Annotated in this window: 52 protein-coding genes and 6 tRNA genes (2 of these 58 cut by a window edge); 42 read left to right on the forward strand and 16 right to left on the reverse strand. The window is 47.6% G+C overall.

The features are described 5' to 3' along the window. The 15 genes from AC4PHM_RS15690 to AC4PHM_RS15760 form a co-directional block, all read left to right on the forward strand. A protein-coding gene (locus AC4PHM_RS15690) for an ABC transporter ATP-binding protein (RefSeq protein ID WP_492018668.1) crosses the window boundary here: on the forward strand, window positions 1-947 show its 3' portion. It extends 70 nt beyond the left edge of the window; the window shows 947 of its 1,017 coding nt (coding positions 71-1,017); the start codon falls outside the window, past its left edge; the stop codon is at window positions 945-947. Window positions 948-958: 11 nt separating this feature from the next. Then, window positions 959-1,963, forward strand: a complete 1,005-nt coding sequence (locus tag AC4PHM_RS15695) for an ABC transporter ATP-binding protein (RefSeq protein WP_492020526.1) — start codon at window positions 959-961, stop codon at window positions 1,961-1,963. A gap of 312 nt (window positions 1,964-2,275) precedes the next feature. Next, complete coding sequence (locus tag AC4PHM_RS15700) at window positions 2,276-3,880, forward strand: peptide ABC transporter substrate-binding protein (protein WP_492018669.1); 1,605 nt, start codon at window positions 2,276-2,278, stop codon at window positions 3,878-3,880. Window positions 3,881-4,075: 195 nt separating this feature from the next. Further along, entirely contained in the window at window positions 4,076-5,074 is a 999-nt protein-coding gene (locus AC4PHM_RS15705; protein ID WP_492018670.1) for an AIR synthase family protein, read from the forward strand. A 75-nt stretch (window positions 5,075-5,149) separates the two neighbouring features. Then, on the forward strand, window positions 5,150-5,896 hold the full coding sequence (gene rph / locus AC4PHM_RS15710) for a ribonuclease PH (protein ID WP_492018671.1): 747 nt from the start codon (window positions 5,150-5,152) through the stop codon (window positions 5,894-5,896). Then, window positions 5,889-6,509: an XTP/dITP diphosphatase gene (locus AC4PHM_RS15715; protein WP_492018672.1), complete on the forward strand. Its 621-nt coding sequence runs from the start codon at window positions 5,889-5,891 to the stop codon at window positions 6,507-6,509. Before rph ends, AC4PHM_RS15715 begins: the two co-directional genes overlap by 8 nt. An 18-nt stretch (window positions 6,510-6,527) precedes the next feature. Next, entirely contained in the window at window positions 6,528-7,016 is a 489-nt protein-coding gene (locus AC4PHM_RS15720; protein WP_492018673.1) for a metallophosphoesterase, read from the forward strand. Window positions 7,017-7,175: 159 nt separating this feature from the next. Further along, window positions 7,176-7,252: transfer RNA gene (locus tag AC4PHM_RS15725), tRNA-Pro, on the forward strand. Window positions 7,253-7,260: 8 nt separating this feature from the next. Beyond that, window positions 7,261-7,334: transfer RNA gene (locus AC4PHM_RS15730), tRNA-Gly, on the forward strand. Between the two features lie 18 nt (window positions 7,335-7,352). Then, window positions 7,353-7,428: transfer RNA gene (locus AC4PHM_RS15735), tRNA-His, on the forward strand. 9 nt (window positions 7,429-7,437) lie between these two features. Continuing rightward, window positions 7,438-7,513: transfer RNA gene (locus tag AC4PHM_RS15740), tRNA-Gln, on the forward strand. A gap of 4 nt (window positions 7,514-7,517) precedes the next feature. Next, window positions 7,518-7,593: transfer RNA gene (locus AC4PHM_RS15745), tRNA-Lys, on the forward strand. 37 nt (window positions 7,594-7,630) lie between these two features. Then, window positions 7,631-7,707 (forward strand) — tRNA-Arg (locus AC4PHM_RS15750). A 122-nt stretch (window positions 7,708-7,829) separates the two neighbouring features. Further along, window positions 7,830-8,429 (forward strand): nitroreductase family protein, encoded by a 600-nt coding sequence (locus AC4PHM_RS15755; RefSeq protein WP_291405604.1) that lies wholly within the window; start codon window positions 7,830-7,832, stop codon window positions 8,427-8,429. Window positions 8,430-8,702: 273 nt separating this feature from the next. After that, a complete protein-coding gene (locus AC4PHM_RS15760) occupies window positions 8,703-9,641 on the forward strand; it encodes an AEC family transporter (RefSeq protein ID WP_492018674.1) in 939 nt (312 codons plus the stop codon). Here the strand turns inward: AC4PHM_RS15760 and AC4PHM_RS15765 are convergent. Further along, on the reverse strand, window positions 9,592-10,401 hold the full coding sequence (locus AC4PHM_RS15765; protein WP_492018675.1) for an NRDE family protein: 810 nt from the start codon (window positions 10,399-10,401) through the stop codon (window positions 9,592-9,594). The two genes, AC4PHM_RS15760 and AC4PHM_RS15765, sit on opposite strands and share 50 nt — an antisense overlap. A gap of 152 nt (window positions 10,402-10,553) precedes the next feature. Between AC4PHM_RS15765 and AC4PHM_RS15770 the strand changes: the two genes are divergently transcribed. Next, window positions 10,554-11,075: a cob(I)yrinic acid a,c-diamide adenosyltransferase gene (locus AC4PHM_RS15770; protein WP_492018676.1), complete on the forward strand. Its 522-nt coding sequence runs from the start codon at window positions 10,554-10,556 to the stop codon at window positions 11,073-11,075. A gap of 117 nt (window positions 11,076-11,192) precedes the next feature. Here the strand turns inward: AC4PHM_RS15770 and AC4PHM_RS15775 are convergent, their stop codons facing one another. From AC4PHM_RS15775 to AC4PHM_RS15825, 11 genes are all read right to left on the reverse strand, one after another. Continuing rightward, complete coding sequence (locus tag AC4PHM_RS15775) at window positions 11,193-13,235, reverse strand: TRAP transporter permease (protein WP_492018677.1); 2,043 nt, start codon at window positions 13,233-13,235, stop codon at window positions 11,193-11,195. Next, window positions 13,232-13,804, reverse strand: a complete 573-nt coding sequence (locus AC4PHM_RS15780) for a DUF1850 domain-containing protein (RefSeq protein WP_492018678.1) — start codon at window positions 13,802-13,804, stop codon at window positions 13,232-13,234. The genes AC4PHM_RS15775 and AC4PHM_RS15780 overlap by 4 nt, the downstream gene beginning before the upstream one ends. Window positions 13,805-13,806: 2 nt before the next feature. Beyond that, window positions 13,807-14,823: a TAXI family TRAP transporter solute-binding subunit gene (locus AC4PHM_RS15785; protein WP_492018679.1), complete on the reverse strand. Its 1,017-nt coding sequence runs from the start codon at window positions 14,821-14,823 to the stop codon at window positions 13,807-13,809. 305 nt (window positions 14,824-15,128) lie between these two features. Next, the gene (locus AC4PHM_RS15790; protein ID WP_492018680.1) at window positions 15,129-15,956 is read right to left on the reverse strand and encodes a DNA-binding domain-containing protein; all 828 of its coding nucleotides are present in this window, start codon (window positions 15,954-15,956) and stop codon (window positions 15,129-15,131) included. Window positions 15,957-16,006: 50 nt separating this feature from the next. Next, complete coding sequence (locus AC4PHM_RS15795) at window positions 16,007-17,272, reverse strand: ATP-binding protein (RefSeq protein WP_492018681.1); 1,266 nt, start codon at window positions 17,270-17,272, stop codon at window positions 16,007-16,009. Window positions 17,273-17,451: 179 nt separating this feature from the next. Further along, a complete protein-coding gene (locus AC4PHM_RS15800) occupies window positions 17,452-17,646 on the reverse strand; it encodes a DUF1858 domain-containing protein (protein ID WP_291401764.1) in 195 nt (64 codons plus the stop codon). 113 nt (window positions 17,647-17,759) lie between these two features. Further along, the gene (pulA, locus tag AC4PHM_RS15805) at window positions 17,760-19,649 is read right to left on the reverse strand and encodes a type I pullulanase (RefSeq protein WP_492018682.1); all 1,890 of its coding nucleotides are present in this window, start codon (window positions 19,647-19,649) and stop codon (window positions 17,760-17,762) included. Further along, a complete protein-coding gene (locus AC4PHM_RS15810) occupies window positions 19,646-22,090 on the reverse strand; it encodes a glycogen/starch/alpha-glucan phosphorylase (RefSeq protein WP_492018683.1) in 2,445 nt (814 codons plus the stop codon). Before AC4PHM_RS15810 ends, pulA begins: the two co-directional genes overlap by 4 nt. A gap of 9 nt (window positions 22,091-22,099) precedes the next feature. Then, window positions 22,100-23,533 carry a glycogen synthase GlgA gene (gene glgA, locus AC4PHM_RS15815; protein WP_492018684.1) on the reverse strand — a complete coding sequence of 478 codons (1,434 nt, stop codon included), beginning with the start codon at window positions 23,531-23,533 and terminating at the stop codon, window positions 22,100-22,102. Between the two features lie 25 nt (window positions 23,534-23,558). After that, entirely contained in the window at window positions 23,559-24,677 is a 1,119-nt protein-coding gene (gene glgD / locus AC4PHM_RS15820; RefSeq protein ID WP_291401773.1) for a glucose-1-phosphate adenylyltransferase subunit GlgD, read from the reverse strand. Then, window positions 24,670-25,806, reverse strand: a complete 1,137-nt coding sequence (locus AC4PHM_RS15825) for a glucose-1-phosphate adenylyltransferase (protein ID WP_492020527.1) — start codon at window positions 25,804-25,806, stop codon at window positions 24,670-24,672. The genes glgD and AC4PHM_RS15825 overlap by 8 nt, the downstream gene beginning before the upstream one ends. Window positions 25,807-26,231: 425 nt before the next feature. On the opposite strand from AC4PHM_RS15825, the gene AC4PHM_RS15830 reads away from it, so the two are divergent. Beyond that, window positions 26,232-27,851 (forward strand): Na/Pi cotransporter family protein, encoded by a 1,620-nt coding sequence (locus AC4PHM_RS15830; protein ID WP_492018685.1) that lies wholly within the window; start codon window positions 26,232-26,234, stop codon window positions 27,849-27,851. A 114-nt stretch (window positions 27,852-27,965) separates the two neighbouring features. On the opposite strand, the gene AC4PHM_RS15835 is transcribed toward AC4PHM_RS15830, so the two are convergent. After that, window positions 27,966-28,697: a DUF2161 family putative PD-(D/E)XK-type phosphodiesterase gene (locus AC4PHM_RS15835; protein ID WP_492018686.1), complete on the reverse strand. Its 732-nt coding sequence runs from the start codon at window positions 28,695-28,697 to the stop codon at window positions 27,966-27,968. A 121-nt stretch (window positions 28,698-28,818) separates the two neighbouring features. Here AC4PHM_RS15835 and AC4PHM_RS15840 point away from each other — a divergent pair, with 121 nt between their 5' ends. After that, entirely contained in the window at window positions 28,819-30,126 is a 1,308-nt protein-coding gene (locus tag AC4PHM_RS15840) for an alkaline phosphatase family protein (protein WP_492018687.1), read from the forward strand. Between the two features lie 89 nt (window positions 30,127-30,215). Beyond that, window positions 30,216-31,472: an MFS transporter gene (locus AC4PHM_RS15845; RefSeq protein WP_492018688.1), complete on the forward strand. Its 1,257-nt coding sequence runs from the start codon at window positions 30,216-30,218 to the stop codon at window positions 31,470-31,472. 149 nt (window positions 31,473-31,621) lie between these two features. Here AC4PHM_RS15845 and AC4PHM_RS15850 read toward each other — a convergent pair whose 3' ends face one another. Further along, window positions 31,622-32,296, reverse strand: a complete 675-nt coding sequence (locus tag AC4PHM_RS15850; protein WP_291401783.1) for a beta/alpha barrel domain-containing protein — start codon at window positions 32,294-32,296, stop codon at window positions 31,622-31,624. Between the two features lie 139 nt (window positions 32,297-32,435). Here AC4PHM_RS15850 and lpdA point away from each other — a divergent pair, with 139 nt between their 5' ends. From lpdA to AC4PHM_RS15955, 21 genes are all read left to right on the forward strand, one after another. Beyond that, window positions 32,436-33,836: a dihydrolipoyl dehydrogenase gene (gene lpdA / locus AC4PHM_RS15855; RefSeq protein ID WP_492018689.1), complete on the forward strand. Its 1,401-nt coding sequence runs from the start codon at window positions 32,436-32,438 to the stop codon at window positions 33,834-33,836. Between the two features lie 102 nt (window positions 33,837-33,938). Next, window positions 33,939-35,687, forward strand: coding sequence for a sigma-54 interaction domain-containing protein (locus tag AC4PHM_RS15860; RefSeq protein WP_492018690.1), 1,749 nt, complete (start codon window positions 33,939-33,941; stop codon window positions 35,685-35,687). A gap of 243 nt (window positions 35,688-35,930) precedes the next feature. Further along, complete coding sequence (locus tag AC4PHM_RS15865; protein ID WP_492018691.1) at window positions 35,931-37,145, forward strand: ABC transporter substrate-binding protein; 1,215 nt, start codon at window positions 35,931-35,933, stop codon at window positions 37,143-37,145. A gap of 108 nt (window positions 37,146-37,253) precedes the next feature. Next, complete coding sequence (locus AC4PHM_RS15870; protein ID WP_492018692.1) at window positions 37,254-38,129, forward strand: branched-chain amino acid ABC transporter permease; 876 nt, start codon at window positions 37,254-37,256, stop codon at window positions 38,127-38,129. Window positions 38,130-38,140: 11 nt separating this feature from the next. Further along, on the forward strand, window positions 38,141-39,031 hold the full coding sequence (locus AC4PHM_RS15875; RefSeq protein WP_492018693.1) for a branched-chain amino acid ABC transporter permease: 891 nt from the start codon (window positions 38,141-38,143) through the stop codon (window positions 39,029-39,031). Between the two features lie 10 nt (window positions 39,032-39,041). After that, entirely contained in the window at window positions 39,042-39,791 is a 750-nt protein-coding gene (locus AC4PHM_RS15880; RefSeq protein ID WP_492018694.1) for an ABC transporter ATP-binding protein, read from the forward strand. Further along, window positions 39,784-40,488 carry an ABC transporter ATP-binding protein gene (locus AC4PHM_RS15885; protein ID WP_492018695.1) on the forward strand — a complete coding sequence of 235 codons (705 nt, stop codon included), beginning with the start codon at window positions 39,784-39,786 and terminating at the stop codon, window positions 40,486-40,488. The genes AC4PHM_RS15880 and AC4PHM_RS15885 overlap by 8 nt, the downstream gene beginning before the upstream one ends. A 376-nt stretch (window positions 40,489-40,864) precedes the next feature. Then, on the forward strand, window positions 40,865-42,124 hold the full coding sequence (locus AC4PHM_RS15890; RefSeq protein WP_492018696.1) for an ATP phosphoribosyltransferase regulatory subunit: 1,260 nt from the start codon (window positions 40,865-40,867) through the stop codon (window positions 42,122-42,124). After that, the gene (hisG, locus tag AC4PHM_RS15895) at window positions 42,111-42,746 is read left to right on the forward strand and encodes an ATP phosphoribosyltransferase (protein ID WP_492018697.1); all 636 of its coding nucleotides are present in this window, start codon (window positions 42,111-42,113) and stop codon (window positions 42,744-42,746) included. Before AC4PHM_RS15890 ends, hisG begins: the two co-directional genes overlap by 14 nt. Beyond that, window positions 42,743-44,035: a histidinol dehydrogenase gene (gene hisD, locus AC4PHM_RS15900; protein WP_492018698.1), complete on the forward strand. Its 1,293-nt coding sequence runs from the start codon at window positions 42,743-42,745 to the stop codon at window positions 44,033-44,035. Before hisG ends, hisD begins: the two co-directional genes overlap by 4 nt. Beyond that, window positions 44,032-45,030 carry a histidinol-phosphate transaminase gene (hisC, locus tag AC4PHM_RS15905; protein ID WP_492018699.1) on the forward strand — a complete coding sequence of 333 codons (999 nt, stop codon included), beginning with the start codon at window positions 44,032-44,034 and terminating at the stop codon, window positions 45,028-45,030. The genes hisD and hisC overlap by 4 nt, the downstream gene beginning before the upstream one ends. After that, window positions 45,021-45,608 (forward strand): imidazoleglycerol-phosphate dehydratase HisB, encoded by a 588-nt coding sequence (gene hisB, locus AC4PHM_RS15910; protein WP_492018700.1) that lies wholly within the window; start codon window positions 45,021-45,023, stop codon window positions 45,606-45,608. The genes hisC and hisB overlap by 10 nt, the downstream gene beginning before the upstream one ends. 18 nt (window positions 45,609-45,626) lie before the next feature. Further along, entirely contained in the window at window positions 45,627-46,280 is a 654-nt protein-coding gene (hisH, locus tag AC4PHM_RS15915) for an imidazole glycerol phosphate synthase subunit HisH (RefSeq protein WP_492018701.1), read from the forward strand. Beyond that, window positions 46,277-46,990, forward strand: a complete 714-nt coding sequence (hisA, locus tag AC4PHM_RS15920) for a 1-(5-phosphoribosyl)-5-[(5-phosphoribosylamino)methylideneamino]imidazole-4-carboxamide isomerase (protein ID WP_492018702.1) — start codon at window positions 46,277-46,279, stop codon at window positions 46,988-46,990. Before hisH ends, hisA begins: the two co-directional genes overlap by 4 nt. Before the next feature lie 2 nt (window positions 46,991-46,992). Then, window positions 46,993-47,805 carry an imidazole glycerol phosphate synthase subunit HisF gene (hisF, locus tag AC4PHM_RS15925; protein WP_492018703.1) on the forward strand — a complete coding sequence of 271 codons (813 nt, stop codon included), beginning with the start codon at window positions 46,993-46,995 and terminating at the stop codon, window positions 47,803-47,805. 3 nt (window positions 47,806-47,808) lie between these two features. Next, window positions 47,809-48,408, forward strand: a complete 600-nt coding sequence (gene hisIE / locus AC4PHM_RS15930) for a bifunctional phosphoribosyl-AMP cyclohydrolase/phosphoribosyl-ATP diphosphatase HisIE (RefSeq protein ID WP_492018704.1) — start codon at window positions 47,809-47,811, stop codon at window positions 48,406-48,408. A gap of 206 nt (window positions 48,409-48,614) precedes the next feature. Continuing rightward, the gene (locus AC4PHM_RS15935; RefSeq protein WP_492018705.1) at window positions 48,615-49,817 is read left to right on the forward strand and encodes an MBL fold metallo-hydrolase; all 1,203 of its coding nucleotides are present in this window, start codon (window positions 48,615-48,617) and stop codon (window positions 49,815-49,817) included. A 19-nt stretch (window positions 49,818-49,836) separates the two neighbouring features. Then, window positions 49,837-51,468, forward strand: coding sequence for a putative manganese-dependent inorganic diphosphatase (locus AC4PHM_RS15940; protein ID WP_492018706.1), 1,632 nt, complete (start codon window positions 49,837-49,839; stop codon window positions 51,466-51,468). Window positions 51,469-51,501: 33 nt separating this feature from the next. Continuing rightward, window positions 51,502-52,491 carry an AmmeMemoRadiSam system radical SAM enzyme gene (gene amrS / locus AC4PHM_RS15945; protein ID WP_492018707.1) on the forward strand — a complete coding sequence of 330 codons (990 nt, stop codon included), beginning with the start codon at window positions 51,502-51,504 and terminating at the stop codon, window positions 52,489-52,491. 46 nt (window positions 52,492-52,537) lie between these two features. Next, complete coding sequence (locus tag AC4PHM_RS15950) at window positions 52,538-52,978, forward strand: GNAT family N-acetyltransferase (RefSeq protein WP_492018708.1); 441 nt, start codon at window positions 52,538-52,540, stop codon at window positions 52,976-52,978. A 131-nt stretch (window positions 52,979-53,109) separates the two neighbouring features. Continuing rightward, a complete protein-coding gene (locus tag AC4PHM_RS15955; protein ID WP_492018709.1) occupies window positions 53,110-53,475 on the forward strand; it encodes a winged helix-turn-helix domain-containing protein in 366 nt (121 codons plus the stop codon). Between the two features lie 2 nt (window positions 53,476-53,477). Here the strand turns inward: AC4PHM_RS15955 and AC4PHM_RS15960 are convergent, their stop codons facing one another. Continuing rightward, window positions 53,478-54,131, reverse strand: a complete 654-nt coding sequence (locus AC4PHM_RS15960; protein ID WP_492018710.1) for a TraX family protein — start codon at window positions 54,129-54,131, stop codon at window positions 53,478-53,480. A gap of 69 nt (window positions 54,132-54,200) precedes the next feature. On the opposite strand from AC4PHM_RS15960, the gene AC4PHM_RS15965 reads away from it, so the two are divergent. Continuing rightward, window positions 54,201-54,833, forward strand: a complete 633-nt coding sequence (locus AC4PHM_RS15965; protein WP_492018711.1) for a regulatory protein RecX — start codon at window positions 54,201-54,203, stop codon at window positions 54,831-54,833. Between the two features lie 60 nt (window positions 54,834-54,893). Here AC4PHM_RS15965 and AC4PHM_RS15970 read toward each other — a convergent pair whose 3' ends face one another. After that, window positions 54,894-56,981, reverse strand: coding sequence for an ATP-dependent helicase (locus tag AC4PHM_RS15970; protein WP_492018712.1), 2,088 nt, complete (start codon window positions 56,979-56,981; stop codon window positions 54,894-54,896). Between the two features lie 334 nt (window positions 56,982-57,315). On the opposite strand from AC4PHM_RS15970, the gene tig reads away from it, so the two are divergent. Beyond that, window positions 57,316-57,671, forward strand: the start of a protein-coding gene (tig, locus tag AC4PHM_RS15975; RefSeq protein WP_492018713.1) for a trigger factor. It continues 934 nt past the right edge of the window; only the first 356 of its 1,290 coding nucleotides appear in the window; its start codon is at window positions 57,316-57,318; its stop codon lies off the right edge, out of view.

A 57,671-nucleotide genomic window follows, 5' to 3' on the forward strand; every position in this document is an offset into this window, starting at 1 on the left:
CTGTACGTGGTGTCAGTTTTCACCTTGACAAAGGAGAAGCCCTTGGCATCGTCGGCGAATCCGGCAGCGGAAAGAGTGTTACCTCTATGTCGGTCATGAGACTGCTTCAATACCCGGGCACCATAAAAGAAGGAGAGGTCTTCTTCAAAGGTGAGGACCTCGTCAAGAAATCGAAAGCGGAGATGATGAGCGTTCGCGGCAATCAGATCGCTATGATTTTCCAGGATCCTATGACCTCTCTCAATCCGGTGTATACCATAGGCAATCAGATCATGGAGGCGGTGATCCGCCACCAGAAAGTCAGCAAAGCTGAAGCCAGAGAGCGCGCCATTGAGATGTTGAAACTCGTCGGCATTCCTTCTCCGGAAACACGGGTGGACAACTATCCTCATGAATTCAGCGGTGGTATGCGGCAGCGTGCCATGATCGCCATTGCGCTTTCCTGTCAGCCGGACCTTCTGATTGCGGATGAACCGACAACCGCGCTTGATGTCACCATTCAGGCCCAGATTCTCGAGCTCCTGAAAGACCTTAAGAAAAAGGTCAACACCTCCATTATTCTGATCACTCACGACCTGGGCGTCGTTGCGGATGTTTGCAGCCGAATCATCGTTATGTATGGCGGACTGATAATGGAAGAAGGCCGCGCCGAGGACATTTTTTACGAACCGCTTCACCCATACACCATGGGACTCCTGAAGTCTATCCCAAGACTGGACCTTGGTCACAAGCAGCGGCTGGTGCCAATTCCGGGTTCGCCGCCGGATCTGATCAAACCGCCAAAGGGCTGTCCGTTTGCTGCCCGTTGTCCTTATGCCATGAAAGTCTGTCTCGAGCATCAGCCTGAGTACCATGAGCGGCGTCCTGGTCACAAAGCAGCATGCTGGCTCTACCATCAGGATGCCCCAACTTGGGAGCTCGATACGGGTGTCAGGAGGATGAAGTAATAATGGAAAAAATGATGAATGAAACGACTCCGAGAGAAATACTATTGGAAGTTAGAAATCTAAAGAAGTATTTTCCTATCCACAAAGGGATCTTCGGAACTAAAAAGACGAATGTTCAGGCAGTGGATGACATCAGTTTTTATATTTACAAAGGAGAGACCCTGGGACTGGTTGGTGAATCCGGCTGTGGAAAGTCCACAGCGGGCAGAACGATTATTCGGCTTTACAATCCGACTGCAGGTGAGATCATTTTCGATGGTGCAGAAATCAGCAGCATGGATGAAAATGAGTTAAAACCTTTCAGAAAGAGAATGCAGATGATTTTTCAGGATCCTTACGCCTCTTTGAACTCAAGGATGACAGTGGGAGATATCATTGGTGAGCCTATTGATATTCACAACATTGCAACTGGGGAAGCACGCCAGAAAATGATTTATGACCTTCTGGAGCGCGTCGGACTCAGCAAGGATCACGCCAGTCGGTATCCCCATGAGTTCAGCGGCGGTCAGCGCCAGAGGATTGGCATAGCACGCTCGTTGGCGGTTGAACCAGATTTCATCATTTGTGATGAGCCAATTTCAGCGCTGGATGTCTCCATTCAAGCTCAGGTCGTCAATATGCTGGAAGACCTTCAACAAGAATTTGGTTTGACTTACCTTTTCATTGCTCACGATTTGTCCATGGTTAAGCACATCTCAGACCGCATTGGCGTCATGTATCTTGGGAAAATGGTAGAGCTTGCTTCCAGCAAAGAGCTTTACGAGAAGCCTATGCACCCTTATACCCAGGCGCTTCTCTCTGCGATCCCAATTCCGGATCCGGAAGTGACCCATGCCAAACACCGGATTGTACTTGAGGGGGATGTCCCGAGTCCGATCAATCCGCCATCCGGATGCCGGTTCAGGACGCGCTGCCAATATGCTTTTGACCGTTGCAAAGTCGAAGAGCCGGCGTTCCAGGATATGGGCGAGGGCCACATGGTCGCCTGTCATTTGATGGACAAAGGCAAAGCGTGATTAAATAATTATTCGCCATGTGAATAGTTATAACATTGACTAAAATGTGACGAAATCAGCAAAAGTCAGCGTCTATGCAAACACTGATGATTTCGAATTGTTACAAAATTTTAAATATTGTTTTGTCTCGACGCCTTGAACCCTCGATAATTTTACATTAATATTAAAATATCCTTAAAATTTAAGTTAAATGCTAAGATTTTGTCGTATCCAAATCCACACTGATTTATTTGCGTTAACACGGGAGTGGGATCCCTGTGAGCTGCGCTGATAAATAGAGCATTACACTACTAGATAATGGAGGGGATTTGTTTGTTTAAAAAGAACTTGGCATTACTGATGGTTCTCGTACTCGCTATTGGCTTGCTTGCAGGCTGCGGCGGAACGACTCAAGAACCTGCAACACCTGCTGAAGAACCTGCTGCACCAAAAGTTCTGGTATGGAACATTGGTTCCTCCGGTCCTAAGACCATCGATCCAGGTCTGAATGCTGCGAGCGACGGCGGACACGTCATCAACAACATGTTTGAAGGTCTTATGAGAGAATTGGGCGGCAAGCTTGAGCCAGCTATGGCTGAGAGCTACACGGTCAGTGATGACGGCTTGGTCTATACTTTTAAAATTCGTCCTGACGTGAAATGGTCTGATGGCCAGCCTGTCACAGCTAAAGATTTTGAATATGCTTGGACACGCGTTCTCGATCCTGCGACTGCTTCCGAATATTCATGGATTTTCAGCGAAGCTAACGTAGATACGTTCAAAGCGATCGACGACATGACCTTTGAAGTTACTCTCAAAGTCCCTACGGAATACTTCCTTGGCTTAACTGCATTCTACACTTTCTTCCCGGTTCGTGAAGATGCGGTCGCTAAAGGCGCTGACGGCGCATGGGCATATGACCCTGCTGCTTCAGTCGTCAACGGTCCTTTCAAACTTGAGTCTTACACTCAAGGCGATAAGATCGTCATGGTCAAGAACGAGAACTACTGGCAGGCTGATAAAGTCAAGCTTGACAAAATCGAAGGTCTTTTGATCGACGACCAGTCTACAGCGCTTACTGCATACGAAGCGGGCGAAATCGATATCCTTGATGACATGCCAACTGCGGAGATTCCAAGACTCATGGCTGAGGACCCAACCTTTATGGTCTTCCCTCAGGATGCTGTCTACTATTTCTCTTTCAATACAAAAGTTGCGCCGCTCGACAACGTGAAAGTTCGTCAGGCGCTCGCATACGCAATTGATCGCAAAGCGATCGTTGAGACTGTTACAAAAGCAGGCCAAACTCCTGCACACTCTATGATCCCAGGCACGGACTACGACGCTGAAGGCAATTTATTTAACGTGAAATCCGGATTCCATGGTTTCAAAGAAGACGGTACTGCAGATGTAGAAAAAGCTAAGGCACTCCTTGCTGAAGCCGGTTATCCGGATGGCGCTGGATTCCCTGCGTTTGAACTTCTCTACAACACTTCCGAAGGCCACAAAGCAATTGCTGAAGCTATTCAGGAAATGTGGAAACAAAACCTTGGCATCAACGTCACTTTGGCTAACCAGGAATGGGCAGTCTTCCAGGATACAAGAACGAACCACGACTTTGAAATTGCTCGCGGCGGTTGGGTTGGCGACTACTCTGACCCTATGACTTACCTCGGTATGTTTATTGAGGGTTCCCCTATGAACTATGGTGAGTGGGTCAATCCGGATTATGACGCAGCAATCGAAGCTTCCAAGTCACTTACAGGTAAAGAGCGTTTTGAACAGCTTTATATTGCTGACAAGCTTCTCATGGAAGGTATGCCTGTAATCCCGGTTTACTACTATACAAACCCAGTCATGGTTAAAGAGTATGTTACTGAATGGGATCTTTCAACCAGAAGTACTTGGTTCTTTGGTTTTGCAGACGTAACGAAATAGTTTCAGTTAAGGATTTAGTCCAGCTGATTCGGATTTGAAAAAGTGGTTCACTTTGAACCCAGACTCTGAGAAACTATGATTAGTGCATTTAGCGGCTCAACACGGTGAACAACCGGTTGAGCCGCTTTTTCTTTTTTGCGCCGTCAGGCGACCTGTGTTACACTGATTCTAGAATTTCATTCGAGGTGACGCGCTGTGAAAGAAGGCAAACTGGATAACGAAGTGCTGGAGCATTCCGTACTTTCAAAGATAAAATTAAATTCTGAGGACATTCTTCTGGGACCGGGTGTCGGTGAGGACTGTGGGGCGATTCGATTCGGTTCCGAAGCCTGCGTGGTAACGACAGATCCCATCACGGGGGCAACCAAAGGCTCGGGCAAACTGTCTGTTCATGTGTCCTGCAATGACCTGGCGTCAAGTGGCGCTGAACCTTTAGCATTGACAGTAACGCTCCTGGCTCCGACTCACGCCACATTGGATGAGATTGAAGCCATGATGGAGGAAATTGCTGAAGCAGCTGAGGAAATTGGGGTTTCAGTGATAGGCGGCCACACAGAGGTAACGAGTGCTGTCACACGTATGGTGCTCTCGGTGACCGCCCTTGGAAAGGTTCCGGTCGGAGAACTGATTTCCACTGCGGGGGCAAAGCCGGGGGACTGGATTTACATGTCCAAGTCAGCAGCCCTGGAAGGCACCGTGATCATTGCTGCTGAAAAGTCTGATATGCTTGCAGTTCTGCTCAGCAAAGAGGATGAGGCAGAGCTGGAGGGCCTCCAGCAGTCTCTTTCTGTGCTGAAGGAAGGCCGCTTGGGCAGAATGGCAGGCGTCAGTGCTATGCACGACGTCACAGAAGGCGGAACTTTAGGTGCGATCTGGGAGGTGTGTGAAGCCTCCGGAACCGGTTGTACCATATGGGGTTCGGAGATAGTTATTGCCGGGATCACCAGAAAGCTCGCGGAGGTCTTTGAGTTTAATCCGCTGAGTATGATTGGCAGCGGCAGTATGCTGATGACGATCTCCCCGGATAAAGCCCAGATTCTCGAGGCTGAAGCGATTCGACAAGGCGTAGCGCTGCGCCGCATTGGCGTCATAGAGCCGGATCCTGACCAGCGTCGAATGATTGGTGCGGATGTGGAGATAGTGACCATCGGCAAACCGGACGTGGATCCCCTTTACAGGGTGCTTGGTTTCTAGGGGAAGCTCAATGTACGATTCGGTATAAAATGTGTTAAAATTAATAGTAGAAATGAATCATACAGGAGGCACTCTATGATCCGACAGGATGGAAGAACACACGACATGGCAAGGCCGGTCAGGCTGACAACGCATTTTCTGCAGCACCCGGACGGCGCGGTGCTGATTGAGCTGGGCGCGACCAAAGTCATTTGCACGGCTATGGTGGAGGAAAAGGTACCGCCGTTTATGAAAGGTACCGGCAACGGTTGGGTCACGGCTGAATATGCTATGCTGCCGGGATCGACACAGCAGAGGAAGCAGAGGGATATTACAAAGGGGAGACTTGATGGCAGATCCTCTGAAATTCAGAGACTGATTGGTCGAAGCCTGCGGTCTGTTGTGGATTTAAAAGCTTTGGGGGAGAGGACTATCTGGATTGACTGTGACGTCATTTCCGCGGATGGCGGTACCAGAACAGCCTCAATTACAGGTGCCTATGTGGCTATGGTGCTGGCTATGGAAAAACTGATGGATAAGGGGCTGCTGTCCCAGCTGCCAACGACAGACTGGGTGGCGGCAATCAGTGTGGGTGTCTGCGGCGGCACACCGCTGCTCGACCTTTGTTATGTTGAAGATTCCTCAGCGGATGTGGATATGAATGTGATCATGAACGGCAAGGGAGAATTTATTGAACTTCAAGGGACGGGCGAAGCCAGACCGTTTTCCAGGGCGGAGCTTGATGGTCTGCTGCAACTCGCTGAAAAAGGGATCAGAAGCATGATTGAAGCGCAGCAGAAGGCATTGACAGATGAGTTGGGAAGGCGGACGGCCCATGAGTAAGGTGGTTTTGGCGTCTTCCAACAGCCATAAGCTAAAAGAGCTGCAAGCTATGCTTTCAGAATTTGATTTCGAGCTGCTTTCTCTGAGTGACGTAGACTTGGCGGGACTGGACATTCCGGAGGAGGGGGACACCTTTGAGGCTAATTCGCTTCGTAAAGCTAAGGTAGTGGCTGACCTAACAGGGTATCCAGCCATTGCGGATGACTCCGGGTTGATGGTAGATCATTTGAATGGCGCACCTGGCGTCTATTCTGCCCGTTATGCGGGGGAACCCAAAAGCGACAAGGCCAACAACGCCAAATTAATTGAAGCGCTTAAAGGCGTCCCTGAGAGCGGCAGAACCGCAAAGTTTGTGACAGTCATTACATTCTATGTAGATGAGGCTCACATTCTGACTGCGCGTGGGGAAGTTGAAGGGCATATCCTGGTTGAAGAACGCGGCAGCAGCGGTTTTGGCTATGACCCGCTGTTTTATGTTGAAGCCCTGGATAAAACCTTTGCGGAACTCAGCAGCGAAGAAAAAAATGCCATCAGCCACAGAGGCAGGGCAATAATGAAACTTCGAAGTCTTTTGGAAAAAGACTACGATTTTGGTGTAGTGTATGAAGACTGAGGAAAGGGTGATTGTGCCTTGAAACTGATAGTGATCAGTGACACCCATGGTGAGAAAAGCTGGATTAAGAAGGCTTTTGAAGCCAACCGGGACGCGTCGGTCATCATTCATTGCGGTGACTTTGCCTCTGATCTTGAAGTCATAAGAGGCATGCCTATAGAAACTGCTGCAGTAACAGGCAATGTGCCGGACTTGCATCAAGCCGGTTTGATGCCTGACGACCGGATGGAAGAGAGACTTCTTCTTTATGAGGGTGTCAGAATCCTTCTGACACATGGACACCGCTATGACGTCAAATATACCCTGAACAAACTTTTCTACCGGGCTCAGGAAACTCAGGCGGATCTGGTTCTGTTTGGACACACTCATTCTGCGTTAAATCTGAGCCATGACAGCATCACTTTTTTAAATCCGGGGAGTCCCGCAAGACCCCGTGGTGGTAAACCGGGCTATGGCATAGTGACAATTGAGAAGGGTACTTTTACGTGCCAACTTACAAATTTTTAGATTGACTGCTGCCTGTCAACAAGGGCTGAATAGCTTGATGAATGTGATGTTTGCAAGCTTTTGTGGTGTTTTAATGACTGGAAAAATAAGTTCCATAAAAAAACTAGAAAAAAGGTTGACTCGTCCCGAATCTTTGAGGTATAATCGTATTTGTCAGTTCGGGGTGTAGCGCAGCTTGGTAGCGCATCTGATTTGGGATCAGAGGGTCGCGGGTTCAAATCCTGCCGCCCCGACCATTAATATCGCGGGTGTAGCTCAGTGGTAGAGCCCCGGCCTTCCAAGCCGGTTGCGAGGGTTCGATACCCTTCACCCGCTCCACTATTTTCATCCTTCATGGCGGCTGTCGTCAAGTGGTTAAGACACAGGATTGTGGCTCCTGTATACGTGGGTTCGACTCCCATCAGCCGCCCCATTTAAACTTTGGGGATTCGCCAAGTCGGTAAGGCAACGGACTTTGACTCCGTCATTCGCAGGTTCGAGTCCTGCATCCCCAGCCAATGTGACCCATTAGCTCAGTCGGTAGAGCACTTGACTTTTAATCAAGGTGTCCCGCGTTCGAGCCGCGGATGGGTCACCATTCTTTATACAGGCTCAAGCAACACATTAACCTCCTTGCGTCCGTAGCTCAGTCGGATAGAGTCGCTGGCTTCGAACCAGTTGGTCGGGGGTTCGAGTCCCTCCGGGCGCACCAACAATAACCACATAACACAGTCTCCTGTCAAGGGGACTGTGTTTTTTTCGTGTAAATCCAAGTTATAATCTATATAATAGTGTCGGAATAAAATGAAATATTATTCAAAGGAGGAAAACAAAGTGCTGACCAATGAAACTATTCAATCCATTCTGACCCGTAGGAGCATTAAAATCTACAAAGAAGATCAGGTTCCGGAGGAAGAACTCCTGACTATCCTGGAAGCCGCGACATTCGCGCCTAGCGGGATGGGACTTCAGGAGTGGCACTTCACTGCGGTACAGAATAAAGACGAACTGAGAGCCTTAAACGAAGCAGCTAAGCAGGTTCTGTTGAATCTGCCTGAAGATGATTCGGTTTCAATACCTTTGAAAAATCAGGCAAAGCATTTTAAGAATAAACCTGACTTCAATTTTTTCTATAATGCGCCAACACTCGTGATTGTGACGAGTGCCAAAGACCCGGCGGTATCTTCACCCGCTGCGGACTGCGCTGCAGCCCTTGAAAATATATTCGTGGCTGCACATTCTCTGGGTGTTTCGTCTTGCTGGATCAATCTGCTTACAAGAATGAGCGATTTCCCGGAGATCAGAGAACTGTTCACCAAATGGGGGATCCCTGAAAATGAGCATTGCTATGGGTCCGCGGCGCTTGGTTATAATGGCGGTCCTGAGAAAAAAGCCGCACCAAGGCGTGAGGGGACCGTGATCCTTGTAAAATAGTGCGTGAGATATAGGCACAAAAATAGCCGTATGTGCAAACCTCGCAGACGGCTATTTTGTTGAATTTAAATTATTGTTTTGCTATAAGGGATTTGTTTGAAAGCAAAAATCTAGAAAAGGATCAGGAAAAACGCACCGCGTATGAAATGGAAAGAATTGAATAATGCCGAAGGCCAGGTAAAATGGTAAGATGGTAAATATATAAGGATTTGGTTTGAGCTCTATATCGCTAATAGTTCGTAAGTGTAAGGGAAGGGAGGTGAGGGGCTTTATATGGAAAACCTAATATTGTCATTAAACGTCGTCATGCCCCTGTTCCTGGCAATGGCTACTGGTTATCTCATGAAACAACTCGGAGTTTTGGACGACCGTACTTTGGTGGTTATGAATGGGATCTGCTTTAGGCTTTTTCTCCCGGCACTCCTATTTTACAATATTTATAGCACAGACCTCAAATCGGTTCTCAACATTCCCTTGATGATTTATGCGCTTGGCACATTGGCAGCTGTGCTGGGTGTTTTGTTCATCCTGATCCCTGTTCTGGAAAAGGACAATCGCAGACGAGGGGTCCTCATTCAAGGCATTTTTCGCGGCAACTTTGTACTGTTTGGCATTCCTGTAGCGCAGGCTTTAGCACCGCCCAATCAGGTCGGTATCGCGGCGCTGATTATTGCTATCACCGTACCACTTAACAATGCCATTTCTGTCGTTATTTTAGAAATTTTTAGAGGCGGACGAATTGATATGCCGCGCATCGCTCGAGGCGTAATTACTAATCCCAACATTATTGGGTCGGCTTTCGGGTTGATGCTCCTCGTTTTGGGTCTGCGCCTGCCATATCCGCTGGAGAAAACTGCCCTTGATTTTTCCCGCGTGGCGACACCCCTCGCGCTGTTTCTCCTTGGAGGAACCATGTCTTTTCGGTCTGTCAAAGGCGCCCTTCGCCCCATTCTGATAGGTACAATAGGAAAACTGATTGTTTTGCCGATGGTCTTTATCCCCATCTCCATAGCCGCAGGTTACCGCGGTATTGAACTGATCACCTTGATGGTGCTCTACGGTGCTCCGGCTGCCGTAGCATCATTCACAATGGCGCAGCAAATGGAGGCAGACGGAGAATTGGCTGCCCAATTAATTGTCTTTGGTTCAGCCTTTTCGGTTCTTACCATGTTTGTGATGATCTTCGTTCTGAAGCAATTAGCGTATATTTAAGCACGGTTGTACGCCAGTTTGTATAGCCGGCAGCATCGTGCAGCAAGCTTTGCTCAAAGAGTGTGACGAAACCCTTTCTGTCGATCATGAAGACCGTATGGGCGCGTGTGCCATAAGTACCGGCATCGATATAAATTGACGACAGCTTTCTTTCCAACTCCAGGTCGAGACCGGTCGAAGGTAAGTCTTGATCTGGCGCTATCTGATTGTCCTTAAGAAGCGGCAAAAACATCTCGGGGTTAAGTTGTACAGGAGATTTCGAGAGCGTTTCTGAAAATTTGGTTTTTCCGCGAAGCAGTTTTGGCCAGGGCGTGTCCAGGAATGCGTTGGATAATCCATACAGGCCGGGGGTAAGTTTGGTTATTTGTCTGCGGACATTATCAAAGTGATAAAGTCCATATTCGTCTCGAAGGATTAGGTTAAACGGATTGAAATCTGAAGCATCTTCCAGAATTTTATCAAGATACTTTGGAGCAGGCTCTGACTTGTTGAGGTAGCTGGGGATCAGAATGCCTCTGGACTGAGCGGCCTCTTTATGAAGCGTAAAGTCCCTGTGGTTGGTTAAAAGCCCAAAACGTCCGTACTGATCTGACGCAAACCATGTGCCTTGATCTTTAAGATCTCTGCCGCCAGCTATGCCTGGCTGATCTGGCCAAAACGAAGCTGCTGCAGTAGGGCGTGAAAAAAACTCGTCGCGGTTTGCTGCGATAATGACGGGGTATTCAGGGTGAAAGTGATAAGCAATCCAGGCAATACACATAAGCATTCTCCTTGTCTTGGATTCAACTGATGGAATAATACCCAATTGAATGAAGGCATCACCTGATTTGCAGCATATTGAATAATTGAACCGGTCAAACGCGTGAACTTCAACAAAACTGATTCTAGTTGATCCGGGTGGGGAGGAGCATAATGGAAACGGGAAAGGGTTATATTCACATTTATACAGGCAATGGCAAGGGTAAAACAACAGCTGCTTTTGGACTTGCTCTCCGTGCGGCTATGTCTGGAAAGAAAGTCTATATTGGGCAATTCGTCAAAGGTATGGCATATAGTGAAACAAAGTGTTCAGAATATATTCCCGGGATTGAGATCGAGCAGTTCGGGACAACTTGCTATATAGATCGAAATCCGGATGAAGATGACGTTCAGCGTGCAAAAAACGGACTGGAAAAATGCAAATCTATCATGAAGAGTGGAGATATTGATGTTGTAATTTTAGATGAAGTCACAATTGCGGTCTACTTTAAACTTCTGACAGAGGATGACGTATTGGACGCGATAAAGATGAAAGCGGCGCATGTTGAGGTTGTCTTGACAGGCCGTTATGCGTCTGCACGTTTAATTGAAGCGGCTGATCTGGTCAGTGAAATTCAAGAGGTTAAACATTACTACAGACAGGGTGTGCTTTCGCGGGAAGGTATAGATTGCTAATAAAAGGACAGAGCCATCAAATAATGGTTCTGTCCTTTTATTTAGAATAGGTTTAACGACTCAATTCCATGGCAGATCGAACCCGCGCATACAACCATAAGGTCACTCCGGCAGAGGTTAAGCAGCTGCGACTTTGTTTTTCTTCGCTCTGGCACGTTGTAATACGACCACGACCACGAGGACTGCAAGGCCGAAGGCATCTGAAGTCAGACCTGGAACCAGGAGACCAAGTGCGCCTGCGAGCAACATGATCCGCTCGTAAATTTTGCATTTGACTATTAAGAAGTTTTCAACCGCGCCACCGAGACATACAATCCCCAGCATGGCCGTGAGAATAACCGGAATGGCCGTATAGAATGGTAAAAATACGACTTGGTCTCCTATGACTTCTTTGACGAGAATCAGTCTTGAATCAATGGCGAAAATATAAGGTACAATGAAGGCCGCTGAGGCTAATTTGACGGCCTGGAAACCGGTTTTCATAGAATTGGCACCAGCTATACCGGCCCCGGCATAGGCCGCAAGGGCAACCGGTGGCGTGATGTCAGCGACGACGCCAAAGTAAAGGATGAAGAGATGCGCTGCCATTAAATTGACCTCCAATTTAATGAGCGCAGGAACGGCCATTGTTGCGAGTACAATATATTTGGCGGTAGTAGGAAGGCCCATGCCCAGGATAATGGAAGCGATCATAGTGAAGAAGAGTGTTGGAATAAGCATGCCTTGAGCAAGTGTTACAATGAGCTCTGCGATGCGCAGACCGAGACCGGTCAGGGTAACCACACCAACGATCATGCCGGCACAGGCGCACGCGCATGCAACGCCCAAAGCGCCTTTCGCACCGCTTTCCATCGCTGAGAGAAATAACTTAACAGTAAACGACTGATCTTTCTTGATCAATGTGACTGCAATTGCCATCAACACGCTGATGCCGATAGCATAGAACGCTGAAATCAAAGGCGTGAAGCCCATAATCAGAAAAGCAATGATGACAAAGAGCGGCACCAATAAATAACCCTGGCTCAACATAATCTTTTTGACACTTGGAAGCTGGCTCTTAGGCAGTCCTTTGAGACCGAGTTTGCTTGCTTCAAGGTGAACCATAGTTCCTACAGCAAAGTAATAAAGGACTGCGGGAATTGCGGCAGCGGCAATAATTTTTATGTATGGAATTCCGGTAAACTCAGCCATGATGAAGGCGGCTGCACCCATAACCGGCGGCATAATCTGACCGCCTGTTGATGCGGCGGCTTCGACAGCACCGGCAAAGTAAGGTTTGTAACCGACGCGCTTCATAAGCGGAATGGTAAATGCGCCTGTTGTAACAGTATTGGCGACAGAACTGCCGGAAATGGACCCCATAAAACCGCTGGCAACAACGGCGGTCATTGCAGGCCCGCTTTTTAAATGGCCTGTCAATCCATAAGCCAAATCAATAAAAAATTTGCCAACGCCTGTCTTATCGAGAAAGGCACCAAACAAGATAAACATAAAGACGAATGTGGCTGAAACGCCTGTAGGTATACCCAGCAGACCTTCAGTGGTCAAATACATGTGGCTGATGATCCGTTCGAAACTAAAACCCCGGTGAGCGAGTACGCCGGGCAGATATGGACCGAATTTTGCGTAGGAGAGAAAGAGGATTGCTACAATTGGCAGTTCCGGTCCTACAACACGTCTGGTAACCTCGAGAGTCAACAGGATCGCGAGAGCACCCAATACAATATCGATCTGAGATATGTCGCCGCCTTTGCGTGCTATTTGATCGACGAAGACAAACAGGTAACCAAAGACGACAATGGCTACTGCAGCGAAACCAAAATCGAGAATGGAAGCCTTGGTTTTGCTGCTTTTTTTGCTGGCCGGGTACAAAAGGAAACCCAGCGTAAAGGCGAGAATCAAGTGCAGGGAGCGCTGTCTGACAGAAAGAAGTGTACCAAACCCTGCGGTATAGAGATGGAATAGTGACATGCCAATGGCGATGATGGTAACCAGTTTTGATACTGTCCCAGTCAGCTTCCTGAGTTTGCTCGTATCCTTGTCAAATTTATCAAGAAGGACCTCGGCATCCAAAGGTTCGTGGTCGGGGTTAAATTCAGGTGTTGGCGTATGGGTCGATTGTGGATCCTGATCTGGATGTAACTGCTTGTCGTCTGTCATTTTATAACCTCCTTGATGACATAGTAAAGCAGAGGCGCGCGCATGGAAATAAACTCAACCGCTTGACCGGGCCTTGAAAAAGTGACAAAAGGGATATCCTGATCTCTGATCAATAGCCTGTGATTAGCCCTCACTGCGCCGGTTCTGTATACAAGATGATCCATCTTCAGCTGGATATTAAAAATCCTGAAACTATCCTCTGTTATTTCGAAGTCATAGGGTGTCGTTGCTGGCAGACCAGCCCCATAGGTTGAAAACAGAGTTTCGTCCAGTATCACATCACCAGCCTCGTCAATATGGTAACGCTCTGTCACAGGTGATAATTGAACTGAATGTGTATAGATAATATCAAAGGTTTCATATGGTTTAAGACGCCATATTCCCAGTTGAGTGCCTGAACGGTCGTCTCTTGCCAATAGCCAGGTTTGTGGCCAAAGTGACAATAATGAAAGCAGCAAAATTAAAAAAAGTGCAGTACGGATGAGAATGACTCGATTTATAAAGCCATTTTGGTTTAAAGAGCGAGGTATTGGGAATATTTGCACCCAATACCTCGTTTGATCAGACACTTTTATTTAATACCCATTTCGTCATAGTACTTCTGAGCACCTGGGTGAAGATCGATAGGCATACCGGTGAGAGCAGTTTCGAGTTTGATGTCGTTGCCTCTCTGGTGAGTGTCGATGATCACTTGGCGTTGTTCGAACATTGATTTGGTAAGGTTGTATGCGAGGGTCTCATCCATATCTTCACCGACGATCAACATTGCCATAACAGCGGCAGTTGTAACGTCGGCATCATTACCTTTGTAAGTGCCGCCTGGAACGACGACTTCTGTGTAGAAAGGATAAGCGGCGATCATTTCAGTAATTTTTGCTGAGTCAATTGGAACTATGACGATATCAGCAGTTTGTGCAACTTCGCTGATTGCAGAAGTTGGAAGACCTGCAGTGATGAAGGCTGCGTCGATTTGTTTGTTCTTTATCTGGTCAGCGGCTTCGTTGAAAGACAGGAAGTCAGCTTTGGCAAGATCTTCGTACTTGATGCCGTGCGCTTCGAGAATCTGACGAGCATTCGCTTCTGCACCGGAACCAGGAGCGCCGACTGCAACTTTCTTGCCTTTGAGGTCATCCACTGAAGCAATGCCGCTGTCTTTGGTTGCGATAATTTGAACAACTTCAGGATAAAGCATTGCCATTCCGCGGATATTAGTGATTTTTTCTTTATCTGCAAAAATCTCAGTTCCGTTGTAAGCGTAGAAAGTGACGTCGTTTTGGACGAAGGCGATTTCAGCTTCACCCTTTGAAACGAGACCTACGTTTTCAACAGATGCGCCTGTAGCTTGTGCGTTTGCAGTGACGCCAGGGACGTTTTCGTTGAAGATTTTTGCAATAGCGCCTCCAAGAGGATAGTATGTACCTGCGGTACCGCCGGTTGCAATTGAAATGTAGACTTTTTCAGCTGGTGTTTCAGCGGCTGGCGTTTCGCCGCCCGCTGCAGGCTCCTCTGCTTTAGGTGCGCAGGCAGTGAGACCAAGTGAGAGAATCATAACGACGACGAGTAATACAGACCACATTTTTTTTGACAATACAATCCCTCCTAAATAGTTGACTGATGATCAGCGAACTTTCTCTTTCTTTTCAAATCCCCCCTCCTTAATGTTTGAATATTCTATCTATAAGCATATTATACCAAAAAAATGTGAACATCTGACAAAAATAAACGCGAAAGCGCATTTTGGACAGCATTCAAACTTTCGTCAAATCAGCCAATTCACTTTCGCGTACTAAATCCATTGGTATAACCTTCCCTGGAGATAATTCAATTATAAAGGGAGGTCTACAGAATCCTACAGAATCATACAAAAAATATTCAATTAAATAAAAGTTCTGATTATTCCATCAAAGCCGAAATACCTTCTACAAATCGCTTAACATCAACTTTTCCACGAGATGGGCTATTGCCTCTGGCATATTCCATTTCTTGACGAATAGCTTTAAAACTGAAAAGGGTCGTGGAATATCTTTCAAATTTATAATTTGAGAAGTCTTCCACACCAATGTTGGCTATATTTTCCATGGCAAGCTGCACCAAACGTCTTAGTCTTTGTTCAATTCCTTTCAGGCTGATTGTATCCTCTGTGTAGGAAGGGTAGTGGTCTTTGAGCCACTGGTAAAATTGACCTAGTGGAAGATCACTTCTTATTTGAGGCAAAGCAAAGAGCAGTTCGTCGCATCCTGACTCCCCCAAAATGCCAACTTCTTTTAAGATGTTCTGAAGCTTTGAGCGCTTTTTACAGGTCCCGTTTTCTGCAGAAGAGACATTTTTTGAGATGGCCGTTGTGCCGACAAGTCTTACGTAGTGCTTAAGCTGGTGCAATTCAAGCGTTCTTGACAGTACAGTGACAACTTCGGTGACGTTAATGGGCTTGTTGATGTAATGGTCAACCCCTGATTTGTAAGCCTGAGCGATGATTTCTTTGGCGCCGACCTCGGACAGCATGACGATTTGCCCCTGAAAGTTATTTTTTATCAACGCCTCTGAGACTTCAATGCCATCCATACCTTCCATTAAAAGGTCAAGTACGACAATCTCCGGATTGTGCCTTAAAATATCCTGGACTGCAAACCACGGATCATCACTCTGGAAAATTTCTGAATCATTGAAATGAGTGCTGATTATCTGAGATAAAATTTTTCTTACTGAACGATCATCATCCACAATGTAGAAGCTGCAAGCCATTTCTTGGATTCCCCCTGTCAAAGCGTACCTTATTGATCAAGTAAAGGAATTGGATAAGCTATTTGAACCATTGTGCCGCTGCCGACCTTGGATTCAATTTGGAGTTGTCCTTTAAGGACATGCTTCACCAAATACTGGACTTGTGCGAGTCCAATGCCTGTCGACATCTGGCCGGTACCGGGATCGTAATGTGTAGAATAGCCTGGTTCAAATATCAATTTGAAATCTTCTTCCGGTATGCCACAGCCGTTATCCCTTACAGAAATTTGACAGTGGTCGGTTGCGACAATGACCTCAAGAATAATTTCACCTGCACGGTCAATAGCATCAACTGCATTAGTCAAAAGATTATTCAATAAACTCAAATAATCATATAAATGACGGTCCGGAATAGTTGGACTCAGCTTACGGTCAACTCTGATAAGTTTTCCGTTTGAATGTGCCCAGACTTCGATATCATCACACAGAAAATGAGTGAGTTCAATGGGTGTGGGGATCGATTCGGGCAGACTATCTGGAATAAGGTCCCTCAAGGCTTCGTTGATCCGTCTGAAGTCTTTTTTTATTTCGTGAATATCCCGTGTGATGGAAAGCACCTTTCGAGGCATATCCCATTCAGCAGGGAGTGCGGCTTTGTTCTTTTGTATGTAGGTATATAAGCCGTGCGCCTTGGTCATGGCTTTCTCAATGTCACCTTCGGACTTTTTCAGGAACATGATTTCAGCGTAAAGCTTCGATTGAGAAAGAATCCAGCTGGAGATCTTTTTCTTTTCCTCTTCCTTTTGAAACATGGTGGGGTAAAACCTTGCCAGCAGGTAGACAGCAAGAATTAAAATGCCTCTGATGACGGCTGTTAACAAAAGGGCTTGCAGTTTGAACGAAGAGAACAAATCGTGAAACTGGCCCCTGATTAAAAGTTCAAGTATGTTGCTCAGTACATCAGTGGACAAGAGCACCATGAGCGCCAGTAAAGGGTGGTTTAACCGATATCTGACTTTCGAGAACAGGAGGATGGAACCATAGCAGACATAGTAAAAAGCACCTGGCAAGTGCGTTAAAAGTGCAAGGTCAAAGGGCAGCGATAAATTCAGTGCCAGCCAAATTCGGAAAATAAGAATGGAGAGCCCGGTAACGGCGACAGTTTTTAAACTGCTGTCATAAAGCAGCAGCAATATGCCGTAGGCACAGACACCAAGAGAAAAACGAAAATCTGTATAGAAAGGCCGCAGGTAGATTTCTCCAAATAGGACGGTGATAACGGCAATCATAATGTGAAGGTGTTTTGAGGATTTCATGGGCACCTCCTGAGAATGTCAGATCACCTCATTTTACCATGCTTTCGATCATCTGTGTACCACTTGATAAAACAGGCTGGAGACTCCTGATCGACATAAAAAAAGGGAAGAACGTACCAGCAATTTTATTTCACCTGCTGGACGTTCTTCCTCCTGATCTTAAACTAATTTAAAGTAAATTACTTGATGCTGCTATTCAGTGAGTCGACGAGCTTAGAAACTTCAATGCCATGAACTCGGGCGGCGTCTTCGAGGGATTCAGCCTGAGCGGAAGGACAGCCAATGCAGCCCATGCCGTAGCTCATCAGAGCGCTGACCGTCGCAGGGTATTTCTTCACAACATCACCAATCGTCATATCTTTTGTAATTTCCATTTTGAAGTGCCTCCTTTAAGAGTGATCGGATTTAAATCCGAGTGTATTGGTTGGGTTTGTAATTGAATTATAACCCAAGACACTTCAAAATAACAGTACCGATTGTTACCAAATTAAATATTATTGTATTTTAAGATCAGTGTGCCTTTTGCAGGGACCTTGACGGGCAATTCAGCGTCAGGATGCCATTTCAGTCCGTCCAGAATAACTGTGACGGATTTACGATTTATATTCTGCAAAACCAAGTGGACATCCCCGGGATTATGATAGAAGTCGTACTGCGCCTTTCCGCACTTGATCCTGTAGGCGAGACAGCCGGCTTCTATGGGTGCCATGTTTCTTCGGATTTCATCAGGCTTCATTGAAAACACACCGGACTCAAGCCGGAAGCGGATCAGCCTTTTTACATGTTCATTTAGGAGACGATACTGTGATTTGTTTGTCCAACAAACAGAATTCACAGCGTCACCGGCATTATAGCTGTTGTCGTTTCTGAATTTTGTTCTGTTGAATTCTGTACCGCAATGAATCAAGGGAATGCCAAAAGAAGACATCAGGATATTAAAGGCTAGACAGGTCAATTCCAGGCGCTCCGCTTCATCGGAATCTGGCAGTGAGTTTTCAAGCTTATCGCGCAAAATTAAATTATCATGGGTCACCAGGTAGTGGATGATTTCCGATGGCGAGTCTGCCAATTTGCCTGGATGATGCGCGCATGCCACACTTGCACAGACGCCTGATAAAAGTTCATGCATCAAGGATGGCTCTGGATTTGCGGTTTGATTCTGGATGTAACCTTTTGAGTCGCCATTTGGTGATCCGAGGAGGAGATTTTTGTAGTCGTCCTCAAATATTGCAATGCCGAGTCCGCGCTGACGTCCTTTGCCAAACCTTTGGCCCTCGGGTAGAATTGTCTCCGCAGCTGTCCACGGTTCACCATAAATAAGCAGATCGGGCCGTTTGTTCAAAAGTTCTTTTGAGATGCTTTGAACCATGGTGTTATCAAATAGTCCCATGAGGTCAAATCGAAAGCCATCAACACGATACTCATCCAGCCAATAGTGAAGTGAGTCCATGATGCGTTTTCTCACCATGGAACGTTCAGTAGCCAATTCATTTCCACATCCTGATCCATTGGAAAAGCCATGCTCAGACACTCTGTAAAAATAATTTGGTGCCATGCGTTGGTAGGACGAGTATCTAAATTCATAGGTATGATTATAGACCACATCCAGGACAACGCGCATGCCCTTTTGATGAAGGGCATGGATAGCGGATTTGAGTTCCAAAATACGTTCTCCGTTATGCGGATCTCCAGAGTAGGAGCCCTCCGGCACATCAAACAGAACGGTATCATAACCCCAATTGTAAGGATCTCGAGTGAGTTCATTTGTTGTGATAAAATCTTGCACCGGCATAAGCTGGACGTGTGTCACACCCAACTCTGACAAATGATCAATGCCAGTGGATAAACCGTCACAGGTCGTTCCGGTTTCTGTCAATCCCAAATACAATCCGGGATGAGTGACGCCTGAGGTCGGATGAGAAGTAAAATCCCTGATGCTGAGTTCGTAGATGACCGTTCGGCCATAATCCACTGGTGGGGGCATAACGGTTGTCTTGAAGCCTGGAGGGTCGAAGCGTCCAGGTTCTAAAATCAATCCCCGTTTAGAGTTGGGTCCAGAGGCTTTAGCCCAGGGATCGATGATTTCGTATCTCCTGTCATCATTCGCATACTGGAGGAGATAGGTATAATAGAATCCGGTTAGATTTTTTTTGACTTTCAAGACGAAACTGCCATCACTTTCCCGCTGCATCACATGAGTATCACGATGGAGTGTGCTGCAGGTCTTATACAGTGCAAGTTCAACTTTGGCTGCAGCAGGTGCCCAGAGTACAAAAGACGTAGTCGAACTGCCATCATCAATGACAGCACCAAAATTGCTGCGTTTGGCAGCGCGCTCCGCAAGCGCTTCAAATTCAGGGTTTAATACTGAATTCATTGTGACCCCTTCAATGTTTCGAAGACTTGTGCCTTCCAGATCTCGCGATTATAATCCCTGATCGTGCGGTCGCTGGAAAAAATTCCCGATTTAGCGATGTTTACCAATGACATGGCGGACCACCTCTTAGCATCGCGATAGGCTTCACAAACCTTCTTTTGAATATTGGCGTAGCTTTCAAAATCCTTGAGCACAAAAAATGCATCATTGTGATCCAGGAGCGCGGAGCGTATCAAATAAAATTCCTCGGGTGAAACGTTTAAAGTCCCGTCTGTCAACATATCGACTGATCTCTTGAGGAGCGGATTGTTTTGATAAATTTCATACGCATTGTAGGAATGATCTTCGTAATAGCGGTAGACTTCTTCTGCTGTTAAACCAAACAGAAAAATATTGTCCTTTCCTACAGCTTCAAGAATCTCAATATTAGCACCATCCAAGGTCGCGACAGTCACGGCCCCGTTCATCATCAGCTTCATGTTGCCAGTACCTGAGGCTTCTTTGCTGGCAGTGGAGATTTGCTCACTGATATCAGCGCTTGGAATGATATTTTCTGCAACAGTGACACCGTAGTTTTCAACAAAAACAACTTTCAGCTTTTCGTTGACATCCTTGTCAGAGTTCACCAGGTCGCCTACGGTGTTAATCAGCTTGATGGTTTGCTTGGCTGTTTGATAGCCTGGTGCGGCTTTTGCACCGAATAAAAAGGTTCTTGGTATCAGATCCAGATCAGGATCCTCTTTTAACCTGAGGTAAAGACTCATGACATGCAGGATGTTGAGTGTCTGGCGCTTGTACTCGTGAAGTCTCTTGATTTGAATATCAAAAATACTGTCAGGATCAATAGTGACGCCGCTTGACTTATAAAGATAATTTGAAAAGTCAACCTTGTTGGCTCTCTTAATTGTCATGAGTTTTTCCAAAAACACCGGATCTGATTGGTACTTCATCAGACGCCCCAGGGATTCTGGCTCTTTGATCCAGTCATTACCTATAGCATCAGTGATATGTGCCGATAGTCGCGGATTGGAGTGCAGCAGCCAGCGACGGTGTGTGATTCCATTCGTTTTATTGTTGAATTTTCCGGTGAAAAACTCATTAAATGGCTTTAACTCTCTATTCGCCAGCAATTCTGAGTGCAGCTTGGCGACACCGTTGACACTATGGCTGCCGACAATGCAAAGATGGGCCATCCTGACTTGCCCTTCACCAATAATTGCCATCTGTGAAGATCTATGGGGGTCAACCTGACTGTATAAACGTTCTGTTTCGAGTCTGAAGCGCCGGTCGATTTCCTCTATGATCATCATGATCCTGGGAAGCAATGTACGAACGACGTCTATTGACCATTTTTCCATGGCTTCGTGCAGCAAGGTGTGATTGGTATAGCTTATGGTTTGAGTGGTGATTTTCCAGGCTTCGTCCCATTGGAGCTCTTCAATGTCCATCAATAATCTCATGAGTTCCGGGATGGCGAGTGCTGGATGTGTATCATTGATGTGGATGGCATTATACTTGTGGAAATCCCGGATAGGCAGACCGCTTCGCTTATAAGAGCGCATAATGCCTTGAAGCCCTGCGGAGACAAAGAAGTATTCCTGTTTTAAGCGCAGCAGCCTGCCGTTTTCGTAGGCGTCATCAGGGTAGAGGACCTGGGAGATTGCCTCAACAGCGTATTTTTCAGAAAATACCCGGTTATATTCGCCGCGGCTGAATCCGGCCAGGTCGAAGTCGGGGGTCTTCGCTTCAGCGCTGTAGAGTCTGAGGGTGTTCACAATACCGTTTTGATATCCGGGAATTGGCGAGTCGTAGGGTACGGCCATGACGACCTCCGTATTCTCGAGGAAGAAAACGTTGCGGCCGTTGATATAATCTTGGCGGACATTGCCTCCGAAGTGAACTTCGACTGCCTTGTCAGGCATTTTAACTTCCCATACATTTCGGTTTTCAAGCCACCGGTCAGGAAATTCGACTTGATATCCATTTATAATTTTCTGTTCAAAGAGTCCAAAATTAAATCGTATACCAATACCGTGGCCTGGGATCCCTACAGAAGCCATAGAGTCCATAAAACATGCCGCAAGTCTCCCAAGACCGCCGTTTCCAAGTCCTTGATCTTTTTCAGCTTCGCTGATCTCTTTAAGAGAAAGACCGAGATCTGACAAGCCATGCTCGACGGTTTCGTAGACGCCCATGGCATGCATATAATCTGACAGAAGCTTTCCGGTTAAAAATTCCATGGAGAAATAGAAGACTTGGCGTGTATCCAATTTGTTGTAGGCAATGGAAGTGCCAACCCAGTCATCTGTCAGATATTCTTTGATCAGACTTCCAAGAGCGTGATACTGATCCCAGACAGTGCTCTCCTCAAGGGGACGGCCGCTTTTTGCTTTCAGCCTGCGCAAGTAGTCTTTTTTAAACTGGTTGACATTCAGTTCCATAGGGTCACCTTACTTTCCTAAGTTGCGATAGATCTCGAGGTAATGATGTGCTGAGCGCTTCCAACTGTGATCAGCGGACATGGCTTGCTGCACAAGCGCATTCCAGCCTTCCTGATTAGTTTGAAACAGTTCAACTGCATCGCGGATCTGATCCAACATTTCGTGTGCATTGTAATTTGTGAATGTAAAGCCGGTGCCTTCCCCTGTAAAGCGGTTGTACGGCACGACGGTGTCTTTAAGTCCGCCGGTTTCCCTTACTATTGGGATCGAGCCATACCGCAGTGCAATCAATTGTCCAAGACCACATGGCTCAAATCGTGAAGGCATCAGGAATAAGTCAGAACCGGCATAAATCCTTTGAGCCAGCGTAGCATTAAATTCCACATAGACTTTCAAACGATTTGGAAATCTTTGGGAATAATATTTAAAAAGATTTTCGTAATGATAATCCCCTGTACCCAGGACAATCATTTGAACACCGAGGTCAAACATTTCAGGCATAACGCGCTCTATCAGATCAAAACCCTTTGAGTCAACAAGCCGGGACACAATGGCAATAAGCGGGACATTTTCATCAACAGTCAGTCCTGACAGGGCTTGAAGCTTCGCTTTGTTGGCACGCTTCCCTTCAGGGGTGCTGTGATCATAATTGAAAAAGAGTCTCGCATCAGTTTTTGGATTGTAGTCGTCATAATCAATGCCGTTGGTAAGTCCAACCAAATCATGACGTCGGTAGTTGAGGTCCCACTCCAGTTTTTCGCCAAAATAAGGTGTCAGAATTTCTTCAGCATAAGTTTCGCTGACGGTCGTAATTTTATCAGCAAAGCGAATCCCGGCTTTCATGAAATTGATGCCGCTGCCGAAGACCAGGCGGCCATCTCCATGAAAAGCACTTTCTGGTCCAAACATGTCCTCCAGAAAACCGCGTTCGAAAACCCCCTGGTATTTGAGGTTGTGAATTGTAAAAACTGATTTTGTTTGAGCATAGCGGGGATCTTTGGCATATTGGGTTTTGAGCAGATAAGGTACTATTGCGGTGTGCCAGTCGTTCAAATGGATGACATCCGGTTCGAAATGGGTCATATCAATGGCTTCGAGTACCGCTTTTGAGAAAAAGGAAAACCGCTCGCCGTCATCAAAGTAGCCATAGAGCTGATCGCGCTTAAAATAATATTCGTTGTCTATCAGGTAGTAAACTACTTTTCCAAAGTGGATTTCGTGAACGCCCATATATTGATTCCGCCAATTCATGTGAATGGTTTTGGAACCCAAAAAATCAGCATGCTCTACCAGAGCGGTGGCAATAGTGCTGTAATAGGGGGTAATCACTCTGATGTCGATATCCTCTTCTGCAAGAGCTTTTGGCAGGGAAAACGCGACATCTGCCAGTCCTCCGGTTTTGCTGAGGGGAAGAGCTTCAGAGCTAACAAAAAGTATTTTCAAGTGGATAAGCCTCCTTTATGCCGGATCACAGGACCATGTTCTTCTTGATGACGAAAGGATTGCTTTGATCGCCGAAGAGCATTTTTCGCGGCGTAATCGTGGCATGTTTATCAAGGATGACATAGTTTAGATTAGTGGCCTCGCTCACGGTGACATACGGCAATAATATTGAATTGCGGACGACGGCGCCCTTTTTTATTCTAACGTCCCTGTGGATGATTGAATTCTCCACTTTTCCTTCAATGATACAGCCATTCGCTACAAGGGAGTTGGAGACATAACTGTCCTCGGAATAATAGGTTGAAGGCGCGTCCATGACCTTAGTGTAGATTGGGCCGTGTTTGTTGAATAGCTCCTCGCAGAGCTGAGTATTAAGGAGCTCCATATTGGTCTCAAAGTAATTGTTGATGGTTTGGATACAGCTTAAATAGCCATTAAACCGATAAGCGCTGACTTTCAGTTCCGGCAGCCGCTGAAAGATGGCTTCCTTAAGAAAACGCGCGTCGCCTCTTTGAATTGCGGACTCGATAATCTTAATCAAACGCTCGCGTTTCATGACATACATTTCCATAGACACGTTGTAACGCTCTTCCTTACCAAGGTTTTTTCCTATGCCTATGACGCGGTTTTGATCATCCAAAGACAGCGTGTCGCAGTTCGGAAAACGATCATAGGATTTTTCAATGGTCTTGTAGACTATAGTGACATCAGATCCTGAATTTCTGTGATGTTGAACCACATCTTTATAATCGATGTTGCACAGCATATAACTTCTGGAGAGAAGAACATACTTCTGAGTTGAGTTCTGAAGATAATCCAGATGGTTTCTATAGTTTTCAAGGTCCCCAAGCCGTCTGATGTTATCTTCAGAATTGACCTCCGGATAGAAAATGTAAAGCCCATCCCGTTTGCGGTCCAGTCCCCAATGTTTGCCGCTGCCGACATGCAGCATGATGGAGTGTGACTTGCCGTAGGTGAAAATGGCCACGTTTGACAGTCCGCTGTTCACCATATTTGAGAGCTGGAAATCGATAATTCTATAGCGGCCAAAAATGTGCAGCGCCCCGAGAGACCGGCCCAAAGTCAGATCTTTGATTTGTTCCTCGGATTCACTTAAATTGATGATGCCCATAACATCATTCATGGTTTTCGCCTCCTTCCGATGGATAGACGGCGATATGGTCTCTGGTTCCCTTGACAACCGTGCCGCTTTTTACTGTGATGTCGCTGAGTATGATGGCGTAATCAATCTGAACATCATCTTCGATATTGGTATTTGGCATGACGATAGTATTTTGAACAACCGAATTCCGACCGACGTGAACGTCTGTGGAAATGACGCTTTTGATGACATGTCCTTCAATGACGCAGCCTTCATTCACTATGGAGCCTTCAACTCTGCCGAATGGGCTTATGTACTGAGGTGGACTGATTGGGTTGACGGAATAGTTACGCCAGGACTTATCATGAAGGTTAAGTTCATTGTCAAGCCCCAGCAAATCCATGTTGGATTCCCAAAGGCTCTCTACTGTACCGACATCACGCCAGTAGCCGCTGAAACGATAAGCGTAAACCTTATGATGTCCCTCGACCATTTTTGGAATGATGTCTTTTCCAAAGTCAGAGGAGCTGTCTTCCGAATTATGATCTTCAATCAAACAAGCTCTGAGCACCGGCCAGCTGAAGATGTAAATCCCCATGGAAGCGAGATTGGATTTAGGCGCGTCTGGCTTTTCCTGGAATTCATAGATCATGTCGTCTTCATCTGCGCTTAATAAACCAAATCGTGAAGCCTCGTTCCAAGGCACTTCGATAACAGAAATAGTTAAATCAGCATTCTTTTCCTTGTGGGTATTGAGCATTTTCTGATAGTCCATCTTGTAGATATGGTCTCCTGAAAGAATCAGGACATAATCAGGATTATAAGCGTCAATAAAGTTCATGTTTTCAAAGATCGCATTCGCGGTGCCCATGTAAAAACGGCCGCCTTCTTTGTCAAAATATGGAGGTAGAATTTTGACGCCGCCAAAATTACGATCCAAGTCCCATGAACTCCCTATGCCTATATGCGAGTTTAATTCCAGCGGCTGATATTGTGTCAGAATACCAACGGTATCTATTTCGGAATTAGAGCAGTTGCTTAGTGTAAAATCGATGATTCTAAATTTGCCGCCAAATGGTACTGCCGGTTTGGCAATTTTGTCTGTAATTTCTCTTAGCCTAGAGCCCTGGCCGCCTGCCAGGATCATGGCGACGATCTCTTTCTTCTGCATTTTCAATAGAATCGCCCCTCCTTCATAATAAAAAATCATCACTCATACCCGATCTTGACCTTGAAAGATGCCAACGTTGAGTAAAAGTTGATGAGCAGTTTGGAATAGTAGTCATTTTCCTATACACAATCACTCCTACAAATTGAAATAATTATGATCATGATATTGTTGTAGAAATACCCAACAGACTGGCAGATGAAACGTTCAAGGACGCCATAAATTGAAGTTTTTGTAACTTTACAAACGAATTAGTGTTGAATTGCTATTTCGTGTTATGTATGATCAAATTGGCAGAAAAATTTAACATAGATTTTACACTAAAGCACTTCATTTCTGGTAGAATTTCACGGTGTCTTAATAAACTAGTTATGACATAGATTAATCTAGTTGGTATAGTGTGAATTAATAGAATCAGGAGGCGAAGTATGGCGTTTACAATCGGTGTTGGCGTTTTGGGAGGGCTTGGACTATTTCTGTTTGGCATGAGTATGATGGGAACTGCGCTTCAAAAAGTAGCCGGAAAGAAAATGGAAAAAATAATTGAGCTCTTGACCAGGAACAGATTTATAGCTGTCATGGTGGGCATGTTTGTCACTGCAATTATTCAAAGTTCAAGTCTTACCACGGTTATGGTCGTTGGTTTTGTCAATGCCGGAATCATGAAGCTGACTCAGGCGGTCGGCATCATCATGGGTGCCAACATAGGCACAACGATTACCGGTCAGCTCGTTTCGCTCAATCTGGAACACTGGGCACCGCTTGCAATCGGCATAGGGGTCTTTGTCTGGTTTCTTGCAAAAGATGACAAAAAGAAAAACATTGCCGAGATCTTTATTGGATTCGGATTACTCTTTTTAGGCATGGAAGCCCTTAAGGACGCGCTGAAGCCTCTGCGAGAGATACAGGCTTTTTCAGATATGATGGTTGGCTTTGGATCTGTACCGGCACTCGGTGTTCTGGCAGGTTTTCTCTTGACGCTTATGGTTCAAAGTTCCTCGGCTTCAATAGGTATGCTTATTGCGCTCGCTTCCCAAGGATTGATTCCACTCACATCAGCAATGCCTATTTTATATGGTGAAAATATTGGAACGTGTACAACAGCGCTGATCTCTTCAATAGGGGCAAGCCGGAATGCAAAAAGAGCAGCCATTATACATCTGGTGTTCAATGTGATCGGTACACTGATCTTTGTTTTCTTCCTCACAAAACCAATCGCGCATATCGTCACACAGTGGGACCCAAATGATGTGGGTCGTCAAATCGCGAATGCCCACACGCTGTTCAATATTACCAATGTCGTTATTCAGTTCCCATTTGCTATGTTCTTAATTAAAATCGCAATGAAAATTATACCGGATAAAGGTGACGCAGAGCGTGAATCCGTTACAAAATACCTGGACGAACGTATTTTGGAAACGCCTTCTATCGCGCTTAGAAACACAATTCGTGAGCAGCTCCACATGGCAAACGTTTCATACAGTGCTTTAAGCTCTTCTATGGACGGATTCTTTGAACGTGATCTGGCCAAAGTCAAACAGACGTTTGTGACAGAAAAGGAAATCAATAAGCTTGAAAAAGCAATTACGGAGTATCTGGTAAAACTATCCAACAGAAAGCTGTCTGACTATGACCGCAAGGTGGTCGACGGTTTGTTCAACAATATCAATGATATTGAGCGTATTGGCGACCATGCTGACAATATTGCTGAGCTGGTGGTGGATGCTCTTGAAAAAGGGTTGCCATTCTCTGATGATTCCCGCAAGGAACTTCAGGATCTTTACGATAAATCAGCACTGGCATTTTCTAAGGCTATGGAAGCCATTGTGACAGGCAATCGCGAAACCATTCAGCAGGTTTTTGACATTGAAAATGAGGTCGACAAGCTGGAAAAAATTTGCCGCAGGGGGCATATTGACCGCCTCAACAACAACGACTGTAATCCGGAATCCGGCATTATCTTCTTGGATATTGTCAGCAATCTCGAGCGCGTGTCGGATCTTTCCGCCAACCTTGCCAAGGTTGTACAGGATACTTTGTCCGCTTAGAAATTGCGGTTCTTAAGATCTGCAAAATTGTTCATAAGATAATTAAAAGGCTGTCTGCAAAATCAGGTGTTACCATTTTGCAGACAGCCTTTTCGTGTTTTGGAGTGCAAAAGCTTAACCTGTTGAATCCTCCATGGAAGCCATATCCAAGGCGCTGAAGGCATCCGCCAAAGGCTTGTACACTTGCAGCGCATTTTCACCTTCAGCTGTCAAAGTATAGATTCGGTCTATGGACTTTGAGAACCAGCCGTAGTAATTTGAGTTCAGAATGCTGGTTGTTTTTTTGGGGTGTGCCCCGTTTGTTTTTAGGGATGCGGCAGACTGAGGGCCATTTTTTCTGATCAAATAAGCTATGTAAAGTGCTGCTTCGCGATAGGCTGTCACCAGTGGTACTCCGGTGCTGCCAGCTATGTTTAGATCAAGACTCCGGTTCGAAAACTCCTTCTCCAGAGCGGTTCTCTTCTTGGAGGACTGGCGTTTAGAAGTGGTGGATTCGGGGATCAGTGCCTCTTCCACCATGTAAGTACTGCCAGTTTTGCTGACCAGAAGAAGTCCGAGGTTAAGCTGCTTAAGGACTTTGATTTTGGACTTCCAAATTTTATCCTGTTTGAAATTATTCGGCTTGGGTATGCTCACATAGACAGCGTCAGCGTAACTTTGGCGCTCTACCGCCTGGGCGAGAAGATCAAAGGAGAGGTGCCGCTTCATCTCAATGATATAGATTAAGTTGTTCTTTTTCGCGACGAGATCGCAGGATCTGACCTCTGAGCGGACGTCGAAGCCAAGGTTGTCGAGATGCTGACGCAGGGGTTCGTAAAGCTCGCGTTCGTATTGAATTTTATCCATTAGGGGCACCCCTTCCATCGGCAAAAAAATCTTTTAAAAGCTCAAACAACAAAATTATACCATATTGCTTAAAATTGATGCAATGTAAGGGATACTCAGGCTTTTGACCGGAGGTGCGGATATGTGGAATAGGCGTCGTTTGATTGTGATATCTTTTGATGGGCTTGCTGATCAGGACTTTGAGACTATATCAGCCATGCCTGCCTTTGGCAGGCTTATAAACAGAGCGGCATGGCATAATAGTGTCAAAAGTATTTACCCGTCACTGACTTATCCTGCTCACGCCACAATTGTGACAGGGCGGCAGCCCAAAGATCACGGTATTGTGAACAATACGCTTTTTCAACCGGGGAGACCGTCGCCGGACTGGTTTTGGAACCGCCGTTACCTTATGGGGGATACACTCTACGACGCGGCAGCCAGGGCAGGGATGAGAACGGCAGCTTTGCTTTGGCCGGTGACGGCTGGGGCCGCAATTCACTACAATATGCCTGAAGTCCTGGCCAACCGTCCTTGGGAAAATCAGATTCTCGTGTCCCTGAGGTCAGGAACGCCGGGGTATCAATTTGAGATGAACCGTAGATTTGGCAAACTCAGGCATGGGACAGATCAACCGGCGCTGGACCATTTCACCCATAAAGCGCTCATGGCGACTTTGGAAGAAAAGCATCCGGACCTGATTCTGGTGCATTATACGGATTTGGATTCCCAACGCCACGATTATGGATTTAATTCCAAAATGGCCGGTGAGGCAATGAAACGCCATGACCGAAGGTTGGGAGACATCCTGGATTGGATTGAGAACCAGCCGGACCGAGAAGTTTACGGCATCTGCGTACTGGGGGACCACAGCAGCCTGGATGTGGAGCGCGTCGTCAATCTGAATCCCCTTTTTATTGAGAGAGGCTTGATTCAACTGGACCATAAAGGGCACCTCAAGGATTACCGAGCGCTGATGAAATCGGCGGATGGTTCAGCCTATCTCTATGTCAAGGGTCCGGAACTGGAGCATGTCAAAGCTCATGTGAGAAAGATCGTCGAAGATTTCGCCCGCGAGGAAGAGGCCATTGAAGCGATTTATAACCACAGAGAAATTGTGGCACTTGGCGCGGATCCGGGCGCGTTTCTAATGCTTGAGGCTTCTAAAGGCTATTATTTTAATGACCGTCTGGATGCCAATGACCCTGTTGAGGAGATAACGGATCAGACGGTGAGGGGGGCGCCTTTTTATCACTGGAATACCCATGGCTTCTCGCCGCTGAAGCCAATGTACAATACAGTCTGGATCATGGCTGGAGACGGCATAAAAGCAGGAGAGATTACAACCCCTATGTCACTGCTGGATGAAGCGCCGACGTTTGCCGGCTGGCTCGGGGTCGAAATGGAAGGGGCTGTCAAAGGAGCGCTCTCGTGTCTTGAATCTGAGTAATTTCTTTGAGTTCCAAAGTTCATAAGAAATTTGAAGTGCGCCGCTGATTCTGTCCTATGGGCTGTGGAAATTGAGAGAGGGGATCGCCTATGATGAGGCTGACAAAGATAGAAAAAAGCTGGGCGTTTTATGACTGGGCCAACAGCGCCTATAGTATGACCATTACATCGACCATCATGCCGCTCTATTTCAAAATGGTATTTGAAAATGTGGGATCGGCGACAACCTCAACCGCTTACTGGGGCTACGCCAATTCAATTGCGACGCTGATTTTGGCACTGCTGGCGCCGGTACTGGGTACGATCGCGGATTACATGGGACTCAAAAAGCGATTTTTTGTGACCTTCGTACTGATTGGAATCGCAGCGACAGCATTTTTGTCGCTCATTCCCGAATCTTATTGGTGGGGGCTGTTGGTGGTCTATATATTGACGGCGATAGGTTTCTCCGGGGCGAACGTTTTCTATGATGCCTTCCTGGTGGACATCACGCCGGCCGAACGCATGGACCGCGTTTCAACAACGGGCTTCGCAATGGGCTATATTGGAAGCACGATCCCGTTTATTCTGTGCATGGCGGTGGTTGTAGGTGCCCAGATGAGTTGGCTGCCATTGTCCATTGGGGCTGCGTTCAGAATTTCCTTCATCATCACCGCGCTTTGGTGGGGCGTGTTTACCCTGCCGCTTATTAAAAATGTCCACCAGGTCCACGGTATTCCTATTGAGTCAAAACCCGTCTCGAGAAGCTTTAGGCGGATTGCAAAGACCTTTTCCAATATCAGAGCGCACAATAACTTGTTTACCTTTTTGATTGCCTACTTTTTCTACATTGATGGCGTGGATACCATTATTAAAATGGCGACCTCCTATGGCTCAGACCTGGGCATAGATGCCATGAACCTGCTGGTCATCTTACTCGCAACGCAATTTGTGGCGTTTCCCTTCGCGCTTCTCTATGGGAAGTTGGCGGAGCGGTTCGGCTGTAAAAGAATGCTCTTTGTCGGCATAATTACTTATACTGTGATTTGTATTTACGCCTACTTCCTGGATTCGGTCCTGGACTTCTGGATTCTCGCTATGATGGTGGGAACGTCTCAGGGTGGGATTCAAGCACTCAGCCGTTCTTATTTTGGAAAATTGGTACCAAAGGAACAGGCCAATGAATTTTTTGGCTTCTACAATATCTTTGGTAAGTTTGCCGCGATCATGGGACCATTTCTCGTTGGCTTTGTGACCCAAATGACTGGGCGCACCAACAACGGCGTTTTCAGCATTATATTGCTGTTTATCATTGGGGGCATATTGCTCATGAGAGTGCCGGACATGGATGAGGCAAAAGCCGCATAGAGAGTGAGTCTCCAGATCCGCGTGGTGAGCGGGTTCTGGCGGACAATGTCGATGTCACTTGAAAAAGGCACGCCGCAAGGGGTGCCTTTTGTCAGTGGTATTATTTAATTTGGTGTTGAAAATTCAATCAATGTTATGTGTCGGTGACATTAAAAGATGTCGTCTTGATTCCTGTATTTAATCATGATTTCTTTGAAAATTTCGCCGTTGCTGGGTGGTGTAAAGGTAATGGCGTTTGCTCCGGCTTCGATGGTTCTCAAAATATCTTCCTCCGTTGGTCCGCCGGTTGCGATAATTGGCATCTCCGGATACTTTTGACGGATCATCCGGACGATCTCGGCGGTTTTCGACGCGCCTGACACATTCAGGATGGTGGCGCCGGCGTTAATTCTGGCTTCAATGTCTGTTTTTTCTGAGACGACCGTGACGACGACGGGAATGTCAATTCGATCGCGAAGCGCTCTGATGATCTCATTTGTGGTCGGTGCGTTGACGACGACGCCCATGGCACCCTGAAATTCAGCATCCATGGCGAGGTTTATGACGCGCTTCCCCGTCGTTGTACCGCCGCCGACGCCGCTGAAGACAGGCACATCTGATGCTGTGATGATGGCGTGCGTGATGACGGGCTGAGGTGTGAAGGGGTAGACGGCAATGACAGCATCCGCGTTGCAATTTTTGATGATAGCGACATCTGTTGAAAAAACCAGCGATTTAATGCGTTTCCCAAAGATTTTGATGCCACTGACTTTGTATATGGCTTCCGGGACTTTAATTATATGTTTTCTCAAATTTCCCTGAATTTCAGGAACGAATTCTTTCATGATAAAACATCCCCTTTCCGGCGGCAGTTTTTTATCTTTGTATAAAATCCATAACTACAGACAGCTCGCATTATTAAAATTTTCTGATATTATTATAGCATATGGTATTTAATCAAACGAAATTTTAAGGAGGCACCTCATGGAAAAAGATTTGTTGATCATAGGCGGCGGTCCGGGCGGTTATGTTGCTGCTATTCGCGCAGCGCAACTCGGTATGGAGGTCGCACTTGTCGAAGCGGACCGTCTTGGCGGCACGTGTCTGAACCGTGGCTGTATCCCGACCAAAGCACTTTACGCCAACGCGCAGCTTATGGATAAGTTCGCACACGCAGAAAGCTTTGGCATTACCGTGGATGGTTACAAAATGGACATGGGCCGTGTTATGGACCGCAAAGCCAGTGTTGTAGACCAGTTGGTCAAGGGAACGGACAAAGTCGTGGAAGACAACGGTGTACTGATCATGAGAGGCTTTGCTGCCTTCAAAAGTGCTGACGCTGTTGAAGTAAAACTGCATGACGGTACAACGGAACTGGTCAAGGCTAAAAACGTCATCATAGCCACTGGTTCAGTGCCTTCGTCCCCACCAGTCCCGGGCAACGATTTGCCAGGTGTTATTGACAGCGATCAGCTTCTGGAGCTCAGAGAGCTTCCAAAGCGCATGGTCGTTGCAGGCAGCGGCGTTATAGGCATGGAATTCGCTTCCATCTACAATTCCTTCGGCTCTGAAGTCACGGTCATATCATCGACACTTCTGAAGCGCATTGACAAGGACATTGTCAAACGACTTCCGCCAATTCTCAAGAAGCGCGGACTTAAGCTGCATGACGGCGCGCGTGCCAAGGAGATTAAAAAGACAGAGACCGGACTCTTAATGATCGCCACCAACAAAAAAGGTGAGACTATTGAGGTTGAAGCAGACGTTATTTTAATGGCAGTTGGCAGAAGAGCATTTGTGGATGGTCTTAACCTTGAGGCTGCCGGCGTCATTTTCGACGGTACCGGAATCCCGGTAGACAACAAGTTTCAGACGAATGTACCGAACATCTATGCGATTGGAGATGTACTGGGCGGCGTCATGCTGGCACACGTGGCATCCCATCATGGCATTGCCTGTGTTGAAGCCATTGCAACTGGTGAAGCGCCTAAGCACGGTTCCACGGTTCCGGACTGTATTTTTATTGACCCTCAGATTGCCTACGCAGGTCTTACGGAAGAGCAGGCGGCAGCTAAAGGGTACGAGATTAAAACCGGAAAATTCAATTTCGTCGCGAATGGAAAAGCATTATCCATGGGTGAAACGGACGGCTTCGTCAAAGTGATCGCGGATGCTGCCACACTGAAAATTCTTGGTGTGCACATCATGGGACCTCACGCCTCTGATTTGATTCATGAGGCCTCACTGGCGATTGATCAGCATATGGACGTCCATGCGATCGGACAATCCATTCACGCGCATCCAACTTTGGCAGAAGCGCTTCATGAAGCGGTACTCAATGTTACGGACGCTGCGATTCATATTTCACCGACTAAAAAGAAATAATTCGGACCTGAAGAGGACTGTGGAAATGGCGCACCGGAGGAGTTTGGGAGGGTGCGCCGTTTTTATAATGAAAAGCTGAAGCGTTAAAAAGTGGGGATGGTCATGCAGGCAGAGACATTAGGAAAATTGCTTACGCCATTTGGAGCCGGTATTATTATTCTGGACGATAAGCAGCGTCTATTATGGATGAATCAAGCCGTTAAAACGTTTTTTGACACAACTGGGAGAACGTTTAAAGAATTTTTCCCATACGAGATTGACCTAACCGTTGATCAGGTTGTGGCGTTACATGATCCAGAGGGACATCAGTACCTGATCGGAGTGACAAAAATAAGTGACGCTGATCCGTGTCATACGGTCATTAGCCTTCAGAGGCCCAGTGATTTTAATTATTCTGCCACAAAAAGTTATTGTCTTGAGACAGCGCTGGATCAAGTCAATGATGGTGTGGTAATTTCTGATTTTGAAGGAAAAATCGTACTCTACAATCGTGCAATGGAGCAGCTTGAAGAACGCAGTCGCAGTCAAATGGTTGGAAAATACATATGGGATGCCTATGGGTATAAGGATCCAGCCCAATCGGAGCATCGTCAAGTATTCAATAGTGCTGTGCCGCTGCTGGATCGGTTTAGCGCTCATGTCTATAAAAATGGCAGGCCGCTCTTTACATCCTACAGTACTTTCCCGCTTGTCAAAGACGACGAGCGATTAGGTGTCTTCTCAATTTGCAGAAATGACACTAAGCTCAGGGAGTTATTGGATGAAACCATTGAATTGAAAAAGCGCTTTTTTGCTGCCCGAGAGGCTGAGGATGACACAGGCATGCTTCTGTCAAAGACGCATGCTTTGTCTTCCCTGCGAACGCCGCTTAATAATGGCACGCATTATACTTTCAGCGATATTATTGGGGAAGGAAATACCACCATAAAAACTGTGAATGAAGCCAAGGCAATGGCGGTGCTGGAATCCAACATACTCATAATTGGTGAGACCGGCACCGGAAAGGAGCTTTACGCTCAAAGTATCCATAATTACAGCAGCAGAGGGACGAAGCCGTTTATTGGGATCAACTGTGCCGCCATACCCGAAACGCTGCTGGAAGGCATTCTGTTCGGCACAACGAAGGGTGCGTTCACAGGCGCTCTTGATAAATCCGGTTTGTTTGAAGAGGCGGGCAGCGGGACGGTATTTTTGGATGAGCTTAATTCTATGCCCATCAGTATGCAGACAAAACTGTTGAGGGTGCTGCAAGAACGGAAATTTAACCGAGTTGGCGGGACAAATCTGATCTCGCTTAAATGTCGTGTGATCTGTGCCATGAATGTGGACCCTGAAATCTCAATAAGAGATGGAAACCTTAGACAGGATTTATATTTTCGCGTTGCAGGCTTAAGTCTTTACTTACTTCCTTTGAGGGCAAAGAAAGACGAATTGAAGAGTCTGATATGCCATTACATCAAGAAATACAACGGATTAGTCGGAAGAAGGATCAGTACTGTGTCGGAAGAACTGAGTGCAGCATTGCAAGCATACTCATGGCCGGGAAATATCAGGGAACTGGAGCATGTTGTCGAAAATTTAATGGTGCGTTCCGATGAAACAGATCTAATTCTTGAGGTTCGTCACCTGCCGGATCATCTTATACACAGATTTTCTGAAAAGGTGTCGGAATCCTCTGTTGAAGAACCACTGCACTTGAATGATGCTTTGAATAATGTAGAGCGCTCCATGATTCTCATGGCATTAAAACGTCGTAACGGGAATCTGACAGCAGCATCGAGGGATTTGGGAATCATCCGACAAAGTTTGGTCTATAGAATAAAACGTCTTGGGATTGAGCGGACGGAATAGATGTTGATCAAGACGCATAAATTTTATGCGCTTATCGCATAAAATTTAACTGAGCATCAAGCTGTTGCATCGTTATAGCGTATAAAATTTATGCGCATAACGATGCTTTTCGTTTTTTGTGATAGGCACTTCAAGTGCTGATTTTGCTGAATTGTTGAAGTTTTTAGACAAATGAAAAGTTGTGGCACGCAACTTGCAATAAGGTTTACTGCTACTTATTAATTAGAATGGGGAGGAACGATTATGAAAAAAAGATTTAAAACCTGGCTCTTGATCTCGCTTGTCGTCATACTTGGGGTCTCGATGTTTGGATGCTCTAAGCCCGCAGAAACACCGGCAGCAGAAGAACCGAGCAGTGAACCCGCGGCACCTGCTGAAAGCTCAGAACCAATCCGAATTGGCTTTTTTGCGCCTGTAACAGGTGCTGCAGCGTCAGATGGCAAAAGTGCGACACAGTCCGCTGAACTTGCCGTCAAGCTTATTAATGACGGCGGCGGGATCAATGGAAGACCTGTCGAACTCGTCAAGTATGATGATGGCTTGGACACTAAGCAAGCAGTCAACATTGCGCAAAAACTTACAACAAAAGACAATGTCGTTGCTGTTGTCAGCGGCAGCTATAGCGGACCAACTCGTGTAGCAGCGCCTATTTTCCAAGAGGCCGGCATGCCTATGCTATCTGCCTATGCGATTCACCCGGATGTCACGGGTTCAGGTGACTTCGTCTTCTCGCAGTCCTTTTCCGGAGCTGTGCAAGGTCGGGCTGGCGGCGTTGTAGCTGTGGATATGCTGGGTGCCAAGAGAATTTCGATACTGGCTGTAGACATTGACTTTGGCAAAACCTTATCTGAGGCGTTCACTGCCTATGCCGAAGCAAACGGCGCAGAAATAGTGTCAATGGATACCTTCGGTATGCCTGAAACTGAGTTTTCTCCGGTGCTGACAAAAATTAAGGAAACCGTAAAACCGGACCTGCTTTACATTGCATGCTATCCTTCTCACGGAACGGAGATTGCAAGACAATCCAAGCGCCTCGGTCTGGATGTTCAAATTCTTGGAACTGAGGGCATTGACTCTTATCAGTTCCTGGAAGTTGCGAAAGAAGACGCCGAAGGTGTCATCATTACAACAAACATGAACAGAGACAGTGAAAGTGATGCAGTCAAGAATTACATCGCAGGTTATAAAGCGGCTTACAATATGCAGCCGGATATGGTCGGCGCTTCTACTTATGACGCCTTTGAGACCTTGTTTAAGGTTATCGCTGAAGTTGGCACTGATCCGGTCACTATGAGAGATGCCATCAAAGAGTTGAAGGACTTTGAAACTGTCACAGGCAGATTGATTGAATACGCGCCATCCAGAGTTGCGGTCAAGCCGGTACAGATTCAGATTGTAAAGGACGGCGAATTCCACTACTACAATGAAATTACGGATGACGCAATTATCAGAGACTAGTGGTGAGGAAAAACCATAACTAAACCAAATGATCAATAGGTGACTGAAGGCGCGCCAGCGGCGCGCCTTCAGTAAACAGACCACATTTTTCGAAAGGATGTGATATCCTTGCTGCTTCAACAAATCATAAACGGTTTCATGATTGGCTGTGTCTATGCCCTGACTGCAATGGGAGGGACATTAATCTATGGGATTTTACGCATTCTGGATATTGCGAATGCTGCGGCGTATGTGGTCGGTGCGTACCTCGGCTGGGTAATTTACGCAACTACCGGCAATCTGGCAGTCGCCTTTTTCCTGTCAATGGCCCTCACTGGCGCGATTGGCGTGCTCATTCAAAAGTTCATTTATACACCAATACTCAACAAACCCAATATCATTCCTATAGTTCCGCTGATAACCAGTGTTGGGATTTTCATTTTTACCGGAGACTTTATCAGACTGCTGGTCGGTCCGGAAATTAAGGATTTTGGTGTAATTCTGCCATTTTCGGTGATTAATCTCGGAAAAATTGTCATAAATCCTGAATGGATAGTGATCATTATTATGACGGCGATTTTACTCTTATTGCTTTGGTTTGTTTTAAATAAAACCAAGCTTGGACTTGCATGGCGGGCAACGGCAGGGGATACCGAAATCGCTGAAACTATGGGCGTCAATATCCACAAGGTCATGGCATTGAGTTATATTATGGGGTATGGTTTCGCATCCGCGGCGGGGATGATGATAGGTGTACTCTACAGCTCCATCTACCCAACCATGGGAGACATCCCGTCTTATAAAATGCTGGCTATTATTGTTTTAGGCGGACTTGGAAATCCAATTGGCACCATTGCCGCCGGACTTGTCATTGGACTTTCAGAAACTTTAATCTCTGCTTATGTCGGATCCGTCATACCTAGAGACGCGATAGCCTTTCTTGTCCTAATCACAATATTGCTTGTAAAACCAACGGGTCTGATCAGCAGAAAAAATTCAATTTAGGGGGTGACTGTATGTATGCAATAGTAGTGGCCACAAATATTGGGATTTTTGTGCTCTTGGCACTCAGCCTGAACATTATAGCCGGATATGCCGGACAGTCATCTATTGGGCACGCGGCATTTTTCGGGATTGGTGCTTATACCTCAGCAGTGTTGACCAGTACCCTCGGAGTGAATTTCTGGCTGAGTCTTCCCATAGCATTTGTTGTGACTGGGTTGATCGGCGCGTTGCTCGGGCTTGCCAGCATGCGTGTTAAGGAGGATTTCTTGGCGATCACGACCATCGGCATCAACTTTGTTGTTGTCGCCATTTTCCAGTATGCACCAATATTTGGTGCTTCACTCGGTATGTCCGTTTCCAAACCCAGTCTGTTTGGTATCAAAATGGATAATCTAATGTTTTTGGTCCTTGTAGGCGCAATGATTGTCGCCATGATCATATTCATGAGAACCATCGAAAAGTCATGGTTTGGCTTAGCGCTTGCAAGTATAAGAAATGATGAGGCGGCAGCGTCCTCTCTCGGTGTTAATATTGTAAAATTCAAAGTGCTCGCCTTTGCGGTTGGAACCGCAGTAGCTGGCTTAGCTGGCGGTGTTTACGCCCATTACATGACCTTCATTTACTCAAGCGATTTTGCGTTTCTCGTATCGATCTCGATTTTATCCATGGTGGTCATAGGCGGCATTGGCACCATCCGTGGACCAATAGTAGGCGCTATAATTCTGGGAATTGCACCAGAACTGTTTCGATTCATTTCGGATTACCGCATGATTGTCTATGGGGGTCTCCTGGTTTTGATGATGCTGTTTCAACCTCAGGGCATCGTCGGGAAAGGCAGTTTTCTGGCAAATAAATTCGAAGCGCTTTTTGGCAAAGGGCGCAAGAAAAGTGTGGTGAGCTGATATGGGGGACATGCTAACCGTTAAAGGTTTAAAAATGTATTTTGGCGGCTTGAAAGCCATAGATGGCATCGATCTTAGCCTTAAGGAGAAAGAAACTCTAGGTGTCATTGGTCCGAATGGCGCCGGAAAAACGACAATGTTTAACTGCATTTGCGGTGTGTACGAGCCTACTGAGGGTCAAATTCTCTTGAACGGACAGGAGATCCAAGGGAAGAAGCCTTTTGAAATCGCGCGGATGGGTGTCGCCCGTACGTTTCAGATTTCCAAGCCCCTCAGAGACATTTCTTTGCTGGATAATGTCGTCGCAGCTTTGGGCATAGAATACAATAAGGGATTTAAGCACCTCTTCGCTAAAAGTCATTCTCCCGTGGTGGTGGATCAGGCACTTGAAATTCTGGAGCGCGTGCAGCTCCTCGATGTTAAGGATAAAAAGGCGTCTGAAGTCAGTCTGGGGTATTTGAGAAGACTCGAAATTGCAAGGGCGCTGGCGATCAACCCTAAGCTTCTGATGCTGGATGAGCCTTGTGCAGGGCTCAGCAATTACGCTATAGGCGAGGTCATAGATCTGGTCTTTTACTTGAAAGAACAAGGGACAACCATCATGCTGATTGAGCACAATCTGCCAATCTCAATGAAGGTCAGTGACCGGCTGGTTGTTCTAAATTTCGGCAAGAAAATTGCGGAAGGATTGCCTAAAGAAATTCAGGAAAATCCTCAAGTCATTGAAGCCTATTTAGGGGAGGATGATGAGGATGCTTAAGCTCCAGGACGCGGAAATCTTTTATGGCCAGATGGAGGTTATCAAGAAAGTATCTTTGGAAGTGAAGCAAGGAGAGTTGGTCAGTGTCATTGGTGCCAATGGTGCCGGAAAATCAACTCTGATCAAGGCTATGATGGGCTTGGTAAAAATAAAAAACGGCAAATTGTTCTATGAAGGTGAGGATATAACAGATTATCCTGCCTGGAAGAGAGCGGAGCTTGGGATAGGTTACGTTCCAGAAGGCCGGCGAATATTTGGTGATCTGACGGTCGAAGAAAACTTGAAAATGGGTGCCTATAAAATCAAAGATAAGACTCAGATCAAAAAAAATCTTGAGAAAGCCTACGACATGTTTCCAAAGCTGTCAGAAAGGCGCAATCAGCTGGCCAGAACCATGAGCGGCGGAGAGCAGCAAATTCTTGCGATCAGCAGAGCGTTGATTCTTGAGCCCAGATTGTTATTGATTGACGAGGTATCCATGGGATTAATGCCCATAATGGTCAACTATTGCTTTTCGCTGATCAAAGAGCTGAATCAGCAGGGGATCACGGTTCTTGTCGTTGAACAGAACGCAAACAAGGTCCTGAGAATTGCAGACAGAGGCTACCTGATCGAGACTGGTCAAATCATGGTTGAAGGGACTGCGGATAGTTTGCGGAAAAACGATGTTGTTCTCAAGGCTTATTTAGGTGAGTAGGAAATGTTTCAAAATCGTAAGAATATTATAAAAAGCCTGTTGACTGAATAATTATTGTGTGTTAAAGTCTATTCAATTCATTAATTCCGGCCTCGGTTGAGGGGAAGGCTATCTTTCCTTTCTGCCGGCAAGACGTTTAAGCCGGATTCAAATTGTGATTCAGGAGAGGTTATTATGACACCCCAGGTTTTAAACCCATACAACAGCATCCATCATCATCATACGTTCTAGAGTTTGTATGCAGGTTTAAGACACCGCGCGTTGCAAGCTCTATTCGTCGTTTAATACGATTGAGCGTCCGCGGTGGTGAGATTGAATCAACAAACTGCCACCCGGTTTTCGGGTGGCTTTTTTATTTTCGCTAGGAGGCGTAACTATGAGATTTATGCACTATCTGTATGAAGACTACGCATATTTGAGAACATTGACCGCCAGTTTCAGAAAGTGGTCAAGACTTTATGGCTATGATGAAATTGACCCGCCGGCCATTGAAGACTGGTCGCGCTACCAGGATCTTCCTCCTGCTTTGACGAAGAGGCTGGTGAAGCTGATCGAACCTTCCGGGGCTATAGGATGCCTGAAAATTGACAACACCATGAGCTGTGCCTCCATGACCCTCAAGCTTCCGGAAGGGACGCCCCTCAGACGAATCTCATATAATTCAAAGGTCTTTCGGTATGGCCAGGGCGGCGGCATTGACGAGATCCTTCAGCTGGGCTGCGAAAATTATGCCGACCTGGGCCCGGCAGGGGATGTTGAGGTCATCCGGCTGGCGCTGGACGTCCTCGAAACGGTGGGAATCCCAATTTCTGACCTGCGCTTTGAAATTGGAAACTCCAGCTTTTTCAGAGCGATCTCCGAAATGGTGGAATTGTCTCCGGAAGCGGTAGAGACCATGATGAACCTGATTGAGGAAAAAAGATTGACCGCTCTGAGCGCTTTTCTGGAAAGCTCTGAGCTCCCGGAAGATGAAAGCCTATTTCTGAGTCAGCTCCCAGGGTTGTTCGGTGACTTCAAGGCAGTCTTTGCAAAAGCAACCTCGACACGTTTTGGCGATGCCTGCCAGGCAGAACTGAGTGCTCTGAAATCCTTGTACAAACTTCTCGAAAATCTAGGTTTGACAAAAATTCAGTTGGATTTAAGTCAGGGCGGCAATGAATTCAGATATTATTCCGGAAACATCTACAGGATTTTCAGCCAGCGCACAGGCAAAGCCCTCGTCACCGGGGGACGATATGACGGCATGAATGGCGTCGAAGTGGCTTGCGGCATCTCCTTCAACACAGCCAATGTGGTGGAGTGGATGAAAACCATGCACACGCCGCTCAACGTCCCGGCACAGTTCGATTACGCAGTCCTCTGTGATACAGATGATCCGGGCGATGCCCTGCAGATCGCTGCTGCGCTCAGGGACAGGGACTACAGTGTCGTGCTGGTTAAACTCAAAACCAGCATCAGCGACACCTTTGAACAGCCGGAGTGCAAATCTGCAAAATTTGTGTTGTCGGTTGAAGGTGATGACGCTGTGGTTTTCGATCAGCGCATGAATGAAAGCCGCAGAAGCAACGTTCAAAAGCTGCTGAACCAGCTCGAAATCAACGGGAAAAGGAGGAGTCAAATCCATGAAACCACTTAAAATTGCCGTCTCAAAAGGGCGAGTCAAAGAACAGCTGATCGCGCTCCTCAAAGAAGCGGGTTACGAGTTCGCAGATCTTAACAACCGCAAGCTCGAGCACGTGGATACCTCAGGAAGGATTAGTCTGATTTCAGTCAAAGCAGATGATGTCACGACTTATGTGGAAAGAGCCGCCGCTGATCTGGGGGTACTCGGGAATGATATTTTATACGAACGGAGCTTTGACGGGTATGAGCTCAGATATCTCCCTATAGGAAGATGCCGCATGTGTATTGCCGGTTTCAGGGGCTTCAACCTGTCGGATCGCAGCTTCGTGCGCGTGGCCACAAAATATCCTAAACGGGCGAGAGACGTGCTTGAAGAGAAGGGCATCAAGGGTGAGATCCTCTTCCTGTCCGGCTCGGTTGAGCTGGCACCTATAGTGAACTTAGCCGATTGTATCCTCGACATAGTCGAAACTGGAAAAACACTGGAAGAAAACGATCTGGTTGTCCTGGAAACGGTCGGACAGATTTCGTCTGTGCTGATTGCCAACCGGGTCTCCTTCAAGCTGATGAACGAACGGATGATGGACCTCTTAAACGATCTTGAGGCCGCGGAGAAAAGGGGAACGAGCAAATGAACATCATTAATTTTGAGAAAGGGTCCGCAGCCGCATCTATCGGAGCGATTGTACGCAGAACAACCGAGACCTCTGAGGAGGTTCGGAGTTCTGTCAGTAAGATCATAGAGGATGTCAAAGCACGAGGGGATGCCGCCTTGATGGCATGGACCGAGAAACTGGACGGCGTCAAGCTCCAAAGCCTTCGCATTTCTGACGAGACCATAGAAGCCGCTATGCGGGATCAAGTCACCCAGGAGGACCTGAGAGTTCTCAAAACAGCTGTGGCACATCTCAGGACCTATCACGAAAAACAGCTCGAAAAAGGCTATGAGATTCAGCCAAGACCAGGCGTCTCCCTGGGTCAGCGCATTGTACCGCTCAGACGTGTGGGGCTCTACATTCCGGGTGGTAAGGCAGCCTATCCGTCCACAGTGCTGATGAACGCTATTCCTGCCCAAGTGGCGGGTGTCCCCGAAATTGCCATTTTTACACCGCCGTCCAAAGAGGGTTCCGTGAATCCTTACGTACTCGCGGCAGCTGGAATTCTGGGCATCAAGGAGATTTACGCTGTTGGCGGTGCTCAAGCTGTCGCGGCTTGCGCCAACGGTACAGAAACAATAGCACCTTGTGATAAGATCGCGGGACCGGGCAACCAGTACGTGGCTGAAGCCAAGCGTCAGGTCAGCGGTCAGATCGCCATAGATATGATCGCCGGACCAAGCGAGGTCCTGATTATTGCAGACCAGACGGCAGACCCAGAGCTGGTGGCGGCAGACCTGCTGGCACAGGCAGAGCACGACGAGCGTGCCGGCCTCGTGGTTCTGACTACGGACGAGAGCTTGCCGGAGCGGTTGAAAGCAGCTCTCGACAGGCAGCTTGAGACCCTTCCCAAACGAGACATTGCTTCGGTTTCGGCGGCCAATCTGCTGGTGGTGCTTTGTGATGATCTTGAAGACGCCTGCCTGGTCTCTGATGTCATAGCCCCTGAACATTTGGAACTGATGGTCGAAAATCCTCGCGCGCTGCTCGATAAAGTGAACTACGCAGGGTCCGTCTTCCTGGGCAGCTACACACCGGAAGCCTTGGGGGACTATTACGCAGGCACGAACCACACCTTGCCAACCAACGGGACAGCGAGATTTTCATCACCCCTTGGGGTCTATGACTTCATGACCCGCTTCTCCTATCTTGAATACACCAAAGAAGCTTTTATGAAGGAAGCTTCAGATGTCGAGCACTTCGCGCGGCTCGAGGGCCTGGACGCCCATGCGGCATCAGTCACGAAGAGAAAGAATCTGAAGCCATGATCCGCCTTCATGCCAATGAAAACCCCTACGAACGCCGGCTCGATGACCTTGCGGCTGCTATTGGCGGCCTCAGGCTCAACGAGTATCCGGATGAAGACGCCCTTGAACTCCGGCAGGCGGTCAGCGATTACACCGATTGGCCACTGAATGGCATTGTCTGCGGCAATGGATCAGACGAGCTCATCAAAATGTGCGTCGAGGCGTTTGTCTCACCCGGAGAAAAAGTTTTATCCCATGGTCCGACCTTTGTAGAATACCGTGTTATGACTGAGATCAGAAAAGCAGTCTATATTCAAACCTTGCCGGATGAAGATTTGAAACTTAACCAGGCTGCTTTTATGGCATGTCTGGAAGAGGAACAGCCCAGTCTGGTTTTCCTATGTAATCCCAACAATCCTACCGGTGAGACACTGACGGCGCCTTTCGTTGAAAAGGTGATTGAAAAGGTCTCCGGAATAGTAGTCCTTGATGAAGCCTACACCGAATTTGGACTGAACACCTTCCTTGATCAGCTTCCCCAATATCAGGACAAGCTGATCCTTCTGAGAACGCTTTCCAAAGCCTTCGGTCTCGCAGCGCTGAGAGTGGGCTATGCCCTGACTTCGGAGGCAAATGCCGCTGCACTCAACCGGGTAAGGATGCCCTACAACGTGACGGCGGTGTCGCAGGCGCTGGGCGCGTTCGCACTTAAAAATCCGTCAGTTATGGAGGCGCAGGTTGCCCTGATTCGTGCAGAACGCGACAGAGTTTTCAGCGTGCTTAGTCAGATCCGCGGCATGGAGCCGCTGGTGTCTGAAACCAATTTTATCTTGATTCGGACGAAGCCGGAATGGGTATCCCGAATTCAGAGTGTAGTTGAGTCAAGAGGCTTCAATCTCCGATTTTTCGGGGAGAAGGACGGCCTTGGGGCGTATTTTCGAGTTACCATCGGCAAAAAAGAGAATAATGATGCTGTCCTCAGCATCCTGAAGGAGGTCATGGCTTCATGCGAGTAGGCGAAGTCAAGCGAGATACATCCGAAACGAAAATCCAGTTGAAACTGACTCTGGATTCACAGGCGCCCTCGAAAATTGATACTGGGCTGCCTTTCCTGGATCATATGCTATACCAAATCGCAAAGCACGGACGGATGAACCTGATGATTGAGGTCAAGGGGGATCTGGAAGTGGACTGCCACCATACCGCAGAAGACGTGGGTATGGCTTTTGGCATGGCTCTGAAGGAGGCCCTAGGCAGCAAGGCGGGCATTCAGCGCTTTGCAGACCGCATAGTGCCCATGGACGAGGTCCTTGCCCTGTGTGCCATTGATCTCAGCGGGCGCGCTTATTTAGGCTATGACGCGGTTTATCCGTCTCAAATGCTGGGGACCTTGGCCACAGAAAGCGTCCGGGAATTTTTCAAGGGCCTTGCGGACAAGGCCGGCATGTGCCTGCACTTCAGGATAATGACCCCGGGCAATACACACCACATGGTGGAGGCTCAGTTCAAGGCTTTTGCCTTGGCGCTGAGAGATGCGGCCACGGTCCAGGAAGGCGACACCAGTGTGCCGTCAACCAAGGGCATGTTAGATTAAAGAGTTGGAGGCAAAAGCATGAATGATCAAGCAGTAGAATTACGAAAACCAATCGCCATTATTGATTATGGCGTGGGCAATATTCAGAATCTGATAAATGCCTTTGAGCGCCTGGAAATTCCAGCGGTTCTCACGGCGGACCACGACGTTATTCTAAATGCCGAGCTCTCCATTTTGCCCGGCGTGGGCGCATTCAAAGACGCCATAGACAAGCTCAGGAGCACCGGCATTGACCGGGTGATCCAGCAGCGCGTACGCGAAGGGCGGCCGCTCCTGGGCATCTGTCTGGGCATGCAGCTGATGTTTGAAGCCAGTGAGGAGGACGGCGACTGGGAGGGCCTTGGGCTCTTGAAGGGCCGTTTTGTGAAGTTTGATGAGACTATGGGCCTCAAAGTGCCCCACATGGGCTGGAACAGACTGGTCAAAGAATCTCAGGATCCGGTGGCCGATGGTCTCCCGGAAGACGCCTACGCCTATTATGTGCACTCGTATTACCTGGCGGGCGGCGACGACCAGGACATCATTCTCTCAAGTCCATACGGCGTCAAAGTACCCGGACTGATTCGAAAAGGCAGTATTGTCGGCATGCAGTTCCACCCTGAAAAGAGCGGTGCCGTTGGTGAATTTTTAATCCGTCAGGTCCTGGCGGTCTTGATGGGAGGTACACAATGAGAATTTATCCGGCAATAGATATCAGCGGCGGCGCTTGCGTCCGGCTGTTTCAAGGTGATTTTGGCCAGAAGACGGTCTACAATGCGGACCCTGTGGCAGTCGCAAAGGATTTGAAGGAAAAGGGCGCACAGCGGCTTCATGTTGTCAATCTCGACGGCAGCGTGGAAGGCTGTATTACCGAAGATATGAAAGCACTGATTCGCGGCATTAAAGCGGCGTCAGGCGTACCGATGCAATTTGGCGGAGGTATTCGCACCATGGAAGATCTCGAGGCGGTGTTTGAGGCAGGGGCGGATAAGGCCATTTTGGGGACGTCCGGGGCTCTGGATACCCCATTTCTCGAAGCGGTGCTGGCGCGGTTCGGAGACAAGATCGTCTTGTCGATTGATGCCCGTGACGGTTACGTGGCGACCCGCGGTTGGCTGGACACAGAGAAGATCACAGCAGTTGAGCTGGCGGAAAAGGCACAGCGGCTTGGCGTCGCAGCGGTGGTTCACACGGATATAGCCCGTGACGGTGCCATGAAGGGCCCTAATGTGGAAGCCTACAGAAAAATGAGAGAGGTCTACTTTGGCATTTTGATTGGCTCCGGCGGCATCTCCAAGCTCGAAGATCTCGAAGCGCTTAAAGCTGTTGGCGTTGAAGATGCTATAGTCGGAAAAGCCATTTACGAAGGCGCGCTGGAAATCAGGCGCTGCGAGGAGGTGTAAGCATGCTGGCAAAGAGAATCATTCCCTGTCTCGACGTCCGTCAGGGTCGCGTCGTTAAAGGCAAGCGGTTTCAGGCTATAGAAGATGTAGAGGATCCGGTGGTGCTCGCTGACCGTTACTGTAAGGAAGGCGCGGATGAACTGGTTTTTTATGATATTACTGCCAGTGCTGAGGATCGTGGGATCTTTGACGAGGTGGTTCGAAGGGTTTCGAAAGTGGTCAATATACCGTTGACAGTAGGGGGCGGTATAGCGACGGTTGAGGATTTCACGCGCGTACTGATGGCGGGTGCGGATAAAGTGTCAGTCAATACCGCAGCCGTTCGTAGGCCGGAGCTCATCCGTGAAGCAGCCCTAAAATTTGGCGCCCAGTGTGTGGTGCTCTCTGTAGACGTCAGCAAAATGGGGCCTGATCGATGGGAAGTCGTCGTTAAAGGCGGCCGGGAAACCACTGGCATGTCTGCGCTGGAGTGGATCAAGCAAGGTGTTGCCCTCGGAGCAGGTGAAGTTGTGGTCAATTCCATTGATCAGGATGGCGTCAGGAAAGGCTATGATGTTGAGTTCCTGAAGCAAGTCACTGCCGCAGTCAACGTCCCGGTCATTGCCTCCGGCGGCGCAGGTGCTCTGGAGCATTTTGAGGAAGCCGCACGGGTGGCGGATGTCGATGGCATTCTTGCAGCCTCTGTGTTCCACTATGGGGATATATCCATAGGAGATCTGAAAAGCTATCTGTTGAGTCGCGGTGTCGCGGTCAGGCCACTGGACCATAGGTTTGACAGAGCAGCCACAGAAGCTGCAGAACAGGGAGGAAATTAAACCATGAAGTCATTAAAATTTGACGTCCAGGGGTTGATCCCTGCCATTATACAGAATGCAGCCACCGGAAAGGTGCTGATGCTCGGCTACATGAATGAAGAAGCTTTAAGCAAAACCAAGGAGGAAGGGGTTGTCTGGTTCTACTCCAGAAGTCGTTCCCGGCTCTGGAAAAAGGGCGAAAGCAGCGGCAATGTCCTTGAAGTCGTCGCCTTGGCTGAGGACTGTGATGCTGACGCACTGCTGGTTTTGGCGAATCCTGCGGGCCCTACCTGCCATACTGGTGCAGAGAGCTGTTTTGAGACCCTTGGGGAATCCAGCAATATTGGCACGGGCGTCGCGAAGCTCGTAAAGGTCATTGACGGGCGTTACAAAGAGCGGCCTGAAGGCTCTTATACGACGTATCTCTTTGACAAAGGCCTCGATAAAATCCTCAAAAAAGTAGGTGAAGAGGCGGCCGAGGTCATTATTGCCTCAAAAAACGAGAATAGGCCTGAGCTGGTAGGCGAATTGACAGATCTGCTCTTCCACAGCCTGGTGTTGATGCGGGAAAAAGGCGTCGCAGTTGAAGAGGTGCTGAAGGAACTAAACAGAAGAGAACGATAGGCTTGTTTCATAAGGGAAGTGAAATTGGTACGGCATGAGTCGGTTTAAAACCTTCGCCGCATCAGCGTCACTTCCCTTTTGTTAAATTTTTCTCTAAAAGCCAAACTCAAATGAAATTGGCATCGCTTGAACACCCATTCAAATGGTATAATAAATTAGTAAGCTTAGCGCAAGCGGCAGCAGCCAAAACGAAGCGAGGTGGACAAATGTCGCGTTTATCAAGACTACTGATAGTACTGATCCTGACTTTATTGCTGAGCGCCTGTATGTCCGCTGAGCCCCGGCAGCCTGATCTGAGTTCTCTGGATGTCATCAACAATGTTGAGGGCGACCTGATCATTCGCAGACAAACGGAGGATATTTGGATCTATACCGCCTACCTGGAGGAGGCCTCCAAAAATGGACTGCTTGTGGAGAGTGCATCCGGTATTGGCATCATAGACCCGCCTGACAATTTGGATCAGGCAGAGCGCTTGAATGCGCTCATTGAGGAGTATTTCAACACCAAAGTAAACCAGGTGCTCTGGACAGGAAGAATCCTGTCGAGACAGCCTGTTTGTCAGTTTTATCAAAACGAAGGCGCTGAAGTGTTCGTGATTGAAGCAGTCGCTGTGGATGAGGGACTCAAAGACGTCAGTGTGTTCCGCCCCAATGAGCAGGGTCTTAATTTCGCTGACAAGATTTTGAAGCCCTTGTGCTTCAGGCAGGATGGAACCCTTGAGGAACTGCATATATCGCTATGGCTGGAAGAATCAGAGCTGCTTTATGCCGGTCCGAACCTGATCAGTCCGGACATCGAAATGATTATGACACCTGTGTATGAGTCGGTGGTATGGGAAACTATAGTCGGCGGTCTCGCCAGTGCAGTACCGGCACCGGCAATTGTGGTAACGAATACAGGAGCCGCAGGTGGTGTCGATATTTATGAACACACTAAATCCCTCATACTCGAAAGGGAATTCACGTTGACCTACGGTGCAGCTAAGCTGCCCCTAAGGACAATCTTCGAAGATGATGAGCTTCTCAGCATTTTTGGTAAACCCGAGAAAATTGAGGAGTCAATCCTGGGGATAGGCGCTGACACTTTCATTGGATCGACCATTCGAACCTTTACTTTCAATAAATCCCAGGTCAGTCTGTTCGCGCCTTCAGGCAGTGAAAAGTTCTGGCTCACTTCTGTGGTCTCCAGAGATCCGCGCTTCAGTACGTCCAGGGGAATCAACGTAGGGGAATCGCTTACGATTCTCATGCTGAAGTACCCTGAAGCTGAGCCTGTTCCAAATGAAGAAACCGATCCGGGAAATATGGATTACATCTATGATCATGGGACACAGGGCGAGTATGCGTTATATTTCGAAGTGCGTGCCGGCGTGATCGACAAGATCAGTTTAGTCTACACACTGAGATGAAATGGAATGAGGTGTCATTTTGATCCATGTTTTTGGACATAAAAATCCGGATACGGATTCTATAGCGTCAGCCATTGCCATGGCTTGGTTTAAACGTGCCCAGGGCCATGAGGCTATGGCATTCAGATTGGGAGACGCTGCGTCTGAATCGCGCTTTGCTTTGACTCAGTTTGGCATAGAGCTTCCGCCGCTGCTTAGAGAAGTGCGTCCGGATGTCAGGCATTTGGAATTTGACAGGCATGCGCCCTTGTCTCCTCAAGATTCCATTCTGACGGCCTATAGAAACTTGGGGGATGCTTCTGCCAAGGCCTTGGCTGTCACGGAGCCGGACGGAAAATTGTCTGGGATAGTCACCATGAAAGATATCGCCATGGGATTTTTCAACTGGAAAGGAGACTTGCTGAAAACCACACTTGCCAATATGGTGGATAGCCTGGAGGCTCAGATTCTCCACGCCTCCTGCACCAGTATTGAGGGCAGGGTGCTGGTCGCCGCATTCTATAAGGATACGCTGATCGATCGCTCAAGCATTGATGAATCGACCATCGTGATCGTTGGTGACCGGTATGATGTGCTCGAACATGCTGTCAGGCAAAAGGCGGCGCTCATTATTATTACCGGCGGACTCACCATCCCAGGGAAGATCCTCAGGCATGCCAGAGAGTCGGATGTCTGTATGATCAGAACGCCGTATGATACCCTGAAGACTGCTCGTCTCATTGCCTCTTGCGCGCCGGTGTCCGAAATCATGGTCAGAGAAAATCTGACGAGTTTTTATGAGCATGACGACGTTTCGGAAGCCCGGGAAGTCATGGCGGGCAGCCGCCACACAACCTTTCCGGTAACGGACGCCTCCGGTCGATATGTGGGATTTCTTTCGCGAAGACATTTACTGAGGCCCAACAAGCATCTCGTCATTCTGGTAGACCACAACGAGTACGCTCAGAGTGTTGACGGCCTGAAGGAAGCTGAAATTCTCGCCATTGTCGACCATCACAAGCTTGGGGATGTCGTCACCAATCGTCCGCTGACGTTCGTTTGCAGGCCGGTTGGAAGCACTTGCACTCTCGTGGGGGACTTAATAAGGGAAGAGGGGATCGTACCTCCCTCAAATATTGCCGGCATTCTGCTGTCTGGCATCATCTCAGATACATTGAACTTTCAATCGCCTACAACGACCGAGGAGGACCGCACTATGGCAGTGTGGCTGTCGTCGCTGATAGATGGCAGCTTCGATCTTGAAAATTATGCTAAAGCGCTGCTGAAATCAGGCACTTCACTGGAAGGACAAACCGTAGAGGCGATTTTCTTTAAAGATTTCAAAATTTTCAGAGATGCGGATACGAGCGTTGGCGTTTCCCAGATCTTTACCTATGGTCTTGAAGAGGTGGAAGTCCGAAAAGAGGCTATCCTTGAAATGGTCCAAAAGACCCATAAGGAGCAAGGCTTTGACGCGACGGTGTTTATGGCTACAGATCTCCTGAGTCAGGGGTCGTGTTTGTATTATAAATCCAACATTTCCGGCCTCATTACCAAGAGTTTTGAGGTGGATGAAATTCAAGGCGTGTTTGTTGCGGGACTTCTTTCCCGAAAGAAACAGGTTATACCGCGTCTGCTGGAAGAAATTGGCCTCTCCAGACAGATGAGCTGAGGGTCAGGCTAGAGAAGATTGGGTGGTGGGAGGATGAAGGAAGCTTTATTCTATGTCAAGCGCGAGGCATCCAGTGTGCAGTGTCAATTATGTCCAAGGGGTTGTGTCATTGAACCGGGCTGCAGCGGCGACTGCCTGGCCAGAAAAAATGAAAGCGGTACGTTGACCAGCGCGTCTTATGGGCAGATTACCTCCTTTGGAGTGGACCCCATAGAGAAAAAACCGCTGTACCATTTCCATCCCGGTCGTGACATTGTCAGCTTTGGGTCATTTGGATGCAACTTGCACTGTCTCAACTGCCAGAATTATAGAATTTCTCAATTTGTTGCCCCTTCCGTGACCTTGTCGCCTGAGCAGCTGCTGGCACGAGCGATCGAAGAGCCAAGGAGCATTGGCATTGCGGCAACTTACAATGAGCCTACAGTCAATTATGAATATGTGCTTGAAGTTTTTAAGCTCAACCGGGCTGCCGGATTTAAAAATGTCCTGGTGACCAATGGGTATCTGAACCCCAAACCATGGGAAGCGCTGCTGGACTTCACGGATGCAGTCAACCTGGACGTCAAAGCCAATGATCCTCGTTTCTATGAATCTGTCTGCAAAGCGACGCTGACACCGGTGCTCCGCAGTCTGGACGCCTTGCTTGAAAGACAGGAGGTTCATACAGAGCTGACCTGGCTTCTGATTGAAGGCCAGAATGACGATCCTGTGAAACTTTCAGCTTTCGCAGAACGCGTCGCCGCCATCAGGCCGGAGACCCCGCTGCACATCAGCAGGTACTATCCCAATTATCTGATGAATCATCCTGAGACGAGAAAAGAAGCGCTGTTTTCGGCGCGTGATACGGCAAACCAATATTTAAGCTATGTCTACATAGGCAATTTGAGCGAGGGCGATCATGGGACCCATTGCGCAAACTGTGGAGAAATCCTCGTTCAGCGCTTTGGCTATGAGATCAGTATCAGAATAAAAGATCAGTATTGTCCAAAATGTGGTGCACTTCATCCAATACGGATGGATTAGATGGTATACTTGGGGTATATATCTCACAAGAAAGGAGCGTGTTCGAATGGAGATTACTTTCAGACCTATGCGTGAACAGGATGCGGAGGTCATCATCAGTTACAAACATGGCAATGATTATGCGTGCTTCGATTCTGAGAAAAACCAGACGGACATTGATTCGCTCCTCAGCGATCCCAATGTGGACATTTTTGTAGCCATCAGCGAGGAAGATGAGATCCTCGGATTCGCAGAGGTCGCCTTTGACGAAGACGACATCCTTGAAATGAGCGGTGCGCTCTTGCCGGAGTTTACAGGGATGGGCCTTGGGTGCAACTTTATCACAGAGTGTATCAATTTTCTCGTCGAGCATTATGATTATGCCGGCGGCGCTCTGCGCACTCTGATTCAACCGGGGGATCGCCATGCGCAAAAAGTTTTGGAACGCGTCGGATTCCAATTGGTGGAGACCACTGAGGATTGGATCGAAATGCAGATTGATCTTTAAAAGACTTTGAGATATTGGCTTAAAATAAAAAAGGACTGGCAAACCAGCGAGAAATCAGGTTAGAGATATCCTGACAGCGCGCAGCTGGTGGCCAGTCCTGTTTATTCACAGGAATTGAAAGGTGGTTGGCTATGAAAATCCAGTATAGGCTATGGCTGGGCGATGAAGGTGAAAAAGTTCTGGGAAGCGGACCGGTTGCATTGCTCAAAGGGATTGCCTCCACAGGATCACTGAGCGCGTCCAGCAGACAGATGGGCATGTCGTACTCCAAAGCGTGGCATGTGATTCGCCGGCTTGAACAACACCTGGGTCTGGAATTAGTTGTCAGACGCGTCGGGGGTTCAAGAGGCGGAGGCGCAATCCTGACGGCTGATGCCGATGAGCTGATTGAACGCTATGAAGCCTTTTGTAAAGAAGTGGAGCAGTTTATTGGGCGCGCCTACGGTGAACACCTTGGAAACTGGCTGGAAAGTCGGGGGAATAAATACTCTGATTGAGTTTATACTGTCCAAAGAAAATGCCGAATTAAAAGCAATAGCGTTATATGGACAGGATAGAACAAATAGCCTACATGCTTTGGCAGACGAAGTCCGGTATAAGGCAATCCATAAATGAGCGGCAGCGCCCCCAGCGCGAGGACTTGAATGGAAACCCGCGTCGTTTCCCAGTAATACCAGGACAGCGCTGCAAGTGCAAAGGTCATGAGGGCAGGTTTTTCGTAAAACAAGTGAAAAGCGAGAATTAGAAGCAGACCGTAGAGCCCGTAGGAGTAATCTATTGTCCAGGCGCTCGCGAGGATTGGAATTGCCAAAAACTTAATGAACAGCTGACGCTGCGAAAGGCATAGGATGATGCCAAGACCTGCAGCCAGAGTGAAAAAAATATTTAAACCGCTCGGGACAAAGTAACTGTAGGGAACTTGGGAGATCAAACCGTAAAGCAGCATCCTCAGGAGATATCGTGGCTGACTTCGGGTTAAACGTGCACCACGGGCCACCAAAAAGGCAAATATGGGAAAGGACAAACGTCCGATCATGCGCCAGACAATTTGATCCGGGAATAACAGATAACCAATATGGTCAATGAGCATGGTGAGAATGGCAACCAGTTTAAGGGTATCATCACAAGCTGGTTTTTTTATGGCATCTTCCAATTTGAGCACCTCGCAAATTTGACTTGGATCATCAGGCAGCAAAGATTTTTTTCGAAATGAGGTTTACTTATGCAAATCACAAAGCTCTCTTTCAAAAAGAGGACGCCCATGGTAGAGGTATGGCTGGATAACAGTTTAGGTCTCATTTGCCATCTGGACTTGGTCCTGAAATACCAGCTGGAGACGGGCATGATACTCACTGAAGATGCTTTTGAAACACTCAGGCAGGATCAGCTGTCCCTGGAAGCCTGGCATAAAGCACTGCGTTATTGTCTTTCGAGGACGAGGACTGTCGCAGAAGTGAAGCGCTATCTGTCCTCAAAAGAGGTGGACAATCACCTTGTGAACAGCATTCTGGAACGGTTGAAGAAGGATTACGAATTGGACGATTTAAAGGCGGTCATTGAATATGATGAGCAGAATCGCGGGCGAATAGGGCGCAGTCGGATTCGAAGTGATCTGCAGCGTCGAGGTGTTTCGGGATCTGTCATCGATGCTGCATTGGGCGGCCAATATGCAGAGGATCGTGAAGCGGAGGAACTTGAAGCTGCTCTGGCGCTGGCTCGAAAAAAGATCACCAGTGATCGTGGGGAGGATCCGCGAAAAGTTGCCATGCGTGTCGTTGGGCTGCTTCAGAGAAAAGGATACAGTCAGAGTCTCATCCGAAAAGTTGCGGACACACTTGAACTCAAACTCTACTGAACAGGTTAACTTAAGCAGAGCCGCGAAAGCCGCAGCTCTGCTTAATTTTTGACTAACTGTCTAATTCTCCGGAAAAGTTAAAAAGCCTTTCTCTATACATAATCTGTAAGATAAGGTTCGAACCTTGTCTTTAAACTGAATGTCAATGGCATCGCCATCCTGAGAGAGAACCTCGCCCCAGCCGAATCTGAGATGGTGTGCAGCGCCGCTGCGACATTCGGACGAGGCCAGAATGGCATCACGGGCAGACCCTAAAGCGCTCGGACGCAGACGTTCAAGTCCTTCCATGATTTCAGTGACGAACAATGACAAGCGAAGGTGACGGCCGCCGCCAAATCTCGAGTGCATGATCCGGACGCTCTCGCGAGCGCGGCTGACACCGACGTAGAACAAGCGCCGCTCCTCCTCGAGAAGCAAGCGTTCGGGCTCTGTTCGAAACTCCTCTTTGACTGGAAAAATGCCTTTCAGAATGTCTACCAAAACGACGTGGTCAAACTCTCGCCCTTTGGAAGCGTGGAGGGTGGAAAGCGCAACCTTGGCATCATCACCGCTCGGACGATACCGGTCCAGTGCGGCAAGTCTCTCAAAAAATGGCTCCGGCCGTTCAAATCGACTCGCAACGGCGATCAGTGAAAACCACATGGAACGTATGCGGTCCGCAGATTGTCCCAGTGAGTTCTGAGCGAATTCCAGATAGCCAGAATAGCCGAGCTCGCCGTCAATGGTTTCTAAAAAGTCTGCGGCGCGCATGTGCTTTAAGCTCCGCACCGTTTGCTGGACACGCCGTATTCGCTCGCTGGCGTGCCCTTTTCTGCCGATGGTTTCCAGGCTGACTTCAAACACATCCCGCCCCCGGTGATTGAGACGGATCGTCTCGACGGCTTCCTTATTAAGCCGCAGTTCTGTCTTGTAAACAATGCGCACAAAGGCGTCCAGATCAGCGGGATTTGAGGACAGTTTGAGAAAAGCTTCCAAGTCTCTAACCAGCCAATGGTCTGATAAGCTGCGTCTGCCGGCCTCGATCTTGAAGGGAATGCCCGCATCGAGCAGCGCGTCCATTACAGAGAGTCCGGAGAGATGATTTCTGTACAAAATTCCGGTGGTATGACCCGGGACCTCTTGATTTTTCAGTTGGTCCAGTATAGCTCTATTTCGGTCGCTGTAAGTTTCGAACTCTACAAGGTTGACCTTGCCGCCGCTGCCCCTGTCGGTAGTCAGCGTCTTATCATAACGCGTCTGATTGTGGCAGATTATTCTGGAACACACATTGATAATTTCCTGTCTTGACCTGTAATTTTTGCTGAGATGATACAGGCGGCCGCCAGGGAACTGTGATTCGAAGCTCATGAGCAGCTCGGGACTGGCGCCTCTGAAGCCGTAAATGGCCTGGTCATCATCTGCGACAATAAAAAGATTATTGGCGGGATAGACCAACCGTTTTAAGATCTCGTGCTGAACCTTGGATGTATCCTGGGCTTCGTCAATTTGGACAAAGGGATAGCGTTTCTTCAGGCGGTTCAGAATGTTGCTGTCTTCCTGAAGCAGCTTCAGAGCCGCCAGCAACAGGTCGTCGAAGTCCATGACGTGATGATTGGCTTTCAAAGCCTCGTAGGCATCAGAAATCCTGTCGATCTCCGGAAAATCCAATCCGCTTGAAGCCAGTTTGCCGCTGGCGTACATCATGTTTCTCGCATACCCGATTTGATTGGACAGCGCTTCATACTGATCGTCATTCAGACGAGTGCCTGTAACCTGACTGGCCGCAGCAGACAGTAGCTCCCTTTGGTGAGCCAGTAAGGTTTTTGGGCGGATGCCGCGCTCTTTCCATACCTGGCCCAGTACTTTGAAGGCAAAGCTATGAATGGTTGAGAATTCAAACTGGTGCCTGAAATTTGGACGAAAACGGGCTGCGTAGCGCTGCGCCATATCAGAGGCGGCAGCTTTGCTGAAGGTCAGGTTGAGCAGGTTTCTTGGATCGAGGCCGTGATGCTCAGACAGATAAACAGCCCGGGCCAGCATCAGTGTTGTTTTTCCGCTTCCAGGTATTGCAAGGGTTAAAGCAGGGCCTTCATAGTGGCAAATGGCATCCTGCTGATCTTTACCAAAGAATAGATTGAGTTCTTGTTCAAGTACTTTAAAAAAGGACATGTTTCACCTCCGGTAAGATCTTATAATTGTATCATATTTAAACAGAAAAAATAAATTTGAGAAAGTAAATGGTTAGAGGGTAAAGATATAAAAGCTCATTGAAAAAAGACTTCAATAAAATCCATTTAAAGCGGTTGCGACATGTGGGTAAAAAATGGTTTACTTATAGTAGGGAATGAGGTAAGATATTCTGTGACTATGACGTCGTGATGCAGGATAATCAAGACATGACACGCTAAAGATGACGTACGATCCCGCCAATGGAGAAGTCCATTGGCTTTTCAATCATGGCTCGTAGAACAAGCCAAATCATCACATTTTTAGGAGGATTCAAATGGCGTTTGAAATGATCAAAAAAGAGGGAAACAACGTCACGGTTCAAATGACGGTTTCCGCGGAAGCATTCGAAAAGGCAATTCAAAAAGTGTACAGCAACACGAAAGGTCGTTATGCGATCCCGGGTTTCAGAAAAGGCAAAGTACCGCGCAGCATCATCGAAAAGCAATTTGGAGAGGGTGTTTTCTTTGAAGACGCAATCAACGAACTGCTTCCGGGCGCATACAGCGAAGCCGTAGATGGCTTGGCGCTGGATCCTGTCGCACAGCCTGACATTGATGTCAAAGAAATCAGCAAGGAAAACGGTCTGGTCATCGAGGCCGTCGTCATTGTCAAACCTGAAGTCTCAATTGA

This window comes from Acidaminobacter sp. QWL-03, assembly GCF_058683855.1.

What these genes read in the sequence shown, in the direction of transcription:
- AC4PHM_RS15695 (WP_492020526.1), top strand. Translation starts at nt 959, where the DNA reads ATGATGAATGAAACGACTCCGAGAGAAATACTATTGGAAGTTAGAAAT.
- rph (WP_492018671.1), top strand. Translation starts at nt 5,150, where the DNA reads ATGATCCGACAGGATGGAAGAACACACGACATGGCAAGGCCGGTCAGG.
- AC4PHM_RS15715 (WP_492018672.1), top strand. Translation starts at nt 5,889, where the DNA reads ATGAGTAAGGTGGTTTTGGCGTCTTCCAACAGCCATAAGCTAAAAGAG.
- AC4PHM_RS15760 (WP_492018674.1), top strand. Translation starts at nt 8,703, where the DNA reads ATGGAAAACCTAATATTGTCATTAAACGTCGTCATGCCCCTGTTCCTG.
- AC4PHM_RS15765 (WP_492018675.1), bottom strand. Translation starts at nt 10,401, where the DNA reads ATGTGTATTGCCTGGATTGCTTATCACTTTCACCCTGAATACCCCGTC.
- AC4PHM_RS15770 (WP_492018676.1), top strand. Translation starts at nt 10,554, where the DNA reads ATGGAAACGGGAAAGGGTTATATTCACATTTATACAGGCAATGGCAAG.
- AC4PHM_RS15775 (WP_492018677.1), bottom strand. Translation starts at nt 13,235, where the DNA reads ATGACAGACGACAAGCAGTTACATCCAGATCAGGATCCACAATCGACC.
- AC4PHM_RS15795 (WP_492018681.1), bottom strand. Translation starts at nt 17,272, where the DNA reads ATGAAATCCTCAAAACACCTTCACATTATGATTGCCGTTATCACCGTC.
- AC4PHM_RS15800 (WP_291401764.1), bottom strand. Translation starts at nt 17,646, where the DNA reads ATGGAAATTACAAAAGATATGACGATTGGTGATGTTGTGAAGAAATAC.
- pulA (WP_492018682.1), bottom strand. Translation starts at nt 19,649, where the DNA reads ATGAATTCAGTATTAAACCCTGAATTTGAAGCGCTTGCGGAGCGCGCT.
- AC4PHM_RS15810 (WP_492018683.1), bottom strand. Translation starts at nt 22,090, where the DNA reads ATGGAACTGAATGTCAACCAGTTTAAAAAAGACTACTTGCGCAGGCTG.
- glgD (WP_291401773.1), bottom strand. Translation starts at nt 24,677, where the DNA reads ATGAATGATGTTATGGGCATCATCAATTTAAGTGAATCCGAGGAACAA.
- AC4PHM_RS15825 (WP_492020527.1), bottom strand. Translation starts at nt 25,806, where the DNA reads ATGCAGAAGAAAGAGATCGTCGCCATGATCCTGGCAGGCGGCCAGGGC.
- AC4PHM_RS15830 (WP_492018685.1), top strand. Translation starts at nt 26,232, where the DNA reads ATGGCGTTTACAATCGGTGTTGGCGTTTTGGGAGGGCTTGGACTATTT.
- AC4PHM_RS15835 (WP_492018686.1), bottom strand. Translation starts at nt 28,697, where the DNA reads ATGGATAAAATTCAATACGAACGCGAGCTTTACGAACCCCTGCGTCAG.
- AC4PHM_RS15840 (WP_492018687.1), top strand. Translation starts at nt 28,819, where the DNA reads ATGTGGAATAGGCGTCGTTTGATTGTGATATCTTTTGATGGGCTTGCT.
- AC4PHM_RS15845 (WP_492018688.1), top strand. Translation starts at nt 30,216, where the DNA reads ATGATGAGGCTGACAAAGATAGAAAAAAGCTGGGCGTTTTATGACTGG.
- AC4PHM_RS15850 (WP_291401783.1), bottom strand. Translation starts at nt 32,296, where the DNA reads ATGAAAGAATTCGTTCCTGAAATTCAGGGAAATTTGAGAAAACATATA.
- lpdA (WP_492018689.1), top strand. Translation starts at nt 32,436, where the DNA reads ATGGAAAAAGATTTGTTGATCATAGGCGGCGGTCCGGGCGGTTATGTT.
- AC4PHM_RS15860 (WP_492018690.1), top strand. Translation starts at nt 33,939, where the DNA reads ATGCAGGCAGAGACATTAGGAAAATTGCTTACGCCATTTGGAGCCGGT.
- AC4PHM_RS15865 (WP_492018691.1), top strand. Translation starts at nt 35,931, where the DNA reads ATGAAAAAAAGATTTAAAACCTGGCTCTTGATCTCGCTTGTCGTCATA.
- AC4PHM_RS15875 (WP_492018693.1), top strand. Translation starts at nt 38,141, where the DNA reads ATGTATGCAATAGTAGTGGCCACAAATATTGGGATTTTTGTGCTCTTG.
- AC4PHM_RS15880 (WP_492018694.1), top strand. Translation starts at nt 39,042, where the DNA reads ATGCTAACCGTTAAAGGTTTAAAAATGTATTTTGGCGGCTTGAAAGCC.
- AC4PHM_RS15885 (WP_492018695.1), top strand. Translation starts at nt 39,784, where the DNA reads ATGCTTAAGCTCCAGGACGCGGAAATCTTTTATGGCCAGATGGAGGTT.
- AC4PHM_RS15890 (WP_492018696.1), top strand. Translation starts at nt 40,865, where the DNA reads ATGAGATTTATGCACTATCTGTATGAAGACTACGCATATTTGAGAACA.
- hisG (WP_492018697.1), top strand. Translation starts at nt 42,111, where the DNA reads ATGAAACCACTTAAAATTGCCGTCTCAAAAGGGCGAGTCAAAGAACAG.
- hisD (WP_492018698.1), top strand. Translation starts at nt 42,743, where the DNA reads ATGAACATCATTAATTTTGAGAAAGGGTCCGCAGCCGCATCTATCGGA.
- hisC (WP_492018699.1), top strand. Translation starts at nt 44,032, where the DNA reads ATGATCCGCCTTCATGCCAATGAAAACCCCTACGAACGCCGGCTCGAT.
- hisB (WP_492018700.1), top strand. Translation starts at nt 45,021, where the DNA reads ATGCGAGTAGGCGAAGTCAAGCGAGATACATCCGAAACGAAAATCCAG.
- hisH (WP_492018701.1), top strand. Translation starts at nt 45,627, where the DNA reads ATGAATGATCAAGCAGTAGAATTACGAAAACCAATCGCCATTATTGAT.
- hisA (WP_492018702.1), top strand. Translation starts at nt 46,277, where the DNA reads ATGAGAATTTATCCGGCAATAGATATCAGCGGCGGCGCTTGCGTCCGG.
- hisF (WP_492018703.1), top strand. Translation starts at nt 46,993, where the DNA reads ATGCTGGCAAAGAGAATCATTCCCTGTCTCGACGTCCGTCAGGGTCGC.
- hisIE (WP_492018704.1), top strand. Translation starts at nt 47,809, where the DNA reads ATGAAGTCATTAAAATTTGACGTCCAGGGGTTGATCCCTGCCATTATA.
- AC4PHM_RS15935 (WP_492018705.1), top strand. Translation starts at nt 48,615, where the DNA reads ATGTCGCGTTTATCAAGACTACTGATAGTACTGATCCTGACTTTATTG.
- amrS (WP_492018707.1), top strand. Translation starts at nt 51,502, where the DNA reads ATGAAGGAAGCTTTATTCTATGTCAAGCGCGAGGCATCCAGTGTGCAG.
- AC4PHM_RS15950 (WP_492018708.1), top strand. Translation starts at nt 52,538, where the DNA reads ATGGAGATTACTTTCAGACCTATGCGTGAACAGGATGCGGAGGTCATC.
- AC4PHM_RS15955 (WP_492018709.1), top strand. Translation starts at nt 53,110, where the DNA reads ATGAAAATCCAGTATAGGCTATGGCTGGGCGATGAAGGTGAAAAAGTT.
- AC4PHM_RS15965 (WP_492018711.1), top strand. Translation starts at nt 54,201, where the DNA reads ATGCAAATCACAAAGCTCTCTTTCAAAAAGAGGACGCCCATGGTAGAG.
- AC4PHM_RS15970 (WP_492018712.1), bottom strand. Translation starts at nt 56,981, where the DNA reads ATGTCCTTTTTTAAAGTACTTGAACAAGAACTCAATCTATTCTTTGGT.